The sequence below is a fragment of the Flavobacterium flavipallidum genome (genome assembly GCF_038289905.1).
GTDB lineage: Bacteria > Bacteroidota > Bacteroidia > Flavobacteriales > Flavobacteriaceae > Flavobacterium > Flavobacterium flavipallidum.
In genome coordinates, this window is sequence record NZ_JBBYHU010000023.1 from 1 (window position 1) to 57,671 (window position 57,671).

The window sequence follows — 57,671 nt, forward strand, 5'->3', positions numbered from 1 at the left end:
TTTTTAGCCGAAACTATATCTTGAAAAATCTCAAAAAGCAAAAATGACCGATAATGGATATCTAAAATCGGTCATTTTCTTTAATTTTTATTCAAAAGATAGATTACTTCTGAATGTGCCTAAATCACTTTGCGGTTAAACCTTTTTAAACTTTGCGTTTAAAACTAAAATATTAAAAATCAAATTTGTAATTAGCTCCTCCCATCACCTGAAAACCTTGCACTGGATAATTCAACCATTTTTGATAAGAGTTATTCGTTATGTTATTCAACTTCAAAAATATTGTTAATTGCGAATTATGTTTATAACCAACATGTGCGTTCAAATCTACATAACTACCTAATTTCACTGGAGAACCTACTGGATTCAAATCAATATTAGTTTGCATATCTTTTCTTTCCCCTACATAAAACAACTTAGCACCAGCGTACCATTTTGGGGTAATATTAAAATCGATTGACGAATTAATTTCAATTGCAGGCAAATTCCAGGCTTCCTGTTGTAAATCAGTTGTATAACTACTAAAAGTCCCGCCTATTCCAAAACTTACATTTTCTGAGAAATCTGCTTTCAAATCACCTGAAAAACGAAATGTTCTCACATCATCATAAACCACTTGAAATGAGTTCCCAAAAGCATAATTTTCATTTGTAGAAACTTCAGTATAATCATTAGCCTTAAATAAAGCTTTATTTCTCTCATTATTATAAGATCCGCGTAAATTATAGCTCACACTCGAAGCCAATTTACCTTTCAAACCAGCAAAAACCTCATACTGTTTATCTGTTGGCGCAATAGAAAGTGTAGGCGATAAAAACGGATTTTCTTTTACAAAATCGGCATAAGAATTTTGCTCTAAACTTCCTTCGGCTCCGGCATAAAAAATCATTAAATCTTCTACAACTGGGTAAGCAACACTCACATTTGGATAAATCAAGAACTTATTATCATTTCCTGTTTTATCCATACTGTAAAACAACGATGCTCCTAATTTTACATCCCAGCCATTTTCCTGAAAATTAATACTTGGAGCGATTCCTAAATTAGTAAATCCATACTTAATCTTTTCCGTGTTGGTATTTGTATAATTTTTATCAAAAGTTCCTCCTACATAATCCACGATAATATTAGTAGTCAAAAACTTTTCGGCAATATCAAACTGCAAAGCAGGTTTTATTAAAAAACGATTTTCTGACGACCCAAAACTATCTATAAAATGAGTAAATTTCATTGAAGCATCTTTAAAAGCACCTTCATTAAAAGCAATCTTAGCTCCCAAAGAAATACCATTATAAGAATGCTTAGAATCAATCCCTGCAATTAGATTATTTCTATCTGTTTGTGTCAAAGTACTTCCAAAATCCATTGGTAATCCATACCAATTGTACACTTGATTTTGATAACCCAAATCAACATTCCAAGACATTTTATCATTATTAGCACCATAAAATGCATCTAAGGCAGTATCATAAAACCAGTTATCCAATTTCACATTATTAATTCCGCCCTGAGAAGAAAAATGACGAAACATTCCACCTACATAATCATTATTCCCTAATTCCTGATTCACAAACAATTCGGCATTAAGTGCACCGTAATTTCCCGCAGCCAAAGTCAGGTAGTTGTTATAAAATTTTTCTTTTGCCTCTTTCTCAACTCCTTCTGCCTTCCCTTTTGCGGGTGTAAAAGTAGAAGCTACCGGAAAAGAAAAAATAGAATACTTAATCGTTTCTTTTTTTGCATTTCCTTCATCATCAAGAACCGGTGATTCCTGAATTTTTGACGCATCAGATATCGTTGGCGTATACGCTTTTACAACATTCACTTCTTCCGAACCTATGTTTTCTTTTTTCTTTTGGGCAAAAGAAAATTGCACTATAAATAGGAAAAGCGATACGATTATTTTTTTTGAAAAATTAAATTTCATATTTCTTGTTTTTTATTTGAGAAGAAAGAGAAAAGAATACAGAAAAAAGACCTGACAAAACATTAAAAGCGGTATTCCTTTATATTCTTTACTCTTGCTTCTTGTTTCTTGCTTCTTTTTATTTAACTGACGAATTAGTTTTAGCTTCTTCTGCTTTTATAGCATTCAATTCCGTTTGTGCTTCAGCGACCACATCCGGGAAATCAGAGAAATTCTGAATGACACTATCTAAAATATAAGTAGCCTGAAAACTGTCTTTTAAGCCATAAAAGTTTTTAGCCATAACCACCAAACCTTTTGCCCCGTAATAACGGTATGAAGCATAGGTTTTTGCTAATTTTTGAACAACAGTATTCGATGCTTCAAACTTATTTTCCTTATTTTTAAAATAAGCATCATAGTACAAAGCTTCAGCTGCTAATTCCCCTTTGGCAATTGGAAGTACTTTAGCATAAGCAGCTTTAGCCTTAGATTCGTCACCGTTTTTAATTGCTGAACGTGCAATAATTATTTGCGCATCACTCTTTACATTATCATCTGTTTTTGGATTAGCCAATACCTTTTCGGCATAAGCTTCTGCATTTACATAATCTTTCTTTTCATAATAACATTTCATCAAATTAGATTGTGCAAAAACTTTATTTTGGAACAAATCAGCTTCATTTTCTAATCGGGCTAATACCGGAATTGCTTTTTCTTTAGCACCGCTAACTAATAAAATTTGGCCTAAACGGGTTAAAGATTGTTCTGAAAACTCATTTCTAGGCTCATTAACCACATATTGATAGTACGGAATCGCATTGTCTTTTTGACCTTCACCATAATAGGCTTGCGCCAAATAATAATTAGCTTTCAAAGCGTGAATTCCGTTAGGGAAACTTGATATATAAGCTTTAAAACCAGAAATAGACTGAGCAATATTATTTTGCTCATATTGTTTCACAGCTGATTCGTAGCTATCATTATCCAAATCAGCATCGGTAACAGCAACAAAATCCAATGTACGAACCCAGGCAGCATATTCACCTACTTTTCCAATATCTACATAAATTAATCTGGCAGTAGCAACGGCTTCTAGAGCCTCTGGAGTCTTTGGATATTCGGCAGCTACTTTTTTGAATTTCACCAAAGCCTCGTTATTTCTATCCGAATTGTAATAAACTAATCCCTGACGTAAAATAGCTCTGGATGTAAAAGCACTATTCTTATACTCACTAATTAATCGGTCATAGGTTTTTAAAGCCAAATCCTGTTTGTTAGTTGCCACATAAGTATTAGCCATCTCAAACATAGCATCATCACGATAAGACGATTTAGGATATACTTGTATAAACGAATTCAAATCATCAATTTTTCTATCATTTTTCCCCACAAATCCATAGCAAAGGGCTTTTTGATAATAGGCATAATCAGCGTCAACGCCTTTTAATTCGATTACCTTATTGTAAGCATCCAAAGCTGGCCAATATTTTGAAGTCACAAAACGACAATCGGCTAAACGCAAATAAGCATCCATCAACCTTGTCTTATCATCTTTTACCTTATCAATATATTTTTGAAAAAAATCTCCGGCCGAATCATATTCTTTCAATTTAAAATAAGCATAAGCCACATTGTAATTACTGTTTTTATACTCAGGAGTTGCAGCAGCAGCTGTCATTCCTGTAAACTGTTTGAAACTCAACAAAGATTTATTGTAATCCTCCAAAACATATTCAGTCTCCCCTTTCCAGAAAGTAGCTCTGGCGGTAAATTGAGCGTCAATAGAATTGGCTAAAGATTTTTGAAACATCTGTAATGCTGCCGAATAACTTCTATCAGTATACAATTCTAAACCTCTGTAGAAAGTTACTTTTTGATAAGCTGGTTTATTTTCTGGCGATTTATTTTTTTCCAATAAAACCAATGCCTCTTTGTAATTTTTTGATGAAATATAGGAATCAATCAATAATTTCTCCACTACAGGACGATTGGGATTATTAGGATACTTATTGATAAAACCAAGTAAAACAGCTGGCACACTTTGATACGAATTTCCTAATTCATAACTCAACTTGGCATAATTCAAATAAGCATCTTCCTGAATGGCAGCATCAAATGACATTTCAGAAGCATTCTTGAAAGCATTCAAAGCCTGTTGTTTTTTATCTAATTTCAAATAACTTTCTCCTAAATGGTAATAAGCATTTTGCGCTACACCATCTTTTCCTCCGATGATTTTATTGAATTGAGCAATAGCATTTTCAAAATCATTTTGTTTATAATACGCATAACCTAATTGGTAATAATCGGTATTATTCCATTTCCCCCTTTTACCTTTATAAGCAACTAAATAAGGAATAGCTTCGTTGTATTTTTTTAAATTAAAATAGCTTTCGCCAATGATTTTATTCAGTTCTGATTTTTCAGCAGGAGTCGATTTTGCCATTGCTTTTTGTCCCTGCTCGATGGCTTTCTCAAAATTCCCCGACTTGAAACTCATATCAGCTTGATAATAGGATAATTTTTCGGCATATTTTTCATCCCCTGAAACTTGATCAAAATATTTATTAGCTTCCTGATAATTATCGCCTTCATAAGCCATAAAACCCAGATAATATTTGGCCTGAGGACCGTAAGTTTCCGAGTTTAGTACTTTATTGAAATATTTAGAAGCTTCTTTTTTATTATTGGAACTAAAAAGACTATACCCTTTTTGAAAATTAAAACGGTCTTTGTCTTTTGCGCTTAACTGACTTTCATCGGTTTTTTCAAACCAACGCAACGCTTCTTTATAATTTCCCTGATTGAAATAATAATGCGCCACTTCGGTATAAGCCTGATTACTTTTAGAACTTGTTGGATAAGTTTCTAAAAAAGATTCCATCAAAACATCCGCATTGGCGTGCCCCAAACGCACAGCACAACTGGCATCATAATAAGCACAATCTGATTTTACTTCCTCGTCTTTAGTCTCTTCTTTTACTTTTTCAAAAAGAAACTGAGCCGAAGCATACTGATTGTCTTTATATAACGAAACTGCTCTGTTATAATCTTTTAAACCATTAGTATATATAGATGATTTCTGTGCTAATAGCGTATTGGTTTTAGCAAAAACCAACAAAAAAAAGAGCCAGGAAAATTTGCGCATTTGTATTAAATTTTAATATTCAAATATATCATATTATAAGAGTCATAACGAGATGCTATTCCTTTTTATTATGAACAAAAATTTTAACAGCACACAAAAAACTACCAATTGATTATTGCTATTTCATAATTGATAATTACTTTTACACTCTAAACAAATGCAAATTTTATGTCTCAAGCCGTACTGTCATTAAAAAACGCAACCATATACCAAGGTGGTAAAGTAATTTTATCAAATGTAAACCTGGAAGTAAACCATGGTGAATTTCTATACATTATTGGAAAAACTGGTTCTGGAAAAAGTAGTTTAATGAAAACTCTTTATGCTGATTTACCTTTAACGGAAGGCACAGGACACATTGTTGACTTTGACTTAGAAACACTTAAAGAAAATGACATTCCGTTTTTAAGACGTAAAATTGGGATCGTATTCCAGGATTTCAAACTTTTACCAGATCGTTCTATTCAAGACAATATGCTTTTTGTACTGAAAGCAACTGGATGGACTGACAAGGAAGAAATGGAAAATAAAATTGCAGAAGTTTTAGACAAAGTAGGCATGAAAAACCATGCGCTTAAAATGCCTCATCAAATTTCCGGCGGTGAACAACAACGTGTTGCCATTGCTAGAGCTTTATTGAACGACCCGGAACTTATCCTAGCTGATGAACCTACAGGTAACCTTGATCCTCAAACAAGCGTTGAAGTTTTGGATGTTTTGAAAAAAATCAATGCCAACGGAAAAACAGTTATCATGGCTACTCACGATTATGCTATTTTGATGAAATTCCCATCAAAAACATTAAAATGTGAGGATTCTAAAATTTTTGAGGTAGTTCAAAGAACTGTTTAATTTATTCCAATACTAAAATTTAGAATCTCTTGAAACAAATTACGTCCATTCAAAATCCATTCATAAAATCTTTAGTATTATTACAGGAAAAAGCCAAAAACAGAAAACAAAGCGGTACTTTTTTAATTGAAGGTGTCCGTGAAATTTCATTAGCGGTAAAAGGCAATTACGAAATCCAAACCATATTATTTTATCCTGAAATTTGCAGCGAAACAGAAGCTAAAAAACTAGCTCCACGCGCCGATTTTATAGAAATCAACAAAGAAGTTTTCCAAAAGCTTAGCTACAGAGACACTACCGAAGGAGTTTTGGCTGTTGCCAAATCTAAATCCTTACAACTTTCTGATTTAAAACTTTCTGAAACACCACTGATTTTAGTAGCGGAAGCACCGGAAAAACCGGGAAATATTGGCGCTCTTTTACGAACTGCTGATGCCGCTAATCTTGATGCAGTAATTATTGCCAATCCAAAAAGTGATTTATACAACCCAAATATCGTGCGCTCCAGCGTAGGCTGTTTATTCACTAACCAAATTGCAACAGCAAGCACTTCAGAAATCATTACTTTTTTAAAAGAAAAAAACATCAATTTCTATTGTGCTACTTTGCAAAATTCTACCAGTTACCACACTCAGGATTATACCCAACCCACTGCCTTAGTCGTTGGTACAGAAGCGACCGGACTTACTCAGGAATGGCGTGATGCTGCTACTCAAAACATCATTATCCCGATGCAGGGAGAAATTGACAGCATGAACGTTTCGGTTGCTGCAGCCATACTAATTTTTGAAGCTAAAAGACAAAGAGGATTCTAAATCGCAGAAGGAAGATTTTAGATTTTAGAATGCAGCTGTTTTTAAATCTAAAATCAAAAGTCAGAAATCTAAAATCTACAATCCCAACTCTTGCATATATGCCAACTTATCGTTATTTTTAGAAAATGAACACTGCAATTATGACAGAAATAGATATCGAAAAAGAAAATAAAGCCATTGCCCAAGAATACAAAGAACTGCTTCGTATAAGTTACCAAACGTTAACAACTGATGATAAAAAACTTATCCGTAAAGCTTTTGATGTTGCAGTTGACGCCCATAAAGACCAAAGAAGAAAATCTGGAGAAGCCTATATTTTCCATCCTATAGCCGTAGCTAAAATTGTAGCATCTGAAATTGGTCTTGGAGCAACATCTATTGCTGCTGCCCTATTGCACGATGTAGTTGAAGACACCCCAACAACTGTCAAAGATATTGAACGCATGTTCAACCCTAAAGTAGCGCAACTAGTTGAAGGTTTGACTAAAATTTCTATTGTGCAAAAAGACATGAATGTGTCAATGCAAGCCGAGAACTTCCGTAAGATGTTGTTGACTTTGTACGATGATGTTCGTGTTATATTAATTAAAATTGCTGATCGATTACATAATATGCAAACCATGGAATCCATGGATGACCACAAACAGGTTAAAATCGCTTCAGAAACTTTGTATATTTATGCTCCTTTGGCTCATCGTTTGGGACTTTACAACATTAAAACAAAATTAGAAGACCTAGGTCTAAAATATACCGAACCTACAATTTACAATGAGATAGCCAGTAAAATAAAGGAAACCAAAGAACAACAAGACGCCTATATAAAAGATATTTCGGATATTTTAAAAGCTTCATTAGATGCTGAAGGATTAGACTACATCATAAAAGGAAGACCAAAATCTATCTACTCTATCCGTAGAAAGATGAAAACGCAAAACGTTACTTTTGACGAAGTCTACGATAAATTTGCACTCCGTATCATTTACAAATCTGAACCCCATGATGAAAAATTCCTGGCATGGAAAATCTATTCAATTGTTACAGATCATTACAGACCAAGTCCAAGTCGATTAAGAGATTGGATTTCTTCTCCTAAATCTACAGGGTATGAAGCCCTGCATATTACCGTAATGGGACCAAAAGGCCGTTGGGTTGAAATCCAGGTACGTAGTGAGCGTATGGATGAAATTGCCGAGAAAGGATATGCTGCACATTACAAATACAAAAACGGAGCTACTGAAGAAGGAGGCTTAGATGTTTGGCTAAATCTACTTAGAGAAGCATTAGAAAATCAAGAAACTAATGCAATTGACTTTGTAGAAGATTTCAAAATGAATTTGTATTCAAAAGAAATCTACATCTTTACCCCTAAAGGAGATATTAAATCACTACCTAAAGGAGCTACTTCACTAGATTTTGCTTTCAGTATTCACTCAGAAATAGGAATTAAGACCAGAGGAACGAGAGTTAACGGTAAATTAGTGCCTTTAAACTACGAATTAAAAAGTGGAGACCAAGTAGAAATTATCACTTCGCCAAATCAAAAACCTACCGCAAACTGGCTGGATTATGTTACGACTTCAAGAGCTAAAACAAAAATTAAAAATGTTCTTAATGAAAACACTAAGAAAATTGCCGAAGAAGGAAAAGAAATACTCAGTCGTAAATTAAAACATCTGAAAATTAATTTAAATGAATCCGTAACAAACGAATTAGTTAACTTTTTCCATCTTAAAACCAGTTTGGACTTGTTTTACAGAGTAGGACTTGGCACTATAGACAACCAGCAATTAAAAGATTTTGCCGCTCAAAAAAGTAACACTTTAATCAATTTCTTCAAAAACAAAATCAAACGTACCGGAGGAAATACTGCCGATACGGATATTCACAAACCAGTTGTCAACAACAATTATGATTTATTAGTTTTTGGCAAAGAACAGGACAAGTTAGATTACAAACTTTCGACTTGTTGTAACCCAATTCCGGGTGATCAGGTTTTTGGTTTCGTTACTATCAACGAAGGAATTAAAGTACATAAAAAAGATTGTCCTAATGCAATTTCTCTACAATCCAATTATGCTTACCGCATAATGCCTGCTAAATGGATTGACTCAACTCAGCAGGAATTTAAAGCGACCCTGAATATCACAGGTATGGATAGTATTGGATTAACGAATGAATTAACCAAAGTGATTTCGAACAATATGAATGTCAACATACAAAGTATCTCATTGAGCGGAGAAGCAGGACTTTTTAAAGGGCAATTAACTGTTGTTGTACAAAACATTACCATTTTGAAAAAACTAATTGAAAATATTAAGAAAATTGACGGAATTGATAGGGTAACCCGAGTTTACAAAAATTAATTAAGGCCTAATTCCTGATTCTTTTTTAGAAGCAAAATACTTTTTCAACAAAAAAGAACAAAAATTATTCTCTTATAAGCATTTAAACTTGAAAACTATTAAAATAAAAAATTATCTTTGCCGAATATGACACTCATTTCCACAAATAACAACAAAAATCAGGAAATTGTAAAAAACGTTTTTACGATGTATCTTGAGAAAAATGGCCATAGAAAAACGCCTGAACGCTACTCTATACTTCAGGAAATCTATGAAAGTGAAGAACATTTTGATATAGAAAACCTATATATCAAAATGAAAAATAAAAACTACCGTGTCAGTAGAGCCACTTTATACAATACCATAGAGTTACTATTAGACTGTGCTTTAGTTCGCAAACATCAGTTTGGACAAAATCAGGCACATTACGAAAAGTCCTATTTTGACAAACAACACGATCACCTTATTATGACTGATACTGGAGATGTAGTTGAATTTTGTGACCCAAGAATACAAACTATCAAAAAAACAATTGAAGAAATTTTTGATGTGGAAATCAGTAACCATTCTTTGTATTTTTATGGAACCAAGAAAAAACCAAAAACAGAAGAAAATCAAGAAGAGAATCAATAACACATTTAGTTAATAAAGGCGTTTTAAATTCGCCAAAACAAATTAAAGATTAAATAAATTAAAAATGACCGTAGATTTATTATTAGGATTACAATGGGGAGATGAAGGAAAAGGAAAAATTGTTGACGTTCTTACCTCAAATTATGATATCATTGCTCGTTTCCAAGGAGGACCAAATGCAGGACATACTTTAGAATTTGACGGAATTAAACACGTACTTAGAACCATTCCTTCTGGAATTTTCCATAAATCAGCGGTAAATGTTATTGGAAACGGTGTTGTAATTGATCCTGTTGTATTTCAAAAGGAAATCGAAGGATTAGCAAAATTTGACATCGATATCAAAAAGAAATTAATCATTTCAAGAAAAGCACACTTAATCTTACCAACACACCGTTTATTAGATGCTGCTTCTGAAGCTTCTAAAGGTAAAGCAAAAATCGGATCTACACTTAAAGGTATTGGCCCAACTTACATGGACAAAACAGGTAGAAACGGATTACGTGTTGGAGATATTGAATTAGAAGACTTCAAAGAAAGATACCGTTCCCTTGCTGACAAACACGAAGCAATGATTGCATTTTACGGTGTTGAATTACAATATAACTTACCTGAATTAGAAGCTGAATTTTTTGAAGCTATCGAAGAAATCAAAAAATTAGACTTTATTGATAGTGAAGAATACATGCACCAAGCTCAAAAAGCTGGTAAATCAATCTTGTGCGAAGGAGCTCAAGGCTCATTATTAGATGTTGATTTTGGAACCTATCCATTTGTAACTTCTTCTAACACTACAGCTGCTGGAGCTTGTACTGGTTTAGGAATTGCTCCTAACAAAATCAAAGAAGTTTACGGAATCTTCAAAGCTTACACAACACGTGTAGGTAGTGGACCTTTCCCAACTGAACTTTTCGACGAAGTAGGTGCTACAATGGCAAAAGTAGGTAACGAATTTGGATCAGTTACAGGAAGAGCAAGACGTTGCGGATGGTTAGACTTAGTTGCTTTAAAATATGCTGTTCAGGTTAATGGTGTAACGCAATTAATGATGATGAAAGGTGATGTTCTTTCTGGATTTGATACTTTAAAAGTATGTACTGAGTACAACTACAAAGGACAAAACATTTCTCACTTCCCTTATAATGTAGAAGAAGAAAATGTTTCTCCGGTTTACAAAGAATTCAAAGGATGGAAACAAGACTTAACTGGAATGACAACTTATGAAGAATTGCCGGTTGAATTAAAAGAATACATCGAATTCATTGAAAAAGAATTAGAAGTGCCTATCAAGATTGTTTCTGTTGGTCCAGATAGAAAACAAACTATAGCTAAATAACATTACAACGCTCTGATTTTTCAGAGCGTTTTTTTATCGGTAATATTTTCAAATTATAAGCCCAAATACAAAAAGCATATGAGTAATCCAGAAATAGAAATTAAAGAAACCCAATTACTTTCTGATAATTGGTACATTCTAAACAAAGTAACTTTTAATTATCAAAAAGAAGACAAAAGCTGGATTACCCAACAAAGAGAAGTCTATGACCGAGGAAACGGAGCAGCAATTTTGCTTTACAATAAAGAGAATAAAACAATCATTTTAACCCGTCAGTTTCGCTTACCTACTTATTTAAACGGAAACAAAAGCGGAATGATGATTGAAGTTTGTGCTGGTTTGTTAGATCAAGACGAACCGGAACAATGCATCATCAGAGAAACAGAAGAGGAAACCGGATACAGAATTTCTAAGGTAAAAAAAATAATGGAAACCTATATGTCTCCGGGAGCCATAACTGAAATTTTATATCTTTTTGTAGGCGAATATGACGCTTCTATGAAAGTGAGCGAAGGTGGCGGACTAGAACACGAACAGGAAAACATTCAGGTTTTAGAAATGCCTTTTGAACAAGCCTACAACATGATTGAAACCGGAGAATTAAAAGACGCCAAAACGATTATGTTGTTGCAGTATGGCAGAATTAATTTAGGATTATAATCATAGAAATTATCATTAGAATCAATAAAAAAGGGACTTTTGCAGTCCCTTTTTTATTCCATTTATTCATCATTCTCTAATACTTCAGTTAACACATTAGCTTCTGTACCGTTAGGAAAATCAACTTTTAATTTCTGCGTAATTGTTGGTGCAATTTGAGTAATTACTTTTTTCTCGAAAGACTCCCCTTTTTTAATTTTCCAACCAAAAAACAGCAACGGAACATGAGTATCATAATTAAAAGGTGTTCCATGTGAAGTTCCTTTACCTTCATGCTGAATATAGCCTGGTTTATCCAAAATTACTAAATCACCGTTTTGCTTAGGATCATAACCTTTACTGATAAAATTTAAAAAATAATCAGTAGAATTAGCTGAAAGAATAGCTTCATCTGTATATACTCTTTTTACCTGAGGCATGGTCATTAAAAAATCACTAAAAGTAGTTTTAACTTCAGCCAAAGTCAAACCTGAATCTTTGATTTTCTTTTTATCAAAAAACAAATTAAAATTGGAATAGTTTAAAACTAAATCTGTTCCAAAAGTTGTTTTAGAAAATTCCCTTAATTGATTTGAAAGTTTCTTATAATCTATCGCTTCTACAGCGTATTTATTATCTTTTAAGAAATTTACATTTTCGGCACCAGCATGATCAGCTGTTAAAAAAATCAGGTAATTCCCCTTACCTACTTTTGAATCTAAATAATTTAGAAAATCAGCTATAGTTTCATCTAATCTTAGGTAAGTGTCCTGAATTTCTCTCGAACGTGGCCCCATTAAATGCCCTATATAATCTGTAGAAGAAAAACTAAGTGCCAAAAAATCAGTTTCATTATCAGCGCCTAAATTTTCATTAGCAATAATTTCTTTAGCAAAATCAGCCAAAATATCATTTCCAAAAGGAGTTGTTTTAATAACTTTTGCTCCTTTTTCTGTATACATTGCCTTTAAATCATAAGGAAGAACAGCTTTTTTACTTCCATATAATAGTCCTTCGTATGGATTATCATCGGCTAAACTTTTATCATAAACCGATTCGGGTTTTAACAAAGACCATTTTTGATTTAAATAACTTTCGTATTTCTTTTTAGAATTGAAATCATTTACCCACTTTGGTAATTCCGTTCCATAAAACGTACTTGAAATAAAATTACCCGAATCACTCATCCAAAATGCCCAATTAGCAAAATGTCCCGCAGGAAGAATTGCTCCACGGTCTTTAACACTTACGCCTATTACTTTGCCTTTAAAATTAGTCCCCAAACGAAGTTCGTCAGTCATAGTTGTTGTCTCTAAATTAAGTGGAGACATTTTTCCTTCCTCTGCATCTCCATTACCCAAAATAGTAACCGTAGCATCATCTGTACAATATCTTGATTTTCCTGTAGACTTATCAAACCAAGTGTTACCCATAATTCCATGGATAGCAGGCGTGGTTCCGGTATAAATGGACGCATGCCCTGGCCCGGTATAAGTGGGCATATAATTATATTGAGTGTTATGATATACATAACCGTCGTTCATTAATCTACGAAAACCATTTGATGAAAAATCATCAGAAAACCGATAGAGGTATTCCATTTTCATTTGGTCGACGACGATACCTACAACTAATTTTGGTCTTTGCTGTGAATACGAATTAAAGATTGTTGCCAGTGCAAAAAGTGAAACTATTTTCTTCATGTTTTAAATTATGATATCTAACAAAAATACAAAATATCAACGCTTTTAAAGATTATTAAAAAGTTATCAAAAAAGTATTTTTCACAGTAAATCTAAGATTCTATTTTACAACTATTATTCAAATCAATCTAAAAACTTATTTTTGTAATATCATCATTATAAATGAGCATTTACTAAATCAAAAATGAAATACAGTTTCTCTTCTTTTTCGATAATTTCTATTAAAAATCTGTTTCTTACAATTTTATTAAACCTGATCACAATTATTTCTACGAATGCTGCTACAGGAAAATGGAAAAGTCTAACGGTTGGTTCTAACATTACTTTTAAAATAACTGAATCTACAAATCCAACAAAAGATTACAATGGAAATTATGTTACCGTCGTTTATTTAAAAAATCTATCTCTAAAAAAAATTGGTAGGATCAGTAATAAAAAAAACATACAATGGCTTCTATCACAGGGTTACCGCGTCATTGAATTGGATTATAAAAAAAATAAAAATGCCATTGGACTTAAAATAAATGAAGATATTATCAGCATCAATGATTCCATAGCTGCTGCTAACTTTTGCGGTTTAAAAAATTGTTCCCTCAATAAATCCTACATCCTTTTTGAAGGTTATAGAATTGCCCGCGATATTACTTATTTTATTGATAACCCTAAAATATACAACAGTCCCGAGCAATACACAATAGGCGATCCATTGCACATGGATATCATATATCCCTATAATCCAAAAAATAAAATCCCAACAATTTTATCATTTTCATATAGTAACAGCTATGCTTTTTTTGATAACAAAAAAGGAATGCTAACCGATGCATATAAAGACCAGAGACTCTTTCTACCCTATTCATTTGCCGGTTTTAATGATTCTTTTTTAGAAGGTGCAGCAGCGCAAGGAATGGCATGGGCTATTGCCGATCATCCAAAATATTGTCAATGGGGAAAGGGCAAAACACCCAATGGACCAAATGATTCTTTCAAATCATTTGAAACCAATCCAGATACTGCTCAGAAAGTGAAATCAGCCATAAGAACTTTAAGAGTTTTTGCTGAAGAAAATGGCCTTTCAGACAAAATAGGAATATTTGGTTTTTCCAGAGGTTCTACGGCTGGTTCCATGGCTATTGGTGACAAAAAAATCGAAGAAATAGAAAAGGCAGGATTTCATATTGGTGTTGCCGATGATGTTCAGGCTGCAGCATTGGGCCCTGGAGTTTTTGACTACACCTTAATTTACAATACAATCGATGATGGCGATAAGAATTTAGAACAAAGATGTCCTTGGGTTTGGGGAGCATTAGAGCATAACAGAAATTTATGGAACTCTATGGGTTCTTCCTATTTAGTAGAAAAAACCGCAGCTCCTACACTATTCTTCTATAATACGGACGACGATCCCTATTATGGCGACCAAATCAACAACTTCAAAATCAAATTAGATGCTTTAGAAGTTCCAACTGATACACTCATCAATTATGGAAAGGGACATGCAGTTCCGCAAACTGAAACTACATTAAATAGTCTTTATAGCTTCTTTAAAAACTATCTTTTCACACCAAAATTGAATAAATAATATTAAAATTTGACTTAAATTGGAGTAACTGTGGTACGCTTTTCCAAAAGCATTCTTTTTTCCTGAAAGATGGGATCACTTCAATTTAAATTTAGCTTTTCATCTTTTTTAATTCAAAAAACACAACAAATACCTTATTTTCAACACTTTAAAAACAAAACCAACCAATTTATATAAACTTCTATCCAAATTTTAAAATTCCTACTAAAGAAATAATAAACAATTTCTAAAGCAATTGTTAATTTTTATTTTTATTTATTCCAAATAACATTTTGTAAAACCAATTTGAGGTTATACATTTGCACCGTTATTTTAAATGAATCCAAATAAAATCGAGATGAAAAAAATTTTACTGCCTACAATAGCACTATTATTTTCAATACCAAACCAAGCTCAAGAAATTGCTTCAGCATTAAACCACAATAATTCGGAAATTATTTCAAATCCTTTTGACACCATTAAAAACAAAAAAGGGCAAATCCTAAAAGAGGTAACCATTACAGGTAACAAACCTCAAAAACCTGTTTCGGCAGCGCGTTCTGGTATTAAAATCATGGATTTACCACAAAGTGTTCAGGTTATTGACAACGAAATTATCACGCAACAACAAGCTATTCGTTTAAGTGAAGTAATTAAAAATGCCAATGGAGTTTATGTAGGTTCTGCTCGTGGAGGTGCTCAGGAATCTTTTTGGTCAAGAGGTTACGACATGTCTGCCAACAATATGTTTAAAAATGGATTCAGATATAATGCTGGTTCTATACCTGAAGTTTCTGGTTTAGAAAAAGTAGAATTTTTAAAAGGAGGTTCTGCCTTATTATTTGGAAATGTAGCTCCGGGAGGGATTTTAAATTTGGTTACTAAAACACCAAAATTTGAAAAAGGAGGTGAAATCTCGATGCAGGCAGGAAGTTATGATTTTTACAAACCTTCAGTAGATTTTTACGGTCCACTAAACAAATACATTGCTTATCGTTTCACAGGTTCTTATGAGAACTCAAAAAGTTTTAGAGATTATGTAAAAAACGATCGTATCTATTTCAACCCTTCGTTTTTATTCAAGATTAGCGAAAAAACTCAAATCATCGCACAAGGAGATTACCTAAGTGCCGACTGGACTCCGGATTTTGGTACTGGAATTATTGGGGAGACTGTTTTAAATATTCCTCGCAACAAATATTTTGGAGCACTTTGGTCAAATGGTAACACTAAATCTGCTAGTGCATCGATATTATTAAACCATGATTTTAATAAAGACTGGAAATTAGCTTTCAATTCATCTTTCCAATCATATAGAAGAACTCAAAAATCTACAGCTCAAATGAACGGTGTCACTTCTACCGGAAACTGGAAAAGAGGTTTGACACAAGCCGATGCCGCAGAAAGAATTTTTGGAGACCAATTGAGCTTACAAGGAACATTTAATACTGGGAGTATCAAACATCAAATATTTACTGGTGTTGATTATGAAAATTCTATAGCTCCAAGTTATACTTTTGCTTTTGCCCTAGCTGACTATGGTACAATTAACCTTTTTGATTATGACTATAGCACACAAAGTACAGAAATACCTTTCTCACAAGCGACACAATTAGCTACAACTAACACACAACGCTTTGGAGCTTATGCACAAGATTTAATTTCCATCAATGAATACATCAAAGTTTTAGGAGGTATTCGCTGGTCTTGGCAAGAAGCTGATGTTGACACAAAAGTTTTAGCAACTGATATAACAACTACTACAGCAAAAACTTTCAACAAAGCTTGGTCTCCTAAAGGAGGTATAGTAATTCAACCTAACAGAGATATGTCCATTTTCGCAAGTTATTCCAACTCATTTACACCAAATACTGGAACGACAGTTGACTTAAAAACATTAGATCCATCTATTATTGACCAATTTGAAGTAGGTATCAAAAAAGACTTTTGGAGAGGAATTTTAAGTACAAATGTGACTGTGTATCAAATAAACAATAATAATTTAGCTCAAACTGCTCAATATCAAGCTGACGGTGTTACACTAAACGTAAACAATAACTTAAAAGAATTAGTAGGTGCAACAAAAGGAAAAGGTGTCGAAGTTGATATCACTGCAAGACCTACAGAAGGTTTAAACATTATTGCCGGATATAGTTTTAATGAGACAAAGATCTCTAAATCTTCAGGGACAAGTGGAAGTTTAGTAGTTGGAGATATTCTTGCTAGAACACCAAGACATACTGCTAACTTAAGTTTCTTCTACAAATTACCTAGTGGCGTATTAAAAGGATTAAGTTTTGGAGCTATTGCTAGTTACATCGGAGACAGAACCGGAGGATGGAATGATCGCTATGTATGGACAGCAGTTCCTGATACTAATCCAAAAGAGTATACTGTTACAATTGAAGACAGAGACATCCCGTTAAAAGGATACACTACAATTGATGCTTCTGTTGGTTACGAGTGGAAGAAATTTTCCATCTTATGTAAATTATCGAACATCACTAACGAGTTGAACTATACTGTTCACGAAAACTATAGTGTGAATCCTATTGCTCCTCGTCAGGTAATGGCAAGCCTTAGATACAAATTATAAGAACCTTTCCGGTTTACTCTAAAAGCTCCTAATTGGGAGCTTTTTTGTTTTTAAAACTGTCGAAAAATAATTACTTTTAAGCTATCTCGAAATTAATTCATCCAACAATGAAAAAAATAACTAAAGAAGATATCAGTCAGGAAATATTTGACTTGTACGACGACTACGCCCACAACAAAATTGAGCGCAGACAATTTATCGAAAAACTTTCTGTTTTTGCTGTAGGCACATTAACCCTGCCTTCTTTACTAAGTTTCATAACTCCCGATTATGTTAACACAACACTCGTAGCAGCTGATGATCCAAGAATAGAATCCAATTATATCACTTATGATTCTCCAAAAGGTGGAGGAAAAATAAAAGCCTTGCTTTCTAAACCAAGTAAAAGCAACAAAAAACTTCCCGGAATAATTGTTGTTCACGAAAACCGTGGATTAAACCCCTATATAGAAGATGTAGGCCGACGACTGGCCGTAGATAGTTTTATCAGTTTAGCTCCAGATGCTTTAACTCCATTTGGCGGTTATCCCGGAAATGACGATGAAGGAAGAGAAATGCAAAAGAAAAGAGACCGCTACGAAATGCTCGAAGATTTTATCGCTGCTTATTATTATTTAAAAAATCATCCAGATTGTAATGGACACATTGGAGTGGTTGGATTTTGTTTTGGAGGTTGGATTGCTAATTTAATGGCGGTAAAAATTCCAACATTAAATGCTGCCGTTCCTTTTTAAGGTGGCCAACCCACCGCAGAAGAAGCCGAACATATCAAAACCCCACTATTATTACAATATGCAGGCTTAGACAGCAGAGTCAATGAAGGCTGGCCAGCATTTCAAGCTATTTTAAAGAAAAACAATGTTCCAAACACCGCATATATTTACCTTAATGTCAATCATGGTTTTCACAACAACACTACACCTCGATATGATGAAAAAGCCGCCACTTTAGCTTGGTCAAGAACAATTGAGTTTTTCAAAGAGAAATTAAAATAACAAACGCACTTTAAAAATAAGCAGCCATTATAACCGCAAATTCGCAAATTTTATAGAACAGTTATTCTTGAATAATTTGCGAATTTGCAGTAATTTTTTAATTCTCCCAATCTATAGGGATTAATGTACTAATTTGAAATAATAAACAGTATTAATTTAATTTCAAATCATTTAATAGTACCTTTGCAGCTCAAATAAATACAATGAGATTACACAGAAACTTAGTATATACTACTATCGATTCTCTAAATGCGATATTTAACGAAGGAGAATATGCCGATAAAGTAGTAGCAAGAGCCTTAAAAAAAGACAAACGTTGGGGAAGTTCCGACAGGAAATTTGTTGCTGAAACGATTTACGAAATTGTTCGTTGGAAAAGACTATATTCCGAAATTGCCGAAGTTAAAGAGCCTTTTGACAGAGACAATCTTTGGAGAATGTTTGCTGTTTGGGCTGTTTTAAGAGGTTACCCAATTCCTGACTGGCGTCAACTGGAAGGAACACCTGAAAGAAAAATCAAAGGACGTTTTGACGAATTATCAAAAAACCGTGTTTTCAAAGAATCTATTCCGGACTGGATGGATGAAATAGGTGTTAAAGAATTAGGCGAAAACGTTTGGGCTAAAGAAATTGCAGCTCAAAACCAACCTGCTAAAGTTATTCTAAGAACCAACACCCTTAAAACAACTAAAGAAAAATTAAGAGCCATCTTAATGGATTTAGATATTGAAACTGAATTTCTTCCGGATCAGGCTGATGCTTTAGTCTTAAAAGAACGCGCTAATGTTTTTTTAACCGATGCTTTCAAAGAAGGTTTGTTTGAAGTTCAGGATGCTAGTTCGCAGTTAGTAGCTCCGTTTTTAGATGTTAAACCAGGAATGCGTGTCGTGGACACCTGTGCTGGTGCAGGAGGAAAAACACTTCATATTGCTTCTTTGATGGAAAACAAAGGACAATTAATTGCTATGGATTTATACGAAAGTAAATTAAAGCAATTAAAGTTAAGAGCAAAAAGAAACAGCGTTTTCAATGTAGAATACCGAGTTATTGATACAACCAAAGTAATTAAGAAGCTTCATGAAAAAGCAGACCGCGTTTTGATTGATGCGCCTTGTAGCGGTTTAGGAGTTCTAAAAAGAAATCCGGATGCCAAATGGAAATTACAACCGGAGTTTATTGACAACATCCGTAAAGTACAAGCGGAAGTTTTAGAAAACTATTCTAAAATTGTAAAACCTGGCGGAAAATTAGTTTACGCTACTTGTTCAGTTCTTCCATCAGAAAATCAGGAACAGGTAGAACGCTTTTTGAAAACCGAAATTGGTAAACAATTTACTTTTATTGAAGACCGAAAAATATTAGCTTCAGAATCTGGTTTTGATGGATTTTATATGGCTTTGTTGGAAAGAAAAGCTTAGTTCAGTCGGCTGAAAGAGACCATAAAAAAAGCGATTTTCATTTTGAAAATCGCTTTTTTTATATATAATCAAAATTGCAATCTTGAAATCTGCAATCTAAATTCTGCCTTCTAAAATTAGTCGTTCATCGAAATCAAAAACTCTTCGTTATTTCTGGTCTTCTTAAAACGATCGTTTATAAATTCCATGGCTTCCACCGGATTCATATCAGAAAGATATTTACGCATAATCCACATTCTTTGTAGTGTATTATCATCCAACAATAAATCATCACGACGTGTACTTGAAGATGTCAAATCAATAGCAGGGAAGATTCGTTTGTTGGCAATTTTTCTATCTAATTGCAACTCCATATTTCCAGTTCCCTTGAACTCTTCAAAAATAACCTCATCCATTTTTGAACCAGTTTCGGTCAAAGCAGTAGCAATAATACTTAATGAACCACCTTTTTCTACATTACGAGCCGCTCCAAAGAAACGTTTTGGTTTTTGTAAAGCATTGGCATCAACCCCTCCACTCAAAACTTTTCCTGAAGCTGGTTGAACGGTATTGTAAGCTCTCGCTAAACGTGTAATGGAGTCTAAAAGAATCACCACATCATGTCCGCATTCCACCAATCTTTTTGATTTTTCCAAAACGATATTCGCAATTTTAACGTGCTCTTGAGGCTCTCTGTCAAAAGTTGAAGCAATTACCTCACCTCTTACAGAACGTTGCATATCTGTAACCTCCTCAGGACGCTCATCAATCAACAATACGATTAAATACACCTCCGGATGATTAGCTGCAATAGCATTTGCAATTTCTTTCAACAGCATGGTTTTACCTGTTTTAGGCTGTGCCACAATCATACCACGTTGCCCTTTACCTATTGGAGAAAACAAATCAATAATTCGAGTTGAAATTGAACTTTCTCTTTCGGCTAATTTGAATTTTTCAGAAGGAAATACAGGCGTTAAGTGTTCAAAAGAAATTCGGTCTCTAACTACCTGAGGATCGTGTCCGTTAATTTTTAACACACGTACTAAAGGAAAGAATTTCTCTCCTTCTTTAGGTGGTCTCACCACTCCTTTCACAGTATCACCGGTTTTTAAACCAAATAATCGGATTTGAGAAGTTGATAAATAAATATCGTCAGGTGAAGCTAAATAATTATAATCCGAAGAACGTAAAAAACCATAACCATCAGGCATCATTTCTAAAACACCTTCACTTTCGATAATTCCGTCAAACTCAAAATCAGCATCTCTGAAATTGTTGTTTTTCTTATTCTTATGATTCGGGTTTTGATTTTGATTTTGTTGATTCGAATTCTGCTGATTTTGATTCTGATGTTGTTTATGTTGATTTGTTTCATCAGTTCGCTTGCGATCGTGTTGATGCTGTCTCTTAACATTTGGATTAGCTTCAACATCTGCAGCACCTTCGATTGCTTCTTCTCCTTGTTTTTCTTCCACAACAGGAGCGTCACTTTGTTGCGCAACAACTTTATTTTCCTTCTCTTTTTTTAAAGCAATTTTCTTTTCATAATTTGCTTTATTAAATTTCCCAGGTTTCTTTCTTTCAGGAACAACTTCAGCATTATCGCTAGTTTCCTCAACTGTAACAACTACATCTTCTTTTACAATTTCTTCCTTTAGTAATTCAGATTCAACATTCGTATTTACATCTAAAATTTCCGAATTAGTATCAGGAACATTTGCAGCAGTTTTTTTATCAAGTTGTTTTTTGACTGGTGTAATACGAACTCTTTTGGGTTTATCTTCAGTTGCAGCAACGCTATCTTTTTCTTCAACTTCGGTTGTTTTCAAAGAATTCTGAAACTCTAAAATACTTGTTATTAAAGCTTCTTTCTTTACACCGTTGAATTTTATTGTTTTAGCAGCTTTAGCTATTTGTTGAAGCTCAGAAAGCTTCATTTCTTTTAATGCCGAAATATCAAACATGTATGTATTTATGTGTTTAATTTAAAATGGGGATTCTTTAAAAAAAAGATAGGTAGTTTTTTATTATGAATTGACCGCAGTATGAAGTGCTTACGGTATTATATTGCAATAATACGAATAAAATTTTATCATGCAAATAGTATTTTATAAAAAGAAAATATATTTTTGTGCAACAATATTGAGAAAATGATACAACGAATTCAAACCATATATTTGCTTTTAGCTTTTGTAATTACAGGAGTTTTGCCTTTTATTTTTCCTTTATGGACATTGAGTGATGGTAAAGCTTTTTTATTTATGCAAAATCAGCTTTATGTAGTTTTATTTGGCCTGAGTACCACATTATCAATAGTTAGTATTTTATCCTATAAAAAAAGACAAAACCAATTTGTAATCAACAGATTGAATATCATATTAAATTTGATTTTATTAGGATTGTTTATATATCATTCACTAAATTTATCTGGAGAAATGCCTGGCGTTTCTGAGAAAGGTATTGGGATGTTTCTACCTATTTTTGCTATTGTAGCTTTAGTTTTAGCCAACAAAGCCATTAAAAAGGATGAGGATCTTGTAAAATCTGTGGATCGATTGAGGTAAACCTATAAATTTTAATTTATTTAGTGCGAAGGAAACCCGAATTTATATTCGGGTTTTTTTGTTTTATTTTTTTTACATTTGGGAACAATAGTAGCTTCTTATGAAAAAAACAATACGTATCCATTTAGCCGACGATCACAAAGTACTCATTGATGGTATGCGAACTTTATTGAACTCGATACCTAATTTTAATGTTGTTGGATTTTCCTTAAAGGGAACAGAACTTTATGAAGAAGTTTCAAACAATGCCACCGATATTTTAGTCCTTGACATTAGTATGCCGGAAAAAGATGGTATCGAAGTTTTAAGAGAATTTGCTAAGAAAGGCTTTCCTTGTAAAGTAATTGTACTCTCTACTTATGATGATGTTAAAGTAATTCAGGAAGTAATGAAATTAGGCGCCAGTGGTTACTTAACAAAACAATGCGCTGGAGAACACATAGTTGAAGCCATACAAGTAGTTAATACCGGTGAAGAATATTTTTCGAATCAGGTGAGGGAAACCATATTCAATTCGGCAACGAAAAAAAACCCAAAACTCAACAAAACAACAATAAGCAATGAGTACCAACTCAGCGGTAGAGAAATTGAAATAATCACACTGATTGCTTTAGAATATAGCGGAAAAGAAATTTCTGAAAAACTATTTATTAGTGCCAACACTGTTGAGACACATCGTAAAAATATCCTGAAAAAATTAAATGCTAAGAACACAATTAGCTTGGTCAAATTTGCTCTAAAAAACAATTTGATCAATCCATAAATCAAAGCACTTTCAACTTTTTTCTATGCTTAAAAAATGTTTTCATAGCTTGCTTTTAGTACTCATGATTTGCTGTACGAATCTTTTATTTTCGCAAACAAAAAATGAAATACATAAAGAGGTCACAACTTTGACTCAAAGAGCGACAGCTTTAATGAAATTAGAAAAATTTGAAAAATCTTTAATTCTTTCCAGAGAAGCCTTAGGAAACGCTATCCTCTTAAAAGACAACAACCTTATCGCCTTAAATTACAACACCATAGCTGCCAACTTTGATCAACTGGGAGAATACGAAAAAGCATTGTTTTATTACAAAAAATCATTGATTTACGCCAGCAGAACAAATAACTTAAATCTAAAAAACTGGCTCTACAATAATTTAGGCAATATCTATTGTTTTGACAAAAAAGAATACAGTAAAGGAATTTACTATTACCGAAAATCACTCCGATACAGCACTAAAATAGCCGATTCTTCAGCCATTTTCCTTACTAAGTTTAATATTGCCTGGGCTTATTTTGACGTACATAAATTTGAATTAGGACTTCCCTATCTAAAATACATTAACTTATTTCAGGAAAAACACAGCGACAGCTCTACTATCGTTATCTTAAATATGCTTAACGGCATGTATGAATCCTACAAAAACAATGATAAAAAAGCTACTTTTTATTTTGAAAATGCCATCAAACTAGGACAGAATGATGTAGACAAAACTGACCTCTCTTATGCCCATGAAGAATACTCTTCATTTCTATTTAAAATCAAAAAATACAAAAGGGCTTATGAAAATCTTCACGCTTATAACGAAATAACGAACGAACTTAAACGAGAAGAACGCTTAAAAAAACTAAATGTCATTGGGATCAACCTTGAAATTGACGAGTACAAAAGAGAAATTGACCATATAAAAACAGAATACAAAACTAATCACCAATTACTATTAGAAAAACAATCTAAAAACAGATTAATTAGTATTGCAATTATTTTCGCATTACTACTCATAATCGTTTTCTCTTATTTATATTTTCAAAATTCCCAATTAAAACAAAAAAATAAACTCAGAGAAATTGAAAGTAAAATCCAAGAGAATATCATTACAGCTTCGATAAATGGTCAGGAAATAGAACGCAAAAGGATAGCTTCCTTTTTACATGATAACATAAGCGCCTTACTTTCTTCGGCATCGCTGCATTTAACCGTTTTTTCTTCAAAAAATGATACTAACAGTGAAGAAATCACTAAAACAAAATCCATTCTTATTCAAACTCACTATAAAATCAGGGATTTATCACACCAACTTTTACCTTCATTATTGGCTCGTTTTGGACTATTCTATGCTTTAAATGACTTATGCGAATCCCATTCAAACTCTTCCCTTGAATTCAATTATTCAACAAATGTAAACGACGAAACCCGATATAACGAAGAATTCGAAATGAAAATGTATTTCATTATCAGTGAATTGCTAAACAACATCATCAAACACAGTAAAGCCACCAAGGCAAAAGTAAGCATCAAACAAATCGACTCTCATTTACATATCCTCATAAAAGACAATGGAATAGGTTTTGAAATTAAAAATTACCGAACAATTGAAGGTTTTGGTTTGAACCAAATTAAAGCAAGGGTTAACACAATGGAGGGAAAATTCAGAATTATCTCTAAACCAAATGAAGGAACTTCAATAAAAATTATAGCTCCTATTGAATACAAAAGTTAATCAAACCCTTTTTCCTAATTCAATGATCTCGAGATCTTTGATTTTATCTCCTTCAATTACAAATCGCAACATAGTACGTACTTGATGAAAACCACTTTTTCCACAAGCTCCCGGATTCATATGTAAAAGATTATGTTTTTTATCAAACATTACTTTTAAAATATGCGAATGCCCACAAATAAACAATTGGGGTGGATTAGCCTGCATCTCAGCTTTAATATTTGGATTATACTTGCCCGGATAACCACCAATATGTGTAATCCAAACTGAAACTTCTTCACACATAAAGCGATTATGCAACGGAAATTCTAATCGTGCTTCTGCTCCATCGATATTTCCATAAACCGCTCTTAGGGGCTTATATTTTTTTAAAGTATCAGTCACTTGCAAATCACCAATATCTCCTGCATGCCAAATCTCATCAGCCTGCTCAACATATTTTAAAATAGTATCATCGATATGACTGTGCGTATCCGAAAGCAAAAGAATTTTTTTCATCTAAATGGATAAAAGTTGCAAAACAACAAAGATACTGGAGACGAAAAAACTTTTAACCTTTTTGCAACATAAAAACTTTGTACCTTTGAAATTCTGAAACTTTGAGATAAAAAACTTGAGATATTTTATAAAATTAGCCTACAACGGAACCCTTTATCATGGATGGCAAATACAGCCAAATGCTGCTTCAGTACAGGAAACTCTAAATAAGGCATTTTCCGTTTTATTGCATTCTGAAATTAGTTTGATGGGTGCCGGACGTACAGACACCGGGGTTCATGCAAAGGAAATGTATGCCCATTTTGATTTTGAAACAGCTTTTGATATTCCTAAGTTAATTCACAAACTTAATTCCTATCTTCCAAAAGACATCGTGATTTACGGAATTTTCCCAGTAGACAATGAAGCACACTGTAGATTTGATGCTACTAAAAGAACCTATGAATATCACATTAATACATTTAAAGATGCTTTTTTGCAGGAACAAAGTTGGTATTACAATCAAACTTTAGATATCGATTTAATGAATGAAGCGGCACAATTGTTATTAAATTATACCGATTTTCAGTGTTTCTCAAAAGTACATACCGATGTGAATACATTTGATTGCAGCATTTATGAAGCCTATTGGAAAAAGGAAGGGAACAAGCTAATTTTTACCATTTCGGCCAATCGTTTTTTGAGAAATATGGTACGTTCCATTGTGGGAACATTGGTTAATATTGGTTTACACAAAATAAATTTAAACGATTTCATAGCTATTATCGAAAGTAAAAACAGAGAAAAAGCCGGTTTTTCGGTTCCTGCACACGGATTGTATTTAACAAAAATTAAATATCCTTACATAAAGGATTAGTCCTTAGTAACTAGTCCTTAGTTTTTAAAATTCAAATAAAAACTAAGGACTAAGGACTATAAACTAAGAACTAAAACAAAATAAATGAAAGCAAAAGCATTCGACACTCGATTATTTAAAAGAATATTACACTATACAAAGCCTTATCAATGGCGTTTTAATGGCGTGGTGGTATTTGCCATTTCATTGTCTGTATTTTCGGCTTTACGACCGTATTTACTAAAACAAACTGTTGACAATTATATCAAAACAGAAGATGCTTCCGGTCTTTTGTTATACATAACATTGATGGGAATTGTACTGTTGCTGGAGGTTTTTTCACAATTTTATTTTGTGTATTGGGCAAACTGGCTGGGTCAGGATATCGTTAAAGATATTCGCCTTAAATTATTCAAACATATTTTGAGTTTCCGAATGAAATATTTTGATTTGGTACCTGTTGGACAATTGGTAACACGTTCCGTATCAGACATTGAATCTATTGCCCGTATTTTCAGCCAAGGATTATTTATGATTATAAGTGATTTAATGAAAATGGTGGTTGTACTACTTTTTATGTTTTACATGAACTGGAAACTCACCTGGATCGTGATCATTGCCATGCCTATTTTAGTTTTCATCACTCGAATTTTCCAACGCAAAATGCAAGTTGCTTTTGAAGAAGTGCGTACACAAATTGCCAACATGAATACTTTTGTTCAGGAACGTGTAACCGGAATGAAGATTGTACAATTGTTTAATCGTGAAAAAATTGAATTAGAAAAATTCAAATCCATAAATGAAAAACATCAAAATGCCTGGATTAAAACCATACTTTACAACTCCATCTTCTTCCCTATTGCCGACATTATTTCTTCTTTAGCTTTAGGCTGTGTTGTTTTGTATGGTGGTATTAAAATCTTAAACGGAGATCATTTTACCACTTTTGGAGATTTGTTTTCTTATACAATGTTCATCAGTTTATTGTTCAACCCTTTGCGTCAAATTGCAGATAAATTCAACGAAATGCAATTAGGAATGATTGCTGCTAATCGTGTTTTTGAAATCATTGACACCCAGGATCAAATTCAGGATAACGGAACGATTGAAGCTCCTGTTTTTAATGGGAATATTACTTTCAAAGACGTTCGTTTTAGTTATATCGACAATGAAGAAGTCATAAAAGGTATTGATTTACATGTTAATCCTGGAGAAACTATCGCCATCGTAGGCGCTACAGGAGCAGGTAAATCAACAATTATCAACTTATTGAATCGCTTTTATGAAATAAAAAGCGGAACCATTTGTATCGACAATACAAACATCGAAAATTATACTTTGAGTTCACTTAGAAAACAAATTGCAATTGTTTTGCAGGATGTTTTCCTTTTTGCCGATACTATTTACAATAACATCACTTTAAACAATCCTGACATTAGTAGAGAAGATGTTTACGCTGCCGCAAAAAAAATAGGGGTTCATGAATTCATCATGAGTTTGCCTGACAATTATGATTTTGATGTAAAAGAACGCGGTGTAATGCTTTCTTCTGGTCAAAGACAATTGATTGCTTTTTTAAGAGCTTATGTGAGTAATCCAAGTATTCTTATTCTGGATGAAGCAACCTCATCAATTGATACCTATTCAGAAGAATTAATCCAGCGAGCTACCGAAACCATAACTCAAGGAAGAACTTCCATTGTTATTGCGCATCGATTAGCAACCATTGTAAATGCCGATAAAATTGTAGTTATGGACAAAGGTTTAATTGTTGAAGAAGGAACTCATCAGGAATTAATCAATAAAGAATCAGGTTATTATAAAAACCTATATGATTCTCAATTTTCATTAGCTGAATAATTCAAAATGACCCCTACTGAAAACATATTACAAGCCAGACAAATAACCATAGGTTATACCCATAAAAAAGCACAAAATATTGTAGCTTCTAATATTGACTTGAAGCTGGAAAAAGGAAAACTTGTGGCGTTAATTGGTGCTAATGGTATTGGAAAATCAACCTTATTACGAACGATAACCGGAATCCAAAAAACAATTTCTGGAACTGTTTTTTTAAACAATAAAGACATTCACCACATGAATCCTTTGGCTTTAGCCCAAAATTTGAGTGTGGTGTTAACCGAAAAACTACCTGCAAGTAACCTTAGTGTTTTTGAATTGGTTGCTTTAGGAAGACAACCATACACCAATTGGATAGGAACTTTAAGCGAAGAAGATATTGCAAAAGTCAATCAGGCTTTGGCGCTTACGCAAATTGAGCATTTGGCAACCAAAAGACATTATGAAATTAGTGATGGGCAATTACAAAAAGTATTAGTAGCAAGAGCTTTAGCTCAAGATACACCCCTAATTGTTTTAGACGAACCAACCACACATTTGGATTTACTGCACAAAGTTTCTTTATTCCGCCTATTAAAAAAACTAACTCAGGAAACGCAAAAATGTATTTTATTTTCTACCCATGACATTGATTTAGCCATCCAATTGAGTGATGAAATGATTGTAATGACTCCTGGAAATGTGGTTCAGGATCAACCGTGTAATTTAATTTCAAAAGGCGTTTTTAATCATCTTTTCAAAGATGAGCACATTACTTTTGATGCTACAAAAGGAAAATTTGTGATTAACTAACGGCACCCAAACAACTATCGGAATAAGAAACTTTTGCTAATTACACCAAGTAATCTATATTCCAATTCGATTTCTGCTTTCTAAATTCTGCCAACTGAAAAATAATCACTGATTACTTTAGAGAAATCTGCCTCTTAGCTTCTCCTACGACAAAAGCTACTGAATTAGCAATATTAAAACTTCTGATTTTATTTGACATTGGAATTGTCAATTGGTTTTCTTTGGCAAATAAAGCCATGAATTCTTTGCTCAAACCTACACTTTCTTTTCCAAAAACTAACCAATCACCATCCTGAAACTCAATTTCTAAATAGGATTTTTCGGCATGGGAGCTCATCAGGAAAACCCTTGATTGATCCGAAACTTGCTCTAACCATTCGGCTACATTTTGATATTCGGTTACATCAAGATGCACCCAATAATCAAGACCAGATCGTTTTAGATTCTTATCGTTAATCACAAAACCAAAAGGATGAACTAAATGCAAACGACTTTCGGTCCCTACACATAAACGACCAATATTTCCGGTATTATTTGGAATTTCAGGTTCTACTAAAACTATATTTAACATCTTATTATTTTAAATTGATAATTGGATTTGATATTGCAACCACAACGGTTATTGCTAAATATCATTTAAATTGAAATCTTCAACTTCTTTGACTTCTCCGGCTTGTAAATGATCTAAATACACATTCCCTACTCGTACACGTACCAAACGTAAAGTTGGGAAACCAACCGCTGAAGTCATTTTCCTTACTTGTCTAAACTTTCCTTCTCGAATTGTAATAGCGGCCCAGGAAGTAGGCCCATGACGTTCATCTCTTATTTTTTTTCCTCTTGGACCAAAATCAGGAATTTCTTCAAGTAGTTGAGCTTTACAGGGTTTAGTCAGGTATTTTTTCCCATTAAAACCTATTAGAACTCCTTTTTTTATTTCGTCGATAGCTTCTTGTGTAATTACACCATCCACCTGAACATAATATTCTTTTTCTACTTTTTTAGAACGAACTAATTCACTCATTTTACCATCAGTAGTAAGCAATAATAAACCTTCAGAATCTTCATCTAATCGACCGATAGCCATAGTTCCTTCGGGAAAGTCATATAATTCTCCTAAAAGCCTTTTTCTTCGTTTCAATTCATATATAAACTGACTCAAAAATCCGTATGGTTTATGAAGAATAAAATGATGATGTGACATGCTTTAGTGTAAAATTTGCGCAAAAATACACAAATCAAAGCATTGTTCAGGACATTTATATTGATTTAAAAAGAAAGGTTTAAACCAAAATTTAATACTAACTGAAACTGATTAAATTTTTGATTCTGTACAGGTTGCGAGTAATAATTCATCCCTGGCTCGACAAAGAAACTAGTTTTTTTATACAATTCATATTGCAATGTACTGCTCAAAACAGTACCAAAAACAACATCATTAACATTAGAATTTTTACCAATTACACTGTTATCAAGCATCACTTTATTTGAAATTACTTTGCCTACAAAACCTCCAGTATTAAGATTAACACGAGTTTTTCCTTTATTCAAAACAGCATAAGAAACCTCCATTGGCAGCTCGGCATACTGTACTTTTTGGGTCAAATTAGCCGTTTCATAAAAAGTATACGCCATGGCATCAGATGAATTAACTGATGTTTTAGGAAAAAACAAATAATTGCTATTACTCGTAATCCCTCCTCCTTCTTGATTAGAAATCGCTGCATTGGTCTTTACTACATTAATCAAACTCTTAGACGCAATCATATAAGAAACATTGGCTACTTGTTGACCTAGTTCACTCACTTTCAAACCAGTACTTACAGCCCATCGACGATTTAATTTATAATTGGTTTTCATCCCATAATTATATCCTTTTTGTGAAGCAATTGGGTTTCCTAAAGATTTTTGATTGTTTATATTTTGAGAACTATTTACTCCTGCAAATAATTGCAAAGACCATCTTTCTTTAACATTTTCAGATTTGAGCTTACTTTCTTTTTCTTTTAATAATTCGGCTAAAGCATTGTCTTTTAATTCTTCTTTTCTTGAAACATTTGAATCTTCATTTTGCTTTTGGGTTACCTCTTTTTTATCCAGAACTCCATTATTTTTATCTGCCAAAGGATTTTGATTAACAACTTTATCATTTAACACCAATGCCTTATCCTGATAATTAGGCATTTGATTTTTAACATCCGATTTTTTTGTACCCAAGGGCTTTGACGGTTTACCATTTGATGTTATCCCGGTATAATTTGGATACCTGTTACTATTCCCCTTAAAAACAGTAGCATCCGAATCATTATTTTTGTCCTTTTCTTCAAAAATATCCTCCTGATTTTTTTTCTCCATAACATCAATGGATCTGGTTTTATCTACTACTCCATTTTCAGGATTCACCCTATTATTTTCTAAAATAACCGATTCCTTGGACTGGAAATAAAAAATGGAAAACAATCCTAAACCAATAAGCAAACTGGCTGCAACAGGCCACCAATATGCCAATACTTTTTTCTTTTTAGGAGTATTTAATCGTTCCTCAATTCCATTCCACAAATCATCCGGAGGATTCTTAGTAAAATCTTCCAAAGAGGAAATCAATTTATCTATTTCGTCTTTTTTCATATGCTGTATCTCTTGTATTTCTTAATTGAAATTCAAAAATCGATTGTTAATCTTTTTTTATGGCCATCAATGCGGCAATTCTTCGCTGTAAATTCCCCTTTGCTCTATTCAAATTGGATTTAGATGTTCCTTCAGAAATGTTCAAGGCAAGCGCAATTTCTTTATGCTTCATCTTTTCAAAATAATATAAATTGAAAACCAAACGATATTGATCCGGTAATTGCTGAATACATTCAACTAATTTCTCTTTAGGAATAGAATATACATCTACATCTTCTTCTTCATCAATAATATCTCCTTGAAAAGTCTCGTCTTCAAAGAGTAAATCCCGTTTTCTTTTTTTTAATGTTTCAATTAACTTATTGATAAAAATACGTTTCAACCATCCTTCAAAACTGCCTTCAAAACGGTATTGATTCATTTTTTGAAAAGCAACAACGAAAGCCTCCTGAAAAACATCTTTGGCATCCTCTTCATTTTTCATATACTTAATGCACAAACCATACAATACAGGAGCATACAACTGATAAATTTTCTGTTGCGCTCCTCTATCATTTTCGATACATTTCCGGATATAATAATCTATAGGTTCTTCCAAAAAAAAAAATCTTAAAACAATTTGACGTAAACAAATTTAAGCATTCTCTGCTTTTTAAATTACTTGGTATAAATCAAAACATATCCATCAGTAAAATTATCCTGAATACATAACTCTTCATGATCTAAATAGAGTATCACATAAGTCATTTCATTGAAAGTAAGTAGATAGTGTTCTTTATGATCAAAAATACTTTTCCCCTTTTTTATAGTATAGACATAAGTTCCCGTTTCGACATTATCAGTATAAACCGTTACTTTTTCATTTCCTCCAAAAACCAATTTAATTGTAACACCGGTGCTTTCAGGAGTAACAATTTCATTTCCAGAAAAGCCTCCTCTGGATTCCTGCCAATTCCAAGTTCCTACTATATCTCGTTCACTAACTATCTCGTCATCACTTTTTAAAGAACAAAACGAAAAAAAGAATATAGAAACAATTAAATAAAACAGACCTCTGATACTCATGATAGTTTTGGTTTTACTTTAATAGTTAGAGGATAAAAATCTAAAAGGTTGCGTAAAATCTTTAAAAAAACATCTTGGTTTAATAAAAAACCACCTTAAAATCGGCTTTAATCTTTATTTTTGTTCTCATCACTTTTAAAATCTGTTTATGTTCAATATGCTTCCTATTTTAGTTTCGTTTATTATTGCCCTTTTTATTGGTATTTATATCGGAAAACTGATCTTTTCCGCTCGTTTTCAAGCGGAAAAAACAAGTCTGGAAGAAAAATTAATTGCTCTTCAGTCCCAAATCAATCAATTGAAAGAGCAATTTTCCAATGAAAAAAATAATTTCGAAAAACAATTAGAAAATAGCAACAAAGAAAAAGAAGCTATTCGAACTGAAAAAGACAGTCTCGCCATCCAACTTTCTAAAAAAGAAGTCGATTTTGAGAATCTTTGGGAAAGAAATAAAGAACAAAAAGACGAAGTTGAAAAACTACAGGAAAAATTCACCAAAGAATTCGAAAACCTTGCCAATAAAATTCTGGACGAAAAATCGAATAAATTCACCGAGCAAAATAAAGAAAATATGAAAAATATCCTGACACCACTTCAGGATAAAATTCAATTGTTTGAAAAGAAAGTCGAAGATACCCATAAAGAAAGCATTGATTATCATGCGGCTTTACGCCAACAAATTTTAGGCTTACGCGAAATGAATATTCAAATGAGCAAGGAAACTCTGAATTTAACCAAAGCCTTAAAAGGCGACAGTAAAATGCAGGGAAATTGGGGCGAATTAGTGCTAGAACGTGTTTTAGAAAAATCAGGCTTAGAAAAAGGCCGTGAATACGAAGTACAACAAAGCTTTACTACCGAAGACGGAAATCGTGTGATGCCTGACGTGGTTATTAATTTGCCAGACGGCAAAAAAATGATTGTAGATTCTAAAGTTTCACTAACAGCTTATGAAAAATACATCAATGAAGATGAGGAAGAGGTAAAAAATTCCTTTTTAAAAGAACATGTCAACTCCATCAAACGTCATGTAGAGCAATTAGGCAATAAAAACTATCAGGATTTATATCAAATGGAGAGCCCTGATTTTGTATTGCTTTTTATCCCAATCGAACCGGCTTTTGCCATTGCTTTGAATGAAGATATTAGTTTGTATAACAAAGCTTTTGAAAAAAACATAGTAATTGTAACTCCGGCTACATTATTAGCTACTTTGCGCACCATTGACAGCATGTGGACCAACCAAAAGCAACAGGAAAACGCATTGGAAATTGCACGTCAGGCGGGAGCATTATATGATAAATTTGAAGGTTTCGTTGCCGATTTAATCAAAATAGGTAAAAAAATTGACGAAACAAAACTTGAATACAGTGGCGCCATGAACAAGCTAGTTGACGGTAGCGGTAACCTTATTACCCGCGTTGAAAAACTTAAAAAAATGGGAGCCAAAGCCAAAAAAGCTTTACCCGAAAGTATCATAGCCCGAGCCAGCAAAAACAATAATCTGACTGAATAAATTCAAAGCCGTTTTCAAACTAAATCAAAATTTGAAAACGGTTTTCTTCTTAAATTACAAACGCAAAAATATGTTTTCGTTTTAAGCGGTGCTCTTTCGATAAAAAGTATCAAAAAAACGTTATTTCACGCATTCTTTGCCCCTGCTTTATTAGGATTTTTACAGTTTTTTTTCTAACTTTAAGTAGATAATAAATGCTGTCATGAAAAAAATACTACTCCTATTTTTATTTTTTTTCAGTGTCCCAATAGTTGCTCAGGATAAAAAAATGACTACTACTGGCAACATTACTTTTGAAGCATCTGTACCTTTCTATGAAGCCGTTGAAGCCAAAAACAACAAGGTTTATTGTTTATTAAATTTGAAAAACGGAAACATTAGTTTTATTGTTTTTATAAAGCTTTTCCATTTTGAAAGAAGCCTTATGGAGGATCATTTCAATGCTAATTATATGGAAAGTAAAAAGTACCCAAAAGCGACTTTTAAAGGTCAGATTGAAAAATTTGCCATTGCTAAGATCAATACTACACCTACTGATTATTTCATCAAAGGACGTATTACTATTCACGGAGTAACAAAAAATATAAAAGTACTAGCCAAGTTATCTAAAACTGTCGAAAATAAAATCATTATTCAATCGGATTTTAGTTTAAACACCGAAGATTATAAAATTGACATTCCTTTCATCGTTAGCAATAAAATTGCTAAAAAAGTCAATGTTCAATTGACAGCAGCACTCCAATAAATTTATCTGCCCAAACAATCCCGCAACGCTACTTCTAAATTTTCAAATTGAAATTTGAAGCCTGTATTTTTTATCTTAATATTGGAAATTCTCCTTCCGGTTAAAACAATTTTTGACATTTCACCCAAAAATATTTTTAGCAAAAAAGAAGGCACATTAGGTAACCAAATATTATAACCATAAAACTTAGCCAAAGTTTCGGAAAAAGATTGATTTGTTGTGTCATCTGTAATTGCAGCATTATATGCACCATTCATAGCGGAATTATTAATGGCTTCCAAATAAATGGCGGATAAATCATCAATATGAATCCAGGGCATATACTGTTTTCCGGAACCTAAAGCAGAACCCAATTTGAACTTAAAAACCGTACTTAAATGTTTCAACAAACCTTCGTTAGCACCTAAAACTAATCCGGTTCGGATTTGAACAGTTCGAATTCCTAATTTTTCAAAATCATGTAAAGAAGATTCCCATTTTTGACAAGTATAACCTAAAAAATCATTTGCCGGTTGCATTTCTTCTGTACAAATAGCACGCCCGTTTATTGCACCATAAATCCCTACTGCTGAAGCTGAAATAATAGCTTCTACTTTTTTATTATTTTTTTCTAAAGCATTATAAAGCAATTGAGCTGTTTCGATCCTACTAGACAAAATGGCTGCTTTTCGTTTTTTGGCCCAACGTTTATCTGCAATACCTTCACCTGCCAAGTGAATAATATAATCAGCTTTTTTTATAGCTTCCTCTTCAATAGTTTGCGCTTCTAAGTTCCAGGTATAATAAAATACATCATCGGTATTCACTTGCTTTCTTCTGCTCAAAACAGATACCGAAAAACCATGAGAAACTAACAATGATGTCAAATGTTTTCCAACAAATCCAGTACCTCCCGATATCAAAACATTCTTTTTCATTTTGTCATCATTTATCATTTACCCAAAGATATAAAATATTTTGTTTAACATTAACATAAAATCATTAAACAATTTACTAACTTTATAACTCAATAAAAAAAACGAAAAAATGGCAACTAAAAAAACGTCTATAACTAAAGAATCCATTGTTTCTCAATACATGAATAGCACTTTAGAGAACAATGAAAGACCACAATCAGTATATCTTTTTGCTAAAAAAAATGGCTTTACAGAAGCTGAATTCTATAATTTCTTTGGGAATCTGGAAAGTATTGAAAAAGAAATCTATGTTATGTTTTTAGAAAAAACGATTGAATTGATACATAAGGACAGCAACTATGAGTCTTATGACATGAAAAGTAAACTGTTAAGCTTTTACTTTACCTTTTTTGAATTATTAGCTGCTAACAGAAGCTATGTTATCATGAGTTTGAATGAGAATAAAAACCAACTCAAAAACCTCTTACAACTTTCCGGTTTAAGAACCGCTTTTAAGAAATTCATCGACGAAATTACTACTGATGAAATCCGAATTCAACAGGAAAAAATAAAATATTTTCAGGAAAAAGCAATTCAGGAAAGCGCTTGGATTCAATTGCTATTCACTTTAAAATTTTGGTTAGAAGATGGTTCTCCCAATTTTGAAAAAACAGATGTTTACATTGAAAAATCGGTAAAACTAAGTTTTGAACTTATGAATGCGGCTCCCATAAACAGTTTGATTGATTTTGGGAAATTTATTTTCAAAGAAAAAATGCAAAACAACTCATGAAAACAATCGATTATATTCCAACTTCAAAGATTGAACGCGCCACTAAACTAGTCCAGACAGGCGCTAAAGTGGGTGTGAATTATTTGAAATATTACGGAGAAAAAATAGTGAATTCAGACCTTAATAAAGACAAATTAAACGAAGAAAATGCAGAGGATATATATAATGGTTTAAAAAGCCTAAAAGGTAGTGCGCTTAAAGTGGCGCAAATGCTTAGTATGGACAAAAATTTCCTGCCACAGGCATATGTCGAGAAGTTTTCTTTGTCCCAATTCTCTGTTCCACCTCTTTCGGCTCCCTTGGTATTGAAAACCTTCAAAAATAATTTTGGAAAAACACCTTATGAAATTTTTGATGAATTCAATCCCAACTCGGTGAATGCGGCAAGCATTGGTCAGGTACATTTAGCCGTGAAAAACGGTAAAAAATTGGCGGTAAAAATTCAATATCCGGGCGTGGCTAACAGTATTTCGTCTGATTTGGCTTTAGTAAAACCTATTGCTATCCGAATGTTTAATTTACAGGGCAAAGATTCTGATAAATATTTTAAAGAAGTAGAAGACAAATTGATTGAAGAAACCAATTATCTATTGGAACTCAAACAAAGTCAGGAAGTGGTTGATGCCTGCAAGAAAATTGACAACTTGGTATTTCCAGAATATTATCCTGAGTTTTCTTCTGAAAAAATCATCACCATGGACTGGATGAATGGAAAACATTTATCCGAATTTAAAAATTCAGATTCAGAAATCGCTAATAAACTTGGTCAGGCATTATGGGATTTTTATATGTATCAAATTCATATTTTACGAAAAGTTCATGCCGATCCGCATCCGGGAAATTTTCTTATTAACGACCAAAATGAATTGGTTGCACTTGATTTTGGTTGTATGAAAAGCATCCCAAATGACTTTTACATTCCCTATTTTGAATTGGTCGATAAAAAAATCATTAACGATGAAGCTCTTTTTAGAAAAAAGCTATTTGAATTAGAAATTCTAAGAACTGACGACACTCCGGAAGAAATTGACTATTTCACCGCCATGTTTTATGATTTATTATCATTGTTTACACTGCCTTTTCAAACTGATACTTTTGATTTTTCGAATGAAGAATTTTTCGAAAAAATTGCTCAGTTAGGAGAACGCTTTTCAAAAGATACCAATTTGAAAAAAATGAACGGAAACCGTGGCTCGAAACATTTTATTTATATGAATCGAACTTTTTTTGGTTTGTACAACCTAATGTTTGATTTGAAAGCAAAAATTGAAGTGAATCATTTCCAAAAATACAGCTAATGAAAAAAGAAATCAGCAATTTAGACATAGACCGAATCATTGAAATGGCATGGGAAGACCGAACTACTTTTGAAGCGATTCAATTGCAATTTGGATTAAAAGAACAGGAAGTAATAGATTTAATGCGTACCGAAATGAAAGCGTCTAGTTTTAAAATGTGGCGAGAACGAGTGCAAGGTCGAAAAACAAAACATGAAAAATTAAGAAATTTTACCGAAGGACGTTTTAAATGCAGCCGTCAAAGACAAATCAATAACAATAAAATTTCGAAAAGATAATTCGAATTAAATAGTTTCCAAAAAATGAAAAACATTGTAATCATAGGTGGTAGTAAAGGAATAGGAAATGCTATTTTGCTACAGCAATTGGAAAAAAACAAAATTTACAATATTAGCAGAACTGCTCCTGAAATTGCTCATCCTAATCTTAAACATTATTCACTTGATGTATTACAGGATGAACTACCGGAAATTGAAACCATAGACACTTTAATTTATTGTCCGGGTTCTATCAACTTGAAACCTATTGGTAATTTAAGCATCAATGATTTCAGAAACGATTTTGAAATCAATGTTATTGGAGCCGTAAAGTGCATTCAGCACTATTTAGCGGTTCTAAAAAAAGGAAACAGTCCTTCAATCTTACTCTTCAGCACTGTTGCGGCAAAATTGGGTATGCCTTTTCATGCAAGTATTGCTACTGCAAAAGCCGGAATTGAAGGATTAGTAAAAAGTTTGGGAGCCGAATTAGCTTCGACTGTGCGTATCAATGCTATTGCCCCTACTATTACTGAAACCTCACTCGCTTCATCTATCCTTCGAAATGAAAGAATGAAAGAAAACATGATCGAACGTCATCCTATGAAAGGCTATTTAAAACCGGATGAAGTAGCTCAAATGGCTGATTTTTTAATTTCAGAAAAAGCAAAATCAATTTCAGGACAAATATTCGAAATGGATTATGGCTTAGTTACATTTAAACTCTGATGAAATGAAAATTCTTTTAACAGGTGCCACTGGCTATATTGGAAAAAGACTTTTACCCATTTTAGTATCTCATGGGCATGACGTTATTTGTTGTGTAAGAGATAAAAACCGATTTAATTTTCCCGAAGGATTTGAAAATCAAATTCAACTTATAGAAATTGATTTTTTAAAAAAGGAAACTTTATTACAAATACCCGAATCGATTGATGCTGCTTATTACCTCATTCATTCGATGTCAAATTCCGCTGATAATTATGATGAATTAGAACGAAAATCAGCCGAAAATTGCGTTGAAAGATTGAATCAAACATTGGTAAAACAAGTTATCTATCTAAGTGGAATAGTCAACGAAAAATCCTTATCCAAACATTTATCCTCCCGAAAAAGAGTAGAAGAAATTCTCAATCAAGGCACATTTGCAACTACCACTTTAAGAGCCGGAATTATTGTGGGTTCCGGAAGTGCTTCTTTTGAAATCATCCGGGATTTAGTAGACAAACTTCCTGTTATGATCGCTCCCAAATGGCTGAATACCAAATGTCAGCCGATTGCCATTAATGATGTTCTGGTATTTCTGTTAAAATCATTAGCAAACCCCTTAACCTTCAATAAAAATTTTGACATTGGTGGACCGGATATTCTGACTTACAAAGAAATGCTTTTAGCTTTCGCAAAAGCTAAAAACCTGAAAAGACACATTTATACCGTTCCGGTAATGACTCCAAAATTGTCTTCTTACTGGCTTTATTTTGTTACTTCGACCTCTTACAAATTAGCAACAGCCCTTGTAAGCAGCATGAAAATTGAAGTGGTTTGCAAAGACAATCAAATAAATGAATTACTTAACGTCCAACCGATTTCTTACGAAGAAGCATTATCAAAAGCATTAATCAAAGTACAGGAAGATCAGGTAGCTTCGAGCTGGAAAGATTCTTTAATAAGCGGACGTTTTAAAAATAATATTTCTCAATTTATCAAAGTCCCTAAAAAAGATTGTTTTATTGACCGGCGCAAAAAAGAAATTGTTGATCGGGAACAAACTATAGAACGGATTTGGTCCATTGGTGGCGAAACGGGCTGGTATTATGGAAACTGGCTATGGAGTATTAGAGGTTTTATCGATAAATTATTTGGGGGTGTGGGATTACGAAGAGGACGCACTAACAAACATAGTATTCACGCTGGAGATGTATTGGATTTTTGGCGGGTTTTGTATGCCAATAAAGAAGAAGGTAAATTAATTTTATTTGCCGAAATGAAACTACCGGGTGAAGCCTGGCTCGAATTCAAAATCATTGGAAACACTTTGTATCAATCAGCGACATTCAGACCAAAAGGTTTTTTGGGAAAGTTGTATTGGTATTCTGTGCTACCGTTTCATGAATTTATTTTTAAAGGAATGCTGAATAAATTGATCAAATAACATTTTACAAAAAGAATAACCATTTCATTTAAAGCAACTTAAAATATTTTAAACCATTAAGAAATTAAGGCAATTTAAGAGCAGTTCTTAATAAACTTAATTTCTTAATGGTTGAAATTTTACAAAATTTAAGTCAAAATACCAGCTTTATAAGTTGCAATCGCACGGTCTCTGGCCATAGCATGATCGACCATTGGTTCACCGTAACCCAAATCAAATTCAGGAATCCATTTACGGATATAAATTCCTTTTTCGTCAAATTTTTTCAACTGAATATCCGGATTAAAAACTCGGAAATAAGGTGCTGCATCACAACCTGTTCCTGCTGCCCATTGCCAATTGCCAACATTAGCCGACAATTCATAATCCAATAATTTTTGAGCAAAATAAGCTTCGCCCCATTGCCATTGAATCAACAGGTGTTTGCATAAAAAACTGGCGACAACCATTCGCACCCGGTTGTGCATATATCCAGTTTCATTGAGCTGACGCATTCCTGCATCTACCATTGGATATCCCGTCCTACCTTCACACCAGCGCTTAAAATCTTCTTCATTATTGCGCCATTGAATACCATCATAAGCCGATTTAAAATTCTGTGTTACGACTTTTGGGAAATGATAGAGAATTTGCATAAAAAACTCCCGCCAAATTAATTCACTCAAAAAAGTCGCATTGGTTTTATCTGCAAAAGCAACCATTTTACGAATACTGACCGTTCCAAAACGCAAATGAGGCGACAAATAAGAAGTGGCATCTACAGCGGGGAAATCCCGTTGCTCCTGATAATTCGCTAATCCATCCAAAGTATAGGGTTTCACCTTGATTTTACTTTCTACAAAACCTATTTGTTCCAATGCAGGAAAATCAAAATTGCTTTTATAAAAATTTGAAAATGATTGCGTAGTATTATATTCCTGAAGTGGTTTGATCTTTGCAAATTGCTCCAGCCATTTATTTTTATAGGGCGTATAAACCGTGTACGGCAAACCATCCGCTTTTGTGATTTCTTTTTCTTCAAAAATCACCTGATCTTTAAAAGAATAACTCAGAATGGCATGCTGTTCTAACAATTGACAAATGCAATCGTCGCGATCCATTGCATAAGGTTCGTAGTCCTTGTTGAAGAAAACTTTTTTTACCTCAAATTCATCAACAATTGTTTGCCAAACTTCCTGCGTTTTTCCTTTTTTAATTAAAATTGAACTGCCAATGGATTGTAATTCTTTATTTATTTGCAAAAGCGAATCATAAATTAAACCTACTCTGGCATCGTCTTTAGGTAAAGAATCTAAAATTGAATCGTCAAAAATAAACAAAGGAATGACCGGGTATTCTGATTGCAAAGCATAGAATAAACCCACATTGTCTTCGAGTCTTAAATCACGACGGAACCAAAAAAAGGAAACTGCTGTTTTAGCCATTATTTTGAATTAAAAATTTCGTTAACTTTTTTCTCCCGATATTCAAAAATAGCTTTGAGTTTATTTTTGACCACCAAAGCATTCATAATGCGCCCAATAAAACCAAGAGGTAACGCATAATGCACTAAATCAGTCATGATGACTCCGTCTTCAACAGGCTCAAAAAAATGTTTGTGATGCCATAAGGTATAGGGACCAAAACGTTGTTCATCTATAAAATAACGTTGGTGTTCAACAATGGTAATTTCGGTAACCCAAGTGAGTTTTATTCCAAGAAGTGGTGAAACTTTGTATTGAATAATTTGGCCGGGATACATGTTTTTCTCATCAAAATCAGTGATTTGAAATCCCATAGAATTTGGAGTTATTTTTTGCAAATTGCGCGGACTGGAAAAAAAAGTCCAACAGTCTTCAATGGAAGCATTTACTTTTTGAACTGTTTTTTTTGAATAAACTTTCATTTGATTTTATGCTTGCTGGGCATTGCGTGAAGGATGGAAGCGGCATCCTTTAATAAAATCCCGACACATCTGGATTTTATTAAAGATATAGCGTACAGCCTGACCTTTTTGAAAACATTTTTCTTGTTTTCAAAAAGGGCACGCCCAAATTATTCTAAATTTTGTAATACTTAAACGGGACAAATAACATCCCAAAACACTCTCCGTGTTCCTTACCTAAATGCTTGTGATGCACTTTGTGCGCCTTTCGTAAACCGATTAGATATTTATTCTTAGTATGCTTGAACCACTTGAAACGCTGATGAATCAAGACATCGTGAATCATGAAATAGCAAAAGCCATATAAAGTGATTCCTAACCCAATAAAAAACAAATAATTGAAGTTGTCTTGCGCACCAAAATAAAAAAGAATGATACTTGGCACGGCAAAAATGACAAAGAAAATATCGTTGCGTTCAAAAACATGGTCGTAACGAGGCTGGTGATGATCGGCGTGGAAATACCACATAAAACCATGCATGACATATTTATGGGTCAACCAAGTCACACATTCCATGAACAGAAAAACAGCTACTGTTATTAAAAATGAAATCATTTTTTATGTTTTTAAATCGATTTATTCTACTAATCGCAACTTATACGTCACAAATGATTGTGCTAAAAGTGTCGCTTTAGTGTAATTAGAAACTCTTATACGGCTGTTTCCAATTTCCTTGCAAGGGGTATTTTCTAATTTTCGAAGTAACTTTTTGTAATACACATAAGCGGTATAAACGCCAAATTTAGCTTCAATAGGTAATTTTATGATACCTTGATAAGCGACTTTGAAATCTTCATTTATTTCGTTGATAATGGCTTTTTTAGCATTTTCATCAAAAGATTTTAAATCCACTCCCGGGAAATAATTACGATTCAGGATTAAATTATCGTCTTTTAAATCTCTTAGAAAATTTACTTTTTGAAAAGCCGAACCCAATCGCATTGCCTGATCTTTCAATTGGTCGTATTTTTGATTATTGCCACGAACAAAAACTTTCAAACACATAAGTCCCACAACATCAGCCGAACCGTAAATGTATGCTTCATATTCGGCCTTGGAATCATAATCCTGCTTGATTAAATCCATTTTCATACTTTTCAAAAAAGCCTGAATTAAATCATCCGAAATATTATACTGCTTGACCGTGTGCTGAAACGAGTTTAAAATAGGATTCAAACTAATTCCGGATTTATAAGCTTTGTAATATTCATTTTCAAAATCATTGATTAAACTTTCTTTGTCATAGCCATGAAAAGAATCTACAATTTCATCTGCAAATCGTACAAAACCATAAATGCTGTATATCGCATCTCTAATACTTGGCGAAAGCATATAAACCGCCAGAGAAAATGAAGTACTATAATCCTTAGTGACTAACTTACTGCATTTAAAGGAAACTTCGTCAAATAACTGCTTCATAACTATTCATTTAGAAATTGTTTATTAATCAAACTAGAAACTAACTTACCGGAAATCAATGCCGGAGGAACTCCTGGTCCTGGAACGGTTAATTGTCCTGTAAAATATAAATTACGAACTTTACCACTTTTTAGTTTTGGTCTTAGAAAAGCCGTCTGCAATAATGTATTGGCCATGCCGTAGGCATTTCCTTTATAAGAGTTGTATTGTTCAACAAAATCATTTTTACAAAAGGATTCCTTAAAGATAATATTTTCCTTAACACTTTGAGCCGTAAGTTGTTCAAAACGAAGTATTATTTTGCCAAAATATTCTTCTCTCAATTTTTCAGAATCATGAATTCCTGGTGCAAGAGGAATTAAAAAGAAAGCAGATTCCATTCCGTCCGGTGCAGCTGTTTTATCCGTAACCGATGGAAAATTAGCATAAAACAAAGGTGCTTCAGGCCATTTTGGATCATCATAAATTTCTTTTGCATGTTGGTCAAAATCGGTATCAAAAAACAACATATGATGAGAAATATTTTCCAACTTTTTATCAAAACCTATATAAAACAACAAGGACGAAGGTGCAAACACTCTACTTTCCCAATATTTTTCTGAATATTGTCGAAATTCCGAATCCAATAAAGTTTCGGTATGATGATAATCGGCTCCGCTTAAAACCAAATCAGAATCAATACGCTCACCATTAACAACGATAGCTTTGGCAATTTTATTTTCTACTATAATTTTCTCAATATTCGAATTGACAAAAAACTGAACTCCTAACTCTCTGGCCAAAGTTTCCATAGCTCTTACCACATCAAACATTCCGGTTTTAGGATGCCAGGTTCCTAATCCAAAATCGGCAAAATTCATAAAACTATAAAAAGAAGGTGTATCGGAAGGCTTTGCTCCTAAAAACAAAACCGGAAATTCTAAAATTTGAATTAGCTTTTCGTTCTTGAATTTCTTTCGAACATCTTTACTAATATTTCCAAAAAATTGACCTAATTTTTTGGTTGTTTCGAGGGTAATTAATTCCAAAGGTGAAACTCCAGGTCGATACACTAAATCTTTAATAGCAATATCATAATTACTTTTGGCCTCAGCCATGAATTTGCGAAGTTCATTCCCACTTCCCTTTTCGACTGATTCAAAAGTGCTTACAATTTCTTCTAAATTATCCGCAATAGCAATAAAATCCTGAATTCCAAAGTATACTCGATATGCTGGACTCAATTTTACCAGTTCGTAATAATCAGTCGTTTTCTTTCCAAAATCAGCAAAAAAACGTTCAAAAACATCCGGCATCCAATACCAACTAGGCCCCATATCAAAAGTAAAACCGCCTTTCTTTAATTGACGCGCCCTACCTCCTATGGATTCATTTTTTTCATAAACAAAAACTTCATGACCACTTTGCGTCAGATAGCAAGCTGCAGATAATGCAGAAAACCCCGAACCTATGATTGTAATTCTTTTTTTCATTTGTTTAACAAATATACAAAATAATTAAACAAAACTACAATTCCAATGTTAATTCAGAAACAGAATTAAAAACTTTTATTTTACTTAAAATTTTCTCTGAATCAATCAAAGAAACTAACCTTCCTGTGTACCACAATTGTGTACTATCCTCCAATAACTTATCAATCATCTCCTGGACATAATCATTCACCTGATCTCTATCTGGCTTAACAGTCAAAAAGGAAACATAGACAATATTGTCAAAATATTTTTTTAAATCTCTCAAATTATCAATTGGCATACTCTCTCCTAAATAAATAGTCTTATAACCTGCCAAAAGAATTTCGTACTGCAAATACATCAATCCTAGTTCATGTATTTCATTCAAAGGAAGAGATAAAACAAAAACTTTATCTGTTTTTACAGGATCTAAAACCTGAAGTCTTTCAGTATTTAAAATAATTTTTTGCCTGATCAAATAACTCACAAAATGCTCATGTGCAGGACTTATGGTATCTGTTTGCCACAAAACACCAATTTCATCTAAAAGAGGAATAAAAACCTGATGAAAAATTTCTTTAAAGGATTTTTCTTCGGCCAACCAATTGTAAGTATTAAAAAAAAGTTGCTGGTCAAAATTCATCATCGCCATTTTAAAAGCATTAATAGCGTGATTTTTTGAATTTTTAGACATCGCAATTTGCTTCACCAAATCCTGAATTTCTATTTCAGAAAAAGTAGCAATCTTAGAAATTTTATATCCATATTCATGCAAAAAAGTGATATTCAACAATTTTTGCAAACTAACCAAATCGTACAATCTAATATTAGTATCAGTTCTCATGGGCTCAAGAACCTGATATCTTTTTTCCCATATACGAATGGTATGCGCCTTAATCCCTGATAGATTCTCAAGGTCTTTTATACTAAAAACGCTTTTAATATTGTTCATTTATTTACAAATAAAATTAAACAAATATACGTTTTTATCTTAAAAAACACATTAGAATAACCAACAGATTTTATATCTGATACATTTCGTAATGATTCAATTTATCTAAATCTAAAATTGTTTTCGAATTATCAATACTTCTTTGATACATTGGTACAAACTTAGCTCCGTAAACCACCTCTTCAAAAGTATATGAAGTACGCGTCGCCACAGTATTTGAAAACATATCATCAAAGGTTTTAATATATACAAATAGCTCTCCTACGATACTTTTAAAATCCTCTTGGGTAAACTGATACAAAGGACTATTTTCAGTTATAGGATGTACTAATGTCCAACTTAGCGTTAAGGCATTAATTTTTTCGAGTTCTAAATCCAATGAATAAAACTTATTTACTTTCACTCCATTTTCTTCTACACTCATCCCCAGAGTCATTTTTGCTTCGGCATCAGTAAAATTAGTATTCTTAAAAGGACTTAAACGCACCATCAAACCCGTTCCATCTCCATAAGGAGCAATCAAAGCATTATGGGAAAATTTTAAAAAAGCAGTAGGTTTACTAAAACGTCCAAAGAACAATCCGGTTGCAATTGCAAAACTCAACAATCCAATTAAAGCTTCGGCCGCCGCCAATAAACTTGTAAGGAAACCAACCGGACTGATGTGACCATAACCCACTGTAGTAAAGGTTTGAGCACTAAAAAAATAGGCCTGACCAAATTTTGCCCAATTGCTATCTGTTACAGGAATACCATCAAGATGTTCAATTCCAATCCCGAAGTAAACCATTGCAAAAAACATATTGATACCCATATAAAAAGTTAGAATGACCAACATAAATTTCCATGCCGGCATATCTATCATCGTATGGTACCAACTGATGCGATGCAAATAATGCATTCCTTTTTTTTCCACATTAGCTGTACCATTTTTATTTAAAAAACGTCCGCCGTAACTATTTGCATTAGTTCCAAAACCTGTGTTCCTATCTAATACGGCGTGCAAGTTGATTTTATTTAAAAAAGCCATTGGGTTATCCTTTAATATTCAAGGTAAATTTAGTTAAACTCTAACAAAAAAATTAAACTTCTTAACCTAACCTATGTTAATCACTTCAAATAGCTTTAATTAATTGAATTAATAGTATTTTTGAACGAAAACTAAAAATATAATTAACAATGAAAAAAATATTCGCTTTAGTAACAATATTCAGCTTTTTGGGCTGTGCCGAAATGCAACAGCTAATGAATCAACTTCCACAAGCCGGAACATCAGGAATGATTGACATTTCAGGAGGTTTAAAAGAAGCTTTGAATAATGGTATTACTAAACAAGTAAGTAAACTAACGGCAACAGATGGTTTTTATAAAAACGAAGCCGTTAAAATTCTTTTACCAGAAGAGTTAAAAAAAGTAGATTCTGGTTTAAGAAGAATTGGATTAAGTTCGTTAGCCGATGAAGGTTTAAAAGTAATGAATCGCGCTGCCGAAAATGCGGTAAAGGAAGCAACCCCAATCTTTGTTGATGCCGTAAGAAACATGTCTTTTAATGATGCGAGAGGAATTTTAATGGGAAATGAAAGTTCAGCAACAACCTATTTACAAAATACAACTTCGACTTCATTGTATAGTAAATTCAATCCGGTAATAAAAAGTTCATTTACAAAAGTTGGTGCTGATAAAGTATGGCTCAATATAATTACCAAATACAACAGCATTCCGTTAGTTACTAAAGTAAATCCAGACCTTACAGATTATGTAACTAATCAAGCAATGAAAGGTGTATTTAAAATGGTTGCTGTCGAAGAAAAAAACATCAGAACCAATATCAGCGCCAGAACAACTCCATTATTACAAAAAGTTTTTGCCTTACAGGACAAAAAATAAAAAGTGTAAAACACTTATACAAACAGGCTAAGCAGCATTTGTTTTATAAAAAAATAAGTTTAGTTTTGAAATGTTTATAACTACAATAAAAATTGATTTCAATTACTTTCTTGAAATCAGGAAACAATAATAAAATGCAAAAAATAACCATACTTATCCATTGCGAAGATCAAAAATCTATTATCGCATCAGTAACAAACTATATTGCAGGAATCGAGGGAAACATCATTTATCTTGACCAACACGTAGATGCAAATGAAAATGTTTTTTTCATGCGTTTAGAATGCGAATTCAGCACTCAAAACTGGGATTTAGAGTTAATCAAAAAAGATTTCCAAACCAATCTTGCCGATAAATTCAACATGTCTTGGGAAATTTACACTCAGGAATACAAACCCAGAATGGCACTTTTTATTTCTAAATACGACCACTGCTTATATGATCTTTTAGGACGTTACAGTGCTGGGGAATTACCACTTGAAATCCCATTGATTATTAGCAATCACGAAGATCTAAAAGGAGTTGCTGAGCGTTTTAACATTCCGTTTCATCATGTACCTTTTACAAAAAACATCAAAGAAGAAGGTGAAAAACAACAAATAGCACTATTAAAAGAATACGATATCAATTTTATTGTTTTAGCAAGATACATGCAGATTATCACCCCTAAACTAATTGAATTGTACAAAAACAGAATCATAAACATTCACCATTCGTTTTTGCCTGCATTCCCAGGTGCTAAGCCATATCATTCTGCTTTTGCCCGAGGTGTTAAAATTATTGGAGCAACCAGCCATTATGTAACTGAAGAACTCGATGAAGGGCCAATCATAGAACAAGATATCACCAGAGTATCACACAGTCATTCTATTGAAGATTTCATTGTAAAAGGACGCGATTTAGAACGTGCCGTTTTAGCACGAGCCGTAAAACTCCATGCTGAACGCAAAACAATGGTTTACAACAATAAAACGGTTATTTTTTCATAATAATGAATTTAAAAAACTAAACAACCGTTTAAAAGTTAACTTATAACCAACAAAGTAATAACAAAACCTTAACAGCTATTTCGGTCCATATGTAGCATCTTTGCAATGTAATGAACTGGTTATTTATTATATTTTGGTTTTGGTTAGTTAAACAAGTGCTGGTATCAAAAATACCAGCACTTCTTTTTTTAGGACAAAAAATTTATCCCTAAAGAACCTAAAAAACTTTAAAAAGACTGTCTCTTTCCTCTTACTTAAATATAGATTTTTCTCAAAATATACCCCAAAACACTATTCTTAACCTAAAAAAATTGGTTATTAATATTATCTTAATGTAAATTTGCTAAAAATTTACTGTTATGAAAGGACTTTTGAAAGAGACGAGTGAAATTGAAAAATTACAAGAAGAATTTAAAATTCTTACTCAAATAAAACAAAATAAAACTGCTTCGACTAATAATGAGCAGGAAGAATTAGTATTAGAAGAATGCGAATTATAAGTTTTGATGCAATTTTTTAAAATAATCAAAAGCTTTTAATATTCGGCTCCCGTACCAGGAAAACATTTCACCATCTACCAGAATAACATTAGCAGAATGAGTGTAAACACTTATTTCTAAAGCGTCTTTTTCTTTAAAGGGATAAGGTTCAGAGGAGAGAAAAACATAATCTAAGTCTTTGTCTTTATTTATCTCCTGAATATTAACTTCGGGATAGCGCGAAAGTTTTGCAAAAGCATTCTCAAAACGATTCAGCAACAACATTTCATTAATAAAATTAGCCCCTGCTGCTACCATATAAGGATTTTTCCAAATAAAATAAGCAACTCTTTTCACTGCCTTATTTTGAATGAATTTCTTAAAATCATTCATAGCCAAAGCTATTTTTTGGTTCCAATTTTCGGCTTCGGCCATACAATCAAAGAGATTACCAAAATCACTTATCATTTGAAAATTATCTTCCAAGGTATTAATATCAGTCACCCAAACTTGACCTATTTGGCGAAGATTTTCAACCATTTCAAGCGTATTCTCTTCTTTATTACAAACAATAATATCCGGAGCTAAAGATTTGATTTTATCATAATCCACTTTTTTAGTTCCTCCAACAATTACTTTTTCGTTTCTTAAATTCTTCGGATGAATACAAAATTTAGTGATTCCGACTATTTTAGATTCCAAACCTAAATCAACTAATAATTCCGTTTGCGAAGGCACTAACGAAACAATACGTTGTGGTACTTTTGCAAATGTATGTTGCGTTCCAATAGCATCGGTTAAAACGTAATTTTCCAATTGATTCAATTTTAATTTTGAATAAAAAAACCATTAAAAAGCAATTGCTTTCTAATGGCTCTCTTATATTTAATCTGTCTTTCTGTTAAGACTGCAGAATTGCTGCCATTTCCTGTTGCATTTTCAAAGCTTCAGCTCTTGCTTTTTCGGCAAAATCAGCCTCTTTAGAAGCATATATAATTCCTCTTGATGAATTAATTAGTAAACCTACATTTTCATTCATTCCGTATTTGCAAACTTCAGACAAACTTCCACCTTGAGCTCCAACACCAGGAACTAATAGAAAACTATTAGGCACAATTTTTCTAATTTCAGTAAAATATTCGGCTTTAGTAGCTCCTACCACATACATTAAATTCTGTGAATTCTTCCAGCTTTTAGAAGTTTCTAAAACACGTTTATACAATTCTTCTCCATCTACATTTAAGGTTTGAAAATCAAAGGCTCCTTCATTTGAAGTCAGCGCTAACATAATAGTATGCTTTCCTTCGAATGCTAAAAAAGGTTCTACTGAATCTTTTCCCATGTATGGGGCAACAGTTACACTATCAAAACTTAAATCTTCAAAAAAAGCTTTAGCATACATCGAAGACGTATTGCCAATATCACCACGTTTAGCATCGGCAATGGTAAAAATCTCCGGATGATTATCATTAATATAATTAATTGTCTTTTGAAGTGAAATCCAACCTTTAATCCCATATGCTTCAAAAAAAGCAGTATTCGGCTTATAAGCAACAGCTAAATCGTGTGTTGCATCTATAATTGCTTTATTAAATTCAAAAATTGGATCTTCCAATTCTAAAAAATGGGCTGGTATCTTATTCAAATCGACATCTAATCCTACGCATAAGAAAGATTGTTTTTTCTTGATTTGTTCAATTAACTGTTGTGTAGTCATGCGTTTAATTTTTCAAAGCGCAAATTTACAAACCCAAACCCAATTTATATAAGAATTCTATAAGTTTCTATAAAAATTATATAAAACAAATGCGTTAATGTCATCTAATTTTGAAAAATAAGCGCATGTAAGCAACTGTTTTATTACTTTTACAAGAAACCTAAAAATAATAGCCTTGAAATTATTTTTGAAAACCGACAGTAATTTTCTGATTAGAAAAATCTTAGAAGAAAAACTTGATGTATTTAATATCAAATACAATCTAATAAATACCAATGAAATTCTGTTTTTGGAGAGTATCGACACCGATACATATACTAAAATCACCGCTGTATTGAGCGAATATGGTTTTGAAATTATTGAAAATCAAAAAAACATAATTGTACAAAAAATCAAAGAAACAATTACAGATATGATTTTTAATGAGGAAGGGCCTTCGGTCAAAAGTTCGGTTTATTTAGCTGAAAAATTGAATCATAGTTATGGCTATCTTTCTAATCTATTTTCGGAAGTAACTTATACTTCGATAGAGAATTTTATCATTATTCAAAAAATTGAATATGTAAAAAAACTCATCACTCATCATGATTTTACACTTACTGAAATTGCTTTTAAACTCAATTATTCGAGTGTAGCGCATTTAAGTTCTCAATTTAAAAACACTACAGGAATTACTCCATCTGCATTTCAACGTATCATTAAAAAACGAAACGAATTGAACAGCCAAAAAATTAACTAACAGAAATAAAGGATATGCAAAAAGATTTTATCTTAATTACTCTTGCAGATGATGACGAAGACGACAGAATGTTTTTTACAGACGCATTTGAAGAACTAAAAATTAATACTGTGGTTAATACCGTAAATGATGGTGTTGCACTAATGGATTTTCTTAATGATCCCGAAAGTGTATTACCTAATATCATTTTCTTAGATTTAAATATGCCCCTAAAATCAGGAATGGAATGTTTAAAAGAAATTAAAGCCAATCCAAAATTCAAAGACATTGTAATTGCAATTTACTCAACATCTTCATCAGAAGAAGACATTGAAAACACCTTTGTATTAGGCGCCAATATTTACATCAAAAAACCCAATCATTTTGGCAAACTAAAAGAAGCATTAACTGAAGTAGTAACGCTCAACTGGCAATACATAACTTCAGGATTAAATAAAGATAATTTTTTATTACGCATCTAAGTTATGTTTAAGTCAAAGCTTTTCAATTCTTTAGGTTTCATAAGAGCTGTTTTTTTGATTGCTTTTTTTATCTTAATCTTTCTAGCGTCTGTAACTTACAGACACATCAAAGAATTAGACAAAATAAGTGACTCGATTACCAACACCTATGAAATATCGCTAGAATTAGGAAAACTTATATCTTATATCAAAGATGCCGAAACCGGTCATCGTGGCTATATCATTACGAATGATTCTATTTATCTGGACCCCTTTATTAATGCCCGAAAAAATGTGAATCATTCGTTTCAAAATTTAAACAATACTATTAGTTATGATTTTAAAAAACAGGAACAATTAAAACGTATTTACGATTTAGTAGACAAACGTTTTTCTTATTTTAAAAATCGGTTTTCAAACAAAAAAGAATTCAACGACGATTTTAGAGACGGAAAATTAGTTATGGATTCTTTGCGTTCAGAAATTAACAGTATGCTCAATACGGAAAACAAATTATTAGATTCCAAAGGCAAACTTTATAAGTACAACAATTCAAACACACCTTTAATCGTTTTTTCAACTTTTTTAATTTCGGCTTTAATTTTAGGTTTGGGATATCTTCAAATTATAAAAAACTATAAAGATTTATTGCATCAAAACATTCAATTAAAAATTTTTGATGAATCCAGTAATCAAGCCGAAATACTTGGAAAATACGGAAGTTGGTTATTTAATCTTGAAGACAAAAGCTTTAATTATTCTGACAATCAATTTCGTTTATTAGGTTACAAACCTAAATCCTTGAATCCAACTTTTGAAAATTTGTTAAGCCAAGTTCATCCTGATGATCGAGAAACATTGATTCATTCTTTTGAAAAAGCAGAAAGCACAGAATTACTGCCTTTAATTCATTATCGCATTATCAAAAAAGACACGCTTGAAGTGCGTCATTTTAGAACAACAGCTAAAATATTTATTGATAATTTAGGCAACAAAAACATGATTGGGACGACCCAGGACATTACTGAGGATTTCAATAAAACCCAACTAATAGAGTTACGCAACACTGAATTAGAACAAAACAATAAAGAGTTGATGGAATTCAATCATGTAGCCAGTCATGATTTGCAGGAACCGCTTCGAAAAATTCAAACTTTTATTTCCAGAATTGAGGATAAAGAAAAAAACAATTTATCTCCGGCTGCACAAAGCTATTTTGAAAGAATTCAGGAAGCTTCAAACAGAATGCGAATTTTAATTGATGATTTATTACAATATTCCAGAACAAGTCGTTCTGAAAAAAAATTCGAAAATACTGATTTGAATACCATTGCATCAAATGCAGTTAGTGAACTTTCAGAAAACATTCAGGAGAAAAAAGCCGAAATCATTTTTGAAAAATTACATCAAGTACAAGGCATTCCTTTTCAATTGGAACAATTATTTATTAATATTATTGGGAATTCACTTAAATATTCAAAACCTGAAATACCACCTTTGGTACAAATCAGTTCTAAAAAAGTAAAAGCTGCTAAAATTCCCGAATTAAATGATACTTCAAAAAAAGAATACATCAAAATCACGTTTAAAGATAACGGATTGGGGTTTGAACAAATATACGCTGATAAAATCTTTTTACTTTTTAATCGTTTACATGGTAAAAAAGATTTTCCAGGAACCGGAGTTGGTCTTGCTATTTGCAAAAAAATAATTGAAAATCACAAAGGTTATATTTTTGCTAAAGGGAAACCAAACGAAGGAGCTCTATTTGAAATTTATTTACCAGCTTAAGAGAATAAAATTATATAATATTATTAATGAATTATATAAAACGAGAAAAAGTCATTTTATATATTTTTATACAAATTTCACCAAATGAATACAATAAAAAGCAAAACCAAACTTTTCTTTTACATACTGCTCCCATTTTGTAGTATGATTGTAACGTCTTGTGAAAAAAAAATCCAGGAACAACAAAAGCCAAAGCAACAAATTCAAGAACAGGAACCGGTTAACAGTGTTTCTACTAAAGTAAGTGAAACTCTTATAACACAAATTGCCGAATCAAATTTAAAAATTGTCGCAATTGCACAAAAAGCAAGAGAAGGTAAAATAAAAAAAAGTACCAAAATCGTTTTAGAACAAGTAGAAAAAGATCATTCTGAATTAAAGGATAATATTAAAAAGATTGCTAAAAACAATTATATCATTATCCCAAATACATTATACGATACTACAACATTAAAAAGTTTTATTAGTGAAGTTAACATTAGCATGTACTTAAAAAAATTACATGTTTCCCTAAGCAACGAATTGAATCTGTATCAAAATACAACATTAACTACAACTAATGAAGAATTAAAAAAATTCACTAAAGATGCACTTCCTGTAATAAAAGCCAATATAGCAAGTATACTTAAAGAACAAAATACAAATTACTAATTGTAATTACCACAAGCCCTAAATACTTTTAAAAACGTCTTTTTCAAGACGTTTTTTTTTGCTTCTAACCTAAATGGCAATTGTATAAAAGTATCAAAATATCCTGTAACAATTTTAATACAAACAAGTTGCAATTTTGTAATGTAGCCTAGGAACTACTTCAACGTACAATTATTAACTTAAATATAAAGCCATGAGAAATTTATTAGCCGCTGCAATTCTTTGCTTTTCATTTGCAAATTTCACAAATGCACAATCACTAGAACCATCAGTAGGAATTAAAGGAGGGTTAAACTTTTCCAACCTATATACAGATGATGTCGACGATAATAATATGTTAACCAGTTTTAATGCCGGTTTATATCTCAACTTACCCATCTCAACTGCAGCATCAATTCAACCCGAATTCAATTTTTCCAGAAAAGGTTCTGAATTAGTTTATGACAATGCATTTGCAACAGGAACAACTAGACTAAAACTAAATTATCTGGAAATGCCTGTATTACTAAAATTAAATGTGACACCTAATTTCAACATCCATTTTGGTCCCTATGCTGCCTATTTAATAGATGGAAAAGCTACAAATGAAACAAACAATGGATCATTCAACTTTGAAGAAAACATCAGTAATGATGATTTAAACAAGTGGGATTACGGATTATCAGGAGGAATCGGATTTGATTTTGCGTCAACCTCATTAGGAATTCGATACAACTATGGACTCCAAACTATTGGAAAAGAAAAAACCTTTAATGGAAGCACCTATACATTTCCAGATTCCAAAAACAGTTCTTTGAGTCTATACGTTGGATTTAAACTTTAAAAATATTTAATCATAAAAAACAACAATCATGGGAAACTTACTATATCTAATAGCGATACTACTTGTCGTATGTTGGGCATTAGGATTTTTTGTATACAGCCTTGGAAGCTTAATACATCTCCTATTGATAATAGCGATTATCGCAGTATTAATGCGCATTATAAAAGGATAAAACACACATATAAATATTAACCCTAAATACTATCATTATGAAAACAAACAAAGTAATACTTGGAGTTGTTGGCGGATTATTAACAGGCGCGGCCTTAGGAATCCTATTTGCCCCACAAAGTGGCAGAAAAACAAGAAGACAAATCAAAGACAAATCAAAAGCTCTTAAAGAAGATTTAAAAGAGGATTTTGATAAATTCATTGAAAAAATTGACAAAAAGTACCAATCGGTTTCAAACGATGCTCATGAATTATTACAAAGGACAAATTCAAAAATGGAGAATTAATCTATAAGTCAAATTAAGATTAATTTAATTAAAAAAGAATTCAATACAATTGTTATGAAAAAATCAATCAAAATTTTAGCAATCCTGGCAATGGTTTTTCTAGGTGCTACAAAAGTTTCCGCTCAAGATACTAATAGCGACAATTATGATCAAAAATTTAAACTCGGTATTGGTGCATCAGTAGGATATCCATTTGAAGATCCTTACAATCTTAATGTGGGTGGAGATGTTCGCTTGCAATATGACTTATCAAAAAGATATTCTCTTACAGCTACAACAGGATTTAGTAATCTATTCGTAAAAGGCAAAGATAATGACTTAGGTTATATCCCGGCTAAACTAGGTTTTAAAGCCTTTGTTTTAAAAGATAAATTCTACCTTATGGGAGAAGCAGGAGCTGCATTTGCAGTAACAAATAATTACAATCAAAAATCCTTGCTGTTAAGTCCCGGAATAGGTTATGCTACAAAATATATTGACCTAAGTGTTCGTTATGAATACCTTCCTGATTTTCCTTCTATAAGAAACAATGCCGCTGATAAAGGCTTGGGTCAGGTTGCTCTTCGATTAGCATATGGATTTGATTTATAATATCCTTCAAAACAAATAAAGCTACTGCAAAATCTACGTGAAACGCGGGTGCTTATAATTCAATAGTTACACTATATAAAAAAGCTTCTTCTTCCCCAAATACGGAAGCTTTCCCAAAAAAATGAGGCCCTAAAGCCTCATTTTGTTATTCTAATAGATAAATATTATTTAACTAAAATAATTTCAACTCTTCTGTTTTCAGCTCTACCTTCTGCTGTTTTATTAGAAGCTATTGGCTTAGTAATACCATATCCTTCAGAAGAAAGTCTTTCAGCACTAATACCTTTAGCAATTAAATAATTTTTAACTGCTGCAGCTCTGTCTTTAGACAATTGAAGATTTTTAGCAGCAATACCTGTACTGTCTGTATGTCCTTCTAATTTGAAGTTAGCACTACTATATTCATTCATCACCTTCACAATTTCTTCTAACTTAGCATTAGATTCAGCTTTAATAGTTGCTTTTGAAGTATCAAACAAAATTGACTTAGAAAAATCATTTAATTTTTTAATTACTTCTTTAGTAACTTCAGGACAACCATTATTAGCAACAGTTCCTTTCACCTTTGGACATTTATCAACTTTATCTAAAACTCCGTCTCCATCAGTATCTGGCCAAGGGCAACCCGCATTTTCTTTTGGTCCTGCAACATCTGGACATTTATCCTCTTTGTCTAATACACCATCTTTATCTATATCTCCCCATGGACAACCTGCATTTTCTTTAGGACCGGCAACATCTGGACACTTATCATCTTTATCCAATACACCATCTTTATCCTTGTCTACCCATGGACAACCGTTGTTAGCAGCTGGACCAGCAACCGTAGGACATTTATCATCTTTATCTAATACACCGTCGTTATCTTGATCTCCCCAAGGACATCCTTTATTTTCTACAGGACCTGCAACAGTAGGACATTCGTCATCTTTATCTAATATACCGTCTCCATCCTGATCTTTTGCTTTCTTTTGATAAACTGGAATTTTAATTCCTAAATAAAGATCTGCAGCTTTTGAATTTTTAGAAACAACATTAGACAAAA

At 32.7% G+C, this 57,671-nt stretch carries 54 protein-coding genes and 1 pseudogene (1 of these 55 running past the window's edge); 34 read left to right on the plus strand and 21 right to left on the minus strand.

The annotated features are described in order from the left end of the window. Window positions 1-172: 172 nt before the first annotated feature. Together AAEO59_RS11180 and AAEO59_RS11185 are read right to left on the minus strand one after the other, a co-directional pair. The gene (locus AAEO59_RS11180) at window positions 173-1,927 is read right to left on the minus strand and encodes a porin family protein (RefSeq protein ID WP_341700827.1); all 1,755 of its coding nucleotides are present in this window, start codon (window positions 1,925-1,927) and stop codon (window positions 173-175) included. Window positions 1,928-2,045: 118 nt separating this feature from the next. Next, the gene (locus AAEO59_RS11185) at window positions 2,046-5,057 is read right to left on the minus strand and encodes a tetratricopeptide repeat protein (protein WP_341700828.1); all 3,012 of its coding nucleotides are present in this window, start codon (window positions 5,055-5,057) and stop codon (window positions 2,046-2,048) included. A gap of 168 nt (window positions 5,058-5,225) precedes the next feature. On the opposite strand from AAEO59_RS11185, the gene AAEO59_RS11190 reads away from it, so the two are divergent. The 6 genes from AAEO59_RS11190 (at window position 5,226) to nudK (ending at window position 11,695) form a co-directional block, all read left to right on the plus strand. Next, complete coding sequence (locus AAEO59_RS11190; protein WP_341700829.1) at window positions 5,226-5,909, plus strand: cell division ATP-binding protein FtsE; 684 nt, start codon at window positions 5,226-5,228, stop codon at window positions 5,907-5,909. A gap of 29 nt (window positions 5,910-5,938) precedes the next feature. Continuing rightward, on the plus strand, window positions 5,939-6,724 hold the full coding sequence (locus AAEO59_RS11195) for a TrmH family RNA methyltransferase (protein ID WP_341700830.1): 786 nt from the start codon (window positions 5,939-5,941) through the stop codon (window positions 6,722-6,724). 140 nt (window positions 6,725-6,864) lie between these two features. Beyond that, on the plus strand, window positions 6,865-9,087 hold the full coding sequence (locus tag AAEO59_RS11200) for a RelA/SpoT family protein (RefSeq protein ID WP_341700884.1): 2,223 nt from the start codon (window positions 6,865-6,867) through the stop codon (window positions 9,085-9,087). Between the two features lie 126 nt (window positions 9,088-9,213). Then, complete coding sequence (locus AAEO59_RS11205; RefSeq protein ID WP_341700831.1) at window positions 9,214-9,699, plus strand: Fur family transcriptional regulator; 486 nt, start codon at window positions 9,214-9,216, stop codon at window positions 9,697-9,699. A 64-nt stretch (window positions 9,700-9,763) separates the two neighbouring features. Further along, window positions 9,764-11,035 carry an adenylosuccinate synthase gene (locus AAEO59_RS11210; protein ID WP_341700832.1) on the plus strand — a complete coding sequence of 424 codons (1,272 nt, stop codon included), beginning with the start codon at window positions 9,764-9,766 and terminating at the stop codon, window positions 11,033-11,035. A 78-nt stretch (window positions 11,036-11,113) separates the two neighbouring features. Then, window positions 11,114-11,695: a GDP-mannose pyrophosphatase NudK gene (nudK, locus tag AAEO59_RS11215; protein WP_341700833.1), complete on the plus strand. Its 582-nt coding sequence runs from the start codon at window positions 11,114-11,116 to the stop codon at window positions 11,693-11,695. 62 nt (window positions 11,696-11,757) lie between these two features. Here nudK and pafA read toward each other — a convergent pair whose 3' ends face one another. Further along, window positions 11,758-13,377, minus strand: coding sequence for an alkaline phosphatase PafA (gene pafA / locus AAEO59_RS11220; protein WP_341700834.1), 1,620 nt, complete (start codon window positions 13,375-13,377; stop codon window positions 11,758-11,760). Between the two features lie 184 nt (window positions 13,378-13,561). Between pafA and AAEO59_RS11225 the strand changes: the two genes are divergently transcribed. The 4 genes and pseudogenes from AAEO59_RS11225 to AAEO59_RS11240 all read left to right on the plus strand — a co-directional run bounded on the left by AAEO59_RS11225 (window position 13,562) and on the right by AAEO59_RS11240 (window position 19,947). Beyond that, on the plus strand, window positions 13,562-14,959 hold the full coding sequence (locus tag AAEO59_RS11225; protein WP_341700835.1) for an alpha/beta hydrolase family protein: 1,398 nt from the start codon (window positions 13,562-13,564) through the stop codon (window positions 14,957-14,959). A 337-nt stretch (window positions 14,960-15,296) separates the two neighbouring features. Then, window positions 15,297-17,534, plus strand: a complete 2,238-nt coding sequence (locus AAEO59_RS11230) for a TonB-dependent siderophore receptor (protein ID WP_341700836.1) — start codon at window positions 15,297-15,299, stop codon at window positions 17,532-17,534. A 107-nt stretch (window positions 17,535-17,641) separates the two neighbouring features. Further along, window positions 17,642-18,529 (plus strand): annotated as a pseudogene (locus tag AAEO59_RS11235) (dienelactone hydrolase family protein). Window positions 18,530-18,732: 203 nt separating this feature from the next. After that, a complete protein-coding gene (locus AAEO59_RS11240; RefSeq protein WP_341700837.1) occupies window positions 18,733-19,947 on the plus strand; it encodes an RsmB/NOP family class I SAM-dependent RNA methyltransferase in 1,215 nt (404 codons plus the stop codon). Between the two features lie 116 nt (window positions 19,948-20,063). On the opposite strand, the gene rho is transcribed toward AAEO59_RS11240, so the two are convergent. Continuing rightward, complete coding sequence (gene rho, locus AAEO59_RS11245) at window positions 20,064-21,893, minus strand: transcription termination factor Rho (protein WP_341700838.1); 1,830 nt, start codon at window positions 21,891-21,893, stop codon at window positions 20,064-20,066. Between the two features lie 186 nt (window positions 21,894-22,079). Between rho and AAEO59_RS11250 the strand changes: the two genes are divergently transcribed. The 3 genes from AAEO59_RS11250 to AAEO59_RS11260 all read left to right on the plus strand — a co-directional run bounded on the left by AAEO59_RS11250 (window position 22,080) and on the right by AAEO59_RS11260 (window position 24,979). Further along, window positions 22,080-22,493: a DUF4293 domain-containing protein gene (locus AAEO59_RS11250; RefSeq protein WP_341700839.1), complete on the plus strand. Its 414-nt coding sequence runs from the start codon at window positions 22,080-22,082 to the stop codon at window positions 22,491-22,493. A gap of 100 nt (window positions 22,494-22,593) precedes the next feature. Further along, window positions 22,594-23,256: a response regulator transcription factor gene (locus AAEO59_RS11255; protein WP_341700840.1), complete on the plus strand. Its 663-nt coding sequence runs from the start codon at window positions 22,594-22,596 to the stop codon at window positions 23,254-23,256. A gap of 154 nt (window positions 23,257-23,410) precedes the next feature. Further along, window positions 23,411-24,979: a tetratricopeptide repeat-containing sensor histidine kinase gene (locus AAEO59_RS11260; protein WP_341700841.1), complete on the plus strand. Its 1,569-nt coding sequence runs from the start codon at window positions 23,411-23,413 to the stop codon at window positions 24,977-24,979. Here AAEO59_RS11260 and AAEO59_RS11265 read toward each other — a convergent pair whose 3' ends face one another. Next, window positions 24,980-25,477 (minus strand): metallophosphoesterase family protein, encoded by a 498-nt coding sequence (locus tag AAEO59_RS11265; protein ID WP_341700842.1) that lies wholly within the window; start codon window positions 25,475-25,477, stop codon window positions 24,980-24,982. A gap of 115 nt (window positions 25,478-25,592) precedes the next feature. Here AAEO59_RS11265 and truA point away from each other — a divergent pair, with 115 nt between their 5' ends. The 3 genes from truA to AAEO59_RS11280 all read left to right on the plus strand — a co-directional run bounded on the left by truA (window position 25,593) and on the right by AAEO59_RS11280 (window position 28,964). Continuing rightward, entirely contained in the window at window positions 25,593-26,333 is a 741-nt protein-coding gene (gene truA / locus AAEO59_RS11270) for a tRNA pseudouridine(38-40) synthase TruA (protein ID WP_341700843.1), read from the plus strand. An 84-nt stretch (window positions 26,334-26,417) separates the two neighbouring features. After that, on the plus strand, window positions 26,418-28,172 hold the full coding sequence (locus AAEO59_RS11275) for an ABC transporter ATP-binding protein (protein ID WP_341700844.1): 1,755 nt from the start codon (window positions 26,418-26,420) through the stop codon (window positions 28,170-28,172). 6 nt (window positions 28,173-28,178) lie between these two features. Then, on the plus strand, window positions 28,179-28,964 hold the full coding sequence (locus AAEO59_RS11280) for an ABC transporter ATP-binding protein (RefSeq protein WP_341700845.1): 786 nt from the start codon (window positions 28,179-28,181) through the stop codon (window positions 28,962-28,964). A gap of 112 nt (window positions 28,965-29,076) precedes the next feature. On the opposite strand, the gene AAEO59_RS11285 is transcribed toward AAEO59_RS11280, so the two are convergent. The 5 genes from AAEO59_RS11285 to AAEO59_RS11305 form a co-directional block, all read right to left on the minus strand. Further along, window positions 29,077-29,535, minus strand: a complete 459-nt coding sequence (locus AAEO59_RS11285) for a tRNA (cytidine(34)-2'-O)-methyltransferase (RefSeq protein ID WP_341700846.1) — start codon at window positions 29,533-29,535, stop codon at window positions 29,077-29,079. Window positions 29,536-29,589: 54 nt separating this feature from the next. Next, window positions 29,590-30,168, minus strand: a complete 579-nt coding sequence (locus AAEO59_RS11290) for a pseudouridine synthase (protein ID WP_341700847.1) — start codon at window positions 30,166-30,168, stop codon at window positions 29,590-29,592. Window positions 30,169-30,233: 65 nt separating this feature from the next. Then, window positions 30,234-31,592 carry an outer membrane beta-barrel protein gene (locus AAEO59_RS11295; RefSeq protein WP_341700848.1) on the minus strand — a complete coding sequence of 453 codons (1,359 nt, stop codon included), beginning with the start codon at window positions 31,590-31,592 and terminating at the stop codon, window positions 30,234-30,236. Between the two features lie 46 nt (window positions 31,593-31,638). Continuing rightward, window positions 31,639-32,190: an RNA polymerase sigma factor gene (locus AAEO59_RS11300; protein ID WP_341700849.1), complete on the minus strand. Its 552-nt coding sequence runs from the start codon at window positions 32,188-32,190 to the stop codon at window positions 31,639-31,641. 59 nt (window positions 32,191-32,249) lie between these two features. Continuing rightward, the gene (locus AAEO59_RS11305) at window positions 32,250-32,657 is read right to left on the minus strand and encodes a hypothetical protein (RefSeq protein WP_341700850.1); all 408 of its coding nucleotides are present in this window, start codon (window positions 32,655-32,657) and stop codon (window positions 32,250-32,252) included. A gap of 148 nt (window positions 32,658-32,805) precedes the next feature. Between AAEO59_RS11305 and rmuC the strand changes: the two genes are divergently transcribed. Together rmuC and AAEO59_RS11315 are read left to right on the plus strand one after the other, a co-directional pair. Next, complete coding sequence (rmuC, locus tag AAEO59_RS11310) at window positions 32,806-34,173, plus strand: DNA recombination protein RmuC (RefSeq protein ID WP_341700851.1); 1,368 nt, start codon at window positions 32,806-32,808, stop codon at window positions 34,171-34,173. Window positions 34,174-34,375: 202 nt separating this feature from the next. Next, window positions 34,376-34,918, plus strand: coding sequence for a YceI family protein (locus AAEO59_RS11315; protein ID WP_341700852.1), 543 nt, complete (start codon window positions 34,376-34,378; stop codon window positions 34,916-34,918). A 2-nt stretch (window positions 34,919-34,920) separates the two neighbouring features. On the opposite strand, the gene AAEO59_RS11320 is transcribed toward AAEO59_RS11315, so the two are convergent. Further along, entirely contained in the window at window positions 34,921-35,835 is a 915-nt protein-coding gene (locus AAEO59_RS11320) for a TIGR01777 family oxidoreductase (RefSeq protein ID WP_341700853.1), read from the minus strand. Between the two features lie 109 nt (window positions 35,836-35,944). Between AAEO59_RS11320 and AAEO59_RS11325 the strand changes: the two genes are divergently transcribed. The 5 genes from AAEO59_RS11325 to AAEO59_RS11345 are packed head-to-tail and all read left to right on the plus strand — an operon-like array spanning window position 35,945 to window position 40,314. Beyond that, complete coding sequence (locus tag AAEO59_RS11325) at window positions 35,945-36,607, plus strand: TetR family transcriptional regulator C-terminal domain-containing protein (protein ID WP_341700854.1); 663 nt, start codon at window positions 35,945-35,947, stop codon at window positions 36,605-36,607. Next, entirely contained in the window at window positions 36,604-37,905 is a 1,302-nt protein-coding gene (locus tag AAEO59_RS11330) for an ABC1 kinase family protein (protein WP_341700855.1), read from the plus strand. The genes AAEO59_RS11325 and AAEO59_RS11330 overlap by 4 nt, the downstream gene beginning before the upstream one ends. Next, on the plus strand, window positions 37,905-38,183 hold the full coding sequence (locus tag AAEO59_RS11335; protein WP_341700856.1) for a TIGR03643 family protein: 279 nt from the start codon (window positions 37,905-37,907) through the stop codon (window positions 38,181-38,183). Before AAEO59_RS11330 ends, AAEO59_RS11335 begins: the two co-directional genes overlap by 1 nt. Before the next feature lie 24 nt (window positions 38,184-38,207). Continuing rightward, the gene (locus AAEO59_RS11340; protein ID WP_341700857.1) at window positions 38,208-38,891 is read left to right on the plus strand and encodes an SDR family NAD(P)-dependent oxidoreductase; all 684 of its coding nucleotides are present in this window, start codon (window positions 38,208-38,210) and stop codon (window positions 38,889-38,891) included. Window positions 38,892-38,895: 4 nt separating this feature from the next. Continuing rightward, window positions 38,896-40,314, plus strand: coding sequence for an SDR family oxidoreductase (locus AAEO59_RS11345; RefSeq protein ID WP_341700858.1), 1,419 nt, complete (start codon window positions 38,896-38,898; stop codon window positions 40,312-40,314). Between the two features lie 128 nt (window positions 40,315-40,442). Here the strand turns inward: AAEO59_RS11345 and AAEO59_RS11350 are convergent, their stop codons facing one another. The 7 genes from AAEO59_RS11350 to AAEO59_RS11380 all read right to left on the minus strand — a co-directional run bounded on the left by AAEO59_RS11350 (window position 40,443) and on the right by AAEO59_RS11380 (window position 47,091). Beyond that, window positions 40,443-41,738, minus strand: coding sequence for a cryptochrome/photolyase family protein (locus tag AAEO59_RS11350; RefSeq protein ID WP_341700859.1), 1,296 nt, complete (start codon window positions 41,736-41,738; stop codon window positions 40,443-40,445). Next, on the minus strand, window positions 41,738-42,199 hold the full coding sequence (locus AAEO59_RS11355; RefSeq protein ID WP_341700860.1) for an SRPBCC family protein: 462 nt from the start codon (window positions 42,197-42,199) through the stop codon (window positions 41,738-41,740). Before AAEO59_RS11355 ends, AAEO59_RS11350 begins: the two co-directional genes overlap by 1 nt. A 154-nt stretch (window positions 42,200-42,353) precedes the next feature. Beyond that, entirely contained in the window at window positions 42,354-42,794 is a 441-nt protein-coding gene (locus tag AAEO59_RS11360) for a sterol desaturase family protein (RefSeq protein WP_341700861.1), read from the minus strand. Between the two features lie 21 nt (window positions 42,795-42,815). Next, a complete protein-coding gene (locus tag AAEO59_RS11365; RefSeq protein WP_341700862.1) occupies window positions 42,816-43,658 on the minus strand; it encodes a phytoene/squalene synthase family protein in 843 nt (280 codons plus the stop codon). Window positions 43,659-43,660: 2 nt separating this feature from the next. Then, on the minus strand, window positions 43,661-45,130 hold the full coding sequence (locus AAEO59_RS11370) for a phytoene desaturase family protein (protein ID WP_341700863.1): 1,470 nt from the start codon (window positions 45,128-45,130) through the stop codon (window positions 43,661-43,663). A 34-nt stretch (window positions 45,131-45,164) separates the two neighbouring features. Beyond that, window positions 45,165-46,061, minus strand: a complete 897-nt coding sequence (locus tag AAEO59_RS11375) for a MerR family transcriptional regulator (RefSeq protein WP_341700864.1) — start codon at window positions 46,059-46,061, stop codon at window positions 45,165-45,167. A gap of 70 nt (window positions 46,062-46,131) precedes the next feature. Further along, window positions 46,132-47,091 (minus strand): ion channel, encoded by a 960-nt coding sequence (locus AAEO59_RS11380; protein WP_341700865.1) that lies wholly within the window; start codon window positions 47,089-47,091, stop codon window positions 46,132-46,134. A gap of 149 nt (window positions 47,092-47,240) precedes the next feature. On the opposite strand from AAEO59_RS11380, the gene AAEO59_RS11385 reads away from it, so the two are divergent. From AAEO59_RS11385 to AAEO59_RS11395, 3 genes are all read left to right on the plus strand, one after another. Continuing rightward, window positions 47,241-47,948, plus strand: coding sequence for a DUF4197 domain-containing protein (locus AAEO59_RS11385; RefSeq protein ID WP_341700866.1), 708 nt, complete (start codon window positions 47,241-47,243; stop codon window positions 47,946-47,948). 134 nt (window positions 47,949-48,082) lie between these two features. Beyond that, the gene (purU, locus tag AAEO59_RS11390) at window positions 48,083-48,937 is read left to right on the plus strand and encodes a formyltetrahydrofolate deformylase (RefSeq protein ID WP_341700867.1); all 855 of its coding nucleotides are present in this window, start codon (window positions 48,083-48,085) and stop codon (window positions 48,935-48,937) included. 359 nt (window positions 48,938-49,296) lie between these two features. Then, entirely contained in the window at window positions 49,297-49,437 is a 141-nt protein-coding gene (locus tag AAEO59_RS11395) for a hypothetical protein (RefSeq protein WP_341700868.1), read from the plus strand. Here AAEO59_RS11395 and AAEO59_RS11400 read toward each other — a convergent pair. Together AAEO59_RS11400 and pyrF are read right to left on the minus strand one after the other, a co-directional pair. After that, on the minus strand, window positions 49,432-50,232 hold the full coding sequence (locus tag AAEO59_RS11400) for an ABC transporter substrate-binding protein (protein WP_341700869.1): 801 nt from the start codon (window positions 50,230-50,232) through the stop codon (window positions 49,432-49,434). The genes AAEO59_RS11395 and AAEO59_RS11400 overlap by 6 nt on opposite strands. 85 nt (window positions 50,233-50,317) lie before the next feature. After that, the gene (gene pyrF, locus AAEO59_RS11405; RefSeq protein ID WP_341700870.1) at window positions 50,318-51,133 is read right to left on the minus strand and encodes an orotidine-5'-phosphate decarboxylase; all 816 of its coding nucleotides are present in this window, start codon (window positions 51,131-51,133) and stop codon (window positions 50,318-50,320) included. Between the two features lie 175 nt (window positions 51,134-51,308). Here pyrF and AAEO59_RS11410 point away from each other — a divergent pair, with 175 nt between their 5' ends. The 8 genes from AAEO59_RS11410 (at window position 51,309) to AAEO59_RS11445 (ending at window position 56,626) form a co-directional block, all read left to right on the plus strand. Beyond that, the gene (locus AAEO59_RS11410) at window positions 51,309-51,872 is read left to right on the plus strand and encodes a helix-turn-helix domain-containing protein (RefSeq protein WP_341700871.1); all 564 of its coding nucleotides are present in this window, start codon (window positions 51,309-51,311) and stop codon (window positions 51,870-51,872) included. A gap of 14 nt (window positions 51,873-51,886) precedes the next feature. After that, window positions 51,887-52,333, plus strand: a complete 447-nt coding sequence (locus AAEO59_RS11415) for a response regulator (protein ID WP_341700872.1) — start codon at window positions 51,887-51,889, stop codon at window positions 52,331-52,333. Between the two features lie 3 nt (window positions 52,334-52,336). Beyond that, window positions 52,337-54,103, plus strand: coding sequence for a CHASE3 domain-containing protein (locus tag AAEO59_RS11420; RefSeq protein WP_341700873.1), 1,767 nt, complete (start codon window positions 52,337-52,339; stop codon window positions 54,101-54,103). Between the two features lie 84 nt (window positions 54,104-54,187). After that, a complete protein-coding gene (locus AAEO59_RS11425) occupies window positions 54,188-54,754 on the plus strand; it encodes a hypothetical protein (protein ID WP_341700874.1) in 567 nt (188 codons plus the stop codon). A 193-nt stretch (window positions 54,755-54,947) separates the two neighbouring features. Next, window positions 54,948-55,577, plus strand: a complete 630-nt coding sequence (locus AAEO59_RS11430; RefSeq protein ID WP_341700875.1) for a porin family protein — start codon at window positions 54,948-54,950, stop codon at window positions 55,575-55,577. Window positions 55,578-55,605: 28 nt separating this feature from the next. After that, on the plus strand, window positions 55,606-55,749 hold the full coding sequence (locus AAEO59_RS11435) for a lmo0937 family membrane protein (RefSeq protein ID WP_341700876.1): 144 nt from the start codon (window positions 55,606-55,608) through the stop codon (window positions 55,747-55,749). 37 nt (window positions 55,750-55,786) lie between these two features. After that, entirely contained in the window at window positions 55,787-56,035 is a 249-nt protein-coding gene (locus tag AAEO59_RS11440; protein ID WP_341700877.1) for a YtxH domain-containing protein, read from the plus strand. A 54-nt stretch (window positions 56,036-56,089) separates the two neighbouring features. Then, window positions 56,090-56,626 (plus strand): hypothetical protein, encoded by a 537-nt coding sequence (locus AAEO59_RS11445; RefSeq protein WP_341700878.1) that lies wholly within the window; start codon window positions 56,090-56,092, stop codon window positions 56,624-56,626. Between the two features lie 164 nt (window positions 56,627-56,790). Here AAEO59_RS11445 and AAEO59_RS11450 read toward each other — a convergent pair whose 3' ends face one another. Continuing rightward, window positions 56,791-57,671, minus strand: partial view of a DUF5723 family protein gene (locus AAEO59_RS11450; protein ID WP_341700879.1) — the 3' end only. Its footprint extends 1,291 nt past the window's final position; 881 of the gene's 2,172 nt are visible here — the last part of the coding sequence; its start codon lies off the right edge, out of view; its stop codon occupies window positions 56,791-56,793.

Excerpts from the sequence above, each read along its gene's own strand:
- AAEO59_RS11180 (WP_341700827.1), bottom strand. The coding sequence starts at position 1,927 with ATGAAATTTAATTTTTCAAAAAAAATAATCGTATCGCTTTTCCTATTT.
- AAEO59_RS11185 (WP_341700828.1), bottom strand. The coding sequence starts at position 5,057 with ATGCGCAAATTTTCCTGGCTCTTTTTTTTGTTGGTTTTTGCTAAAACC.
- AAEO59_RS11190 (WP_341700829.1), top strand. The coding sequence starts at position 5,226 with ATGTCTCAAGCCGTACTGTCATTAAAAAACGCAACCATATACCAAGGT.
- AAEO59_RS11200 (WP_341700884.1), top strand. The coding sequence starts at position 6,865 with ATGACAGAAATAGATATCGAAAAAGAAAATAAAGCCATTGCCCAAGAA.
- AAEO59_RS11205 (WP_341700831.1), top strand. The coding sequence starts at position 9,214 with ATGACACTCATTTCCACAAATAACAACAAAAATCAGGAAATTGTAAAA.
- AAEO59_RS11210 (WP_341700832.1), top strand. The coding sequence starts at position 9,764 with ATGACCGTAGATTTATTATTAGGATTACAATGGGGAGATGAAGGAAAA.
- nudK (WP_341700833.1), top strand. The coding sequence starts at position 11,114 with ATGAGTAATCCAGAAATAGAAATTAAAGAAACCCAATTACTTTCTGAT.
- pafA (WP_341700834.1), bottom strand. The coding sequence starts at position 13,377 with ATGAAGAAAATAGTTTCACTTTTTGCACTGGCAACAATCTTTAATTCG.
- AAEO59_RS11225 (WP_341700835.1), top strand. The coding sequence starts at position 13,562 with ATGAAATACAGTTTCTCTTCTTTTTCGATAATTTCTATTAAAAATCTG.
- AAEO59_RS11230 (WP_341700836.1), top strand. The coding sequence starts at position 15,297 with ATGAAAAAAATTTTACTGCCTACAATAGCACTATTATTTTCAATACCA.
- AAEO59_RS11240 (WP_341700837.1), top strand. The coding sequence starts at position 18,733 with ATGAGATTACACAGAAACTTAGTATATACTACTATCGATTCTCTAAAT.
- rho (WP_341700838.1), bottom strand. The coding sequence starts at position 21,893 with ATGTTTGATATTTCGGCATTAAAAGAAATGAAGCTTTCTGAGCTTCAA.
- AAEO59_RS11250 (WP_341700839.1), top strand. The coding sequence starts at position 22,080 with ATGATACAACGAATTCAAACCATATATTTGCTTTTAGCTTTTGTAATT.
- AAEO59_RS11255 (WP_341700840.1), top strand. The coding sequence starts at position 22,594 with ATGAAAAAAACAATACGTATCCATTTAGCCGACGATCACAAAGTACTC.
- AAEO59_RS11260 (WP_341700841.1), top strand. The coding sequence starts at position 23,411 with ATGAAATTAGAAAAATTTGAAAAATCTTTAATTCTTTCCAGAGAAGCC.
- AAEO59_RS11265 (WP_341700842.1), bottom strand. The coding sequence starts at position 25,477 with ATGAAAAAAATTCTTTTGCTTTCGGATACGCACAGTCATATCGATGAT.
- AAEO59_RS11275 (WP_341700844.1), top strand. The coding sequence starts at position 26,418 with ATGAAAGCAAAAGCATTCGACACTCGATTATTTAAAAGAATATTACAC.
- AAEO59_RS11280 (WP_341700845.1), top strand. The coding sequence starts at position 28,179 with ATGACCCCTACTGAAAACATATTACAAGCCAGACAAATAACCATAGGT.
- AAEO59_RS11285 (WP_341700846.1), bottom strand. The coding sequence starts at position 29,535 with ATGTTAAATATAGTTTTAGTAGAACCTGAAATTCCAAATAATACCGGA.
- AAEO59_RS11290 (WP_341700847.1), bottom strand. The coding sequence starts at position 30,168 with ATGTCACATCATCATTTTATTCTTCATAAACCATACGGATTTTTGAGT.
- AAEO59_RS11295 (WP_341700848.1), bottom strand. The coding sequence starts at position 31,592 with ATGAAAAAAGACGAAATAGATAAATTGATTTCCTCTTTGGAAGATTTT.
- AAEO59_RS11305 (WP_341700850.1), bottom strand. The coding sequence starts at position 32,657 with ATGAGTATCAGAGGTCTGTTTTATTTAATTGTTTCTATATTCTTTTTT.
- rmuC (WP_341700851.1), top strand. The coding sequence starts at position 32,806 with ATGTTCAATATGCTTCCTATTTTAGTTTCGTTTATTATTGCCCTTTTT.
- AAEO59_RS11315 (WP_341700852.1), top strand. The coding sequence starts at position 34,376 with ATGAAAAAAATACTACTCCTATTTTTATTTTTTTTCAGTGTCCCAATA.
- AAEO59_RS11320 (WP_341700853.1), bottom strand. The coding sequence starts at position 35,835 with ATGAAAAAGAATGTTTTGATATCGGGAGGTACTGGATTTGTTGGAAAA.
- AAEO59_RS11325 (WP_341700854.1), top strand. The coding sequence starts at position 35,945 with ATGGCAACTAAAAAAACGTCTATAACTAAAGAATCCATTGTTTCTCAA.
- AAEO59_RS11330 (WP_341700855.1), top strand. The coding sequence starts at position 36,604 with ATGAAAACAATCGATTATATTCCAACTTCAAAGATTGAACGCGCCACT.
- AAEO59_RS11335 (WP_341700856.1), top strand. The coding sequence starts at position 37,905 with ATGAAAAAAGAAATCAGCAATTTAGACATAGACCGAATCATTGAAATG.
- AAEO59_RS11340 (WP_341700857.1), top strand. The coding sequence starts at position 38,208 with ATGAAAAACATTGTAATCATAGGTGGTAGTAAAGGAATAGGAAATGCT.
- AAEO59_RS11345 (WP_341700858.1), top strand. The coding sequence starts at position 38,896 with ATGAAAATTCTTTTAACAGGTGCCACTGGCTATATTGGAAAAAGACTT.
- AAEO59_RS11350 (WP_341700859.1), bottom strand. The coding sequence starts at position 41,738 with ATGGCTAAAACAGCAGTTTCCTTTTTTTGGTTCCGTCGTGATTTAAGA.
- AAEO59_RS11355 (WP_341700860.1), bottom strand. The coding sequence starts at position 42,199 with ATGAAAGTTTATTCAAAAAAAACAGTTCAAAAAGTAAATGCTTCCATT.
- AAEO59_RS11360 (WP_341700861.1), bottom strand. The coding sequence starts at position 42,794 with ATGATTTCATTTTTAATAACAGTAGCTGTTTTTCTGTTCATGGAATGT.
- AAEO59_RS11365 (WP_341700862.1), bottom strand. The coding sequence starts at position 43,658 with ATGAAGCAGTTATTTGACGAAGTTTCCTTTAAATGCAGTAAGTTAGTC.
- AAEO59_RS11370 (WP_341700863.1), bottom strand. The coding sequence starts at position 45,130 with ATGAAAAAAAGAATTACAATCATAGGTTCGGGGTTTTCTGCATTATCT.
- AAEO59_RS11375 (WP_341700864.1), bottom strand. The coding sequence starts at position 46,061 with ATGAACAATATTAAAAGCGTTTTTAGTATAAAAGACCTTGAGAATCTA.
- AAEO59_RS11380 (WP_341700865.1), bottom strand. The coding sequence starts at position 47,091 with ATGGCTTTTTTAAATAAAATCAACTTGCACGCCGTATTAGATAGGAAC.
- AAEO59_RS11385 (WP_341700866.1), top strand. The coding sequence starts at position 47,241 with ATGAAAAAAATATTCGCTTTAGTAACAATATTCAGCTTTTTGGGCTGT.
- purU (WP_341700867.1), top strand. The coding sequence starts at position 48,083 with ATGCAAAAAATAACCATACTTATCCATTGCGAAGATCAAAAATCTATT.
- AAEO59_RS11395 (WP_341700868.1), top strand. The coding sequence starts at position 49,297 with ATGAAAGGACTTTTGAAAGAGACGAGTGAAATTGAAAAATTACAAGAA.
- pyrF (WP_341700870.1), bottom strand. The coding sequence starts at position 51,133 with ATGACTACACAACAGTTAATTGAACAAATCAAGAAAAAACAATCTTTC.
- AAEO59_RS11415 (WP_341700872.1), top strand. The coding sequence starts at position 51,887 with ATGCAAAAAGATTTTATCTTAATTACTCTTGCAGATGATGACGAAGAC.
- AAEO59_RS11420 (WP_341700873.1), top strand. The coding sequence starts at position 52,337 with ATGTTTAAGTCAAAGCTTTTCAATTCTTTAGGTTTCATAAGAGCTGTT.
- AAEO59_RS11425 (WP_341700874.1), top strand. The coding sequence starts at position 54,188 with ATGAATACAATAAAAAGCAAAACCAAACTTTTCTTTTACATACTGCTC.
- AAEO59_RS11430 (WP_341700875.1), top strand. The coding sequence starts at position 54,948 with ATGAGAAATTTATTAGCCGCTGCAATTCTTTGCTTTTCATTTGCAAAT.
- AAEO59_RS11435 (WP_341700876.1), top strand. The coding sequence starts at position 55,606 with ATGGGAAACTTACTATATCTAATAGCGATACTACTTGTCGTATGTTGG.
- AAEO59_RS11440 (WP_341700877.1), top strand. The coding sequence starts at position 55,787 with ATGAAAACAAACAAAGTAATACTTGGAGTTGTTGGCGGATTATTAACA.
- AAEO59_RS11445 (WP_341700878.1), top strand. The coding sequence starts at position 56,090 with ATGAAAAAATCAATCAAAATTTTAGCAATCCTGGCAATGGTTTTTCTA.